The organism is Allobosea sp. 01N443, from assembly GCF_056399325.1.
In genome coordinates this window covers 57,672-113,395 of record NZ_JBFTRC010000010.1, presented here as the reverse complement: position 1 = coordinate 113,395, position 55,724 = coordinate 57,672, and the positions used below count along the sequence as shown (strand labels likewise).

Genomic DNA, 55,724 nt, shown 5'->3' with positions numbered 1-55,724 from the left:
GGCTTGCGACGAGCTGGAAGGCGATCGAGCCTTCGGTCTGGGAGTTCAAGCTGCGCCCGGGCGTCAAGTTCCATGACGGTTCCGACTTCACCGCCGAGGATGTGAAATTCTCGATCGAGCGCATCCCCGTGGTCGCCGGGCCGAACCCGACCACGATCTATGTGCGCCGCGTCAAGGAGGTGAAGATCATCGATCCGCTGACGGTCCATATCGTCACCGACGGGCCGGCCCCGAACTTGCCGAACGACTTCATCCGCCTCTTCATCGTCTCCCACAAGGCGGCGGCCGGACTGACCAAGGACAACGCCAACGAGGCCTTCAATACCGGCAAGGCAGCGGTCGGTACCGGCCCCTACAAGTTCGTGTCCTGGACGCCGAAGGACCAGCTCGTGCTGGAGCGCTTCGACGGCTATTGGGGCGAGAAGGAGCCTTGGGCCCGCGTGCTGCGCAAGGAGCTGCCGAACGACGCCGCCCGCGTCGCCCAGCTCAAGGCCGGGCAGGTCGATATCATCGTGCGGGCGCCGGCATCCGACGTGCCGACCCTGAAACGCGACTCCAAGCTCGCGGTCACGACGGTCGACACGGTCTATGTCTTCAACATGGAGCTCGACATGCGGGACAAGTCCCCGCAGGTCAGCGCCAAGGATGGCTCACCGCTGCCGAAGAACCCGCTCCAGGACGTCAAGGTGCGCGAGGCGATCGATCTCGCCATCGATCGCCCGGCCCTGGCGGAGATTGCGATGGAAGGTCTCGGCTCGCCGGTGAACCAGCTCGTGACGCCGGATATCGCGGGTTACAATAAGTCGCTGCCGGCGCTGAAGCCTGACCTCGCCAAGGCCAAGAAGCTGATGGAGGAGGCCGGTTACGCCAACGGCTTCAAGGTCGCCTTCTCGTTCACCAATGACCGCCTTCCCGGCGACCGTCAGGTCGGCACGTCCATCGCCCAGATGCTGGCGCGGATCGGCATCGACGTGAATGCCAATGCCCAGCCGGGCGCGGTCTTCTTCCCGGCCCGCCTGCGCGGTGATTTCTCGATGTCGATGTCCGGCTGGGGCACGCTGACCGGTGAGTCAAACTACACGCTTTCCTCGGTGGTGCACTCGAACGATCCGGCCAAGAAGCTCGGCGCCTTCAACGTGCTGGGCTACAAGAACGCCGCGCTCGACAAGCTGATCGAGGATGCGGCGGTGGAGATGGATGAGGCCAAGCGCAACAAGTTCCTCTCCGATGCCAACGCCATCGTCGCACAGGACCGGCCACGTCTGCCGATCGTCGCCGTCGGCTCGGCCTGGGCCATGCAGAAGGACAAGGTCGTGATCAAGCCGCGCGTGGATGAAGACACGCTCGCCATGGACATCAAGCCCGCCAAGAAATGAGGCTTCGGCCTCGCTCGCCCGGTTCCTGCAAATATGCAGGAACCGGTATAAAAACGCGCCGAACGAGTATCGGGCATGCGTGGAGAGACTAGCCGCAAGGCCAGTAGGTGGGGTATGTGCCCCGCCGCCTGCTCTCCCCTTTCCCGACTACACGGTTCGACCTCTCCCACTGCGGGAGAGAGGGAAACGCACCAGGATTACCCATGACAATCTCACCTATTGCCCTGGCCATTCATGGCGGTTGTGGCACCTTGCCCAAGGCCGAGATGACCGAAACGGAGTGGACCGAGGCCAAGGCGGATCTCGCCGCCTCGCTCCGCGCCGGCTGGGCCGTTCTCAGCAAGGGCGGCTCGGCCGTCGATGCGGTCGAGGCCGCGGTGCTGGTGATGGAGAATTCGCCGCATTTCAATGCCGGCCACGGGGCCGCGTTCAACGCGGATGGCGAGCATGAGCTCGACGCCTCCATCATGGATGGCGAGACGCTGGCCGCCGGCGCCCTTTGCGGCGTCAAGCGCATCCGGAACCCGATCGGCGCCGCCAAGGTGCTGATGCGCCGCGGCGATCCGCTTTTCCTGGCCGGCACGGCCGCGGACAGCTTCGCCGAGTCGGAGGGGCTCGACATGGTCGAAAACGAGTATTTCTCGACCGAGCGGCGCCGCAAGAATCTGTCCTCGATGAAGATCCGCGAGCTTGTCGGCACCATGTCCGAAGCAAGCGAGGCCGAGAAGCACGGCACGGTCGGTGCGGTCGCGCTGGATGCCCAGGGCCATCTCGCTGCTGCGACCTCCACGGGCGGCTACACCAACAAGCCGGCCGGCCGTGTCGGCGACTCGCCGATCATCGGTGCCGGTACCTATGCGCGCGACGGGCGTTGCGCGGTCTCGGGTACGGGCAAGGGCGAATATTTCATCCGCTACTGCGTCGGGCACGAGATCGCCTCGCTGATGGCCTATGCCGGCCTGAGCCTCGAGGAGGCGACCGCCCGGGCGATAGCCGAGCTCACCGAGCACAGGATCGGGGCTGGCCTGGTCGCGATTGGTGCCGATGGCAGCATCGTCGCGCCCTATAATTCCGCGGGCATGTATCGTGGCTGGGTGACGCCCGATGGCTTCATCCATGTCGCGACCCATCGCGATGTCGAAGTCGCCGGTCAGCTCGAGGCGGCTGCGTGAGCACGCCTGAGCCGATCGTCATCTGGGGTGCGGGCGCGATCGGCGGCACGCTTGGAGCCTATTGGGCGCGCGCGGGCATTCCTGTCCTGCTCGTCGATGTCGTCCCCGAACATGTCGAAGCCTGCCGGACGACGGGCCTCGCGATCAGCGGGCCGATCGAGGAATTTCGCCAGGTCGTGCCCGCGGTGACGCCGGCGGAGCTGACAGGAACCTACAAGCGCATCGTGCTCGCGGTGAAGGCGGGCGCCACGCAAACGGCACTCGACGCGCTCGCCCCGCATCTGGCCGAGGACGGTTTCGTGCTCTCTGCCCAGAACGGCCTCAACGAACTGGCCATTGCCAGGCACGTCGGCGAGGCCCGGACCATGGGCTGCTTCGTCAATTTCGGCGCGGACTGGCACGGGCCGGGCGAGATTCTCTACGGCAACCGCGGTGCTGTCGTCGTGGGCGAGATCGATGGCGCGATGACGCCGCGCGCCCTCGAAATGCACAAGCTGATGCTGCTCTTCGAGCCCGACTCGATTTTGACCAGCAATATCTGGGGTTATCTGTGGGGCAAGCTCGCCTACGGGGCGATGCTGTTTGCCACGGCGCTGACGGATGATTCGATGTCGGCGAATTTCGCCGATCCGAAGCGGCTCGCCGTCTGGCTCGAACTCGGGCGGGAGGTCGGTGCGGTCGCGGCGGCGCGTGGCGTCTCCTCGCTCGGCTTCGGCGAGTTCGATCCGATGGTCTTCGCGCCGGGCCGGCCGGAATATCCGCAGATCGCCGCGATCGCCTGGCTCGCCGACTACACCTCGAAGACGGCCAAGACGCATTCCGGGATCTGGCGCGACCTTGCCGTGCGCAAGCGCAAGACCGAGGTCGATCCCCAAATCGGCATCATCGCGCGCCTCGGGCGCGAGGCCGGCATTCCGACCCCGACGATCGAGACGCTGGTGAGACTGATCCACGAGGTCGAGGACGGCGAGCGCCCACTCTCGTTCGATACGCTGAAGGTGCTGATCGACCAATGCAACTCCGCTTCGACAATCGCGTAGCCCTCGTCACAGGCGCTGCCCAGGGCATCGGCCGAGCCATCGCAACCGCCCTGGCTCGGTCCGGGGCTAGGGTGCATCTCGCCGATATCGATGCCGAGGGGGTCGCGAAGACCGCAGCCGAGATCGGGGCCAGGTTTCATGCCGTCGATCTCGCGACGCCGGACGCAGCGCGCGATCTGCTTGGCACGATCTCGGCCGAAAACGACTCGCTCGACCTGCTCGTCCATGCGGCGGGCGGGGTGCGCGGCCAGGTCGGGCGGCCGATCRAGGAGATTCCCGAGGCGGACTGGCGCAGCATTTTCGCCGCCAATGTCGATGCCGCCTTCTTCCTGACGCAAGCCGCAGCACCGGTGATGAAGCAGGCCGGCTATGGCCGCATCGTCACCATCTCGTCCGGTGCGGGATTGCGCCCGAGCCTCACCGGCATCCAGGCCTATGCCAGTGCCAAGCACGCGCTGGTCGGGCTGACGAAGCAGCTCGCCTGGGAGCTCGGCCCGCATGGCATTACGGTGAACTCCGTCGCGCCCGGCTTCGTGCGCTCCAATCCGGCAACGGAACGGCAATGGCAAAGCTATGGCGAGGCCGGCCAGAAGAAACTGGTCGAGAGCATCCACACCCGACGCCTCGGTACGCCCGAGGACATCGCCAATGCCACGCTGTTTTTCTTGAGCGAACAGGCCGGCTGGATCAGCGGCCAGGTGCTTTCCGTCGACGGCGGACGCTCCTGAGCATTGGGGCGTTTTGCGGGCGCCGACGCGGTTTTTAACGGCATCATTGCCACATGCGTATTTTCGACCCTACAGTGGTTCCCGGGCTGGCATGAGCCAACCTGAATAGTGACTGAAGGGATAGCACGTGAGCACGGGTACCGTGAAATGGTTCAACGAGACCAAGGGCTATGGTTTCATCACCCCTGACGCGGGCGGAAGCGATATTTTCGTCCATATCAGCGCTGTCGAGCGCTCGGGCCTGCGCGGCCTGAACGAAGGCCAGAAGATCAGCTACGATCTCGAGGCCGATCGCAAGACCGGCAAGTCCTCGGCGGTGAACCTCAAGACGGCTTGATCTCCGCCTTCTGCGGGAGGGCGATCGGCGGCGTCACCTCCCGAGCCAATGCGAATCTCTATCTCTCTATCCGGACTGAAGACGATTCCCGGCATGCCCGTCGCCCCAAGGCGGCGGTAGAAAGGACCAGGGCCAGCCCGAAAAAGGCCGGCCCTCCCAATACGCATCTAGAGCTTGAACAGCTCCCGCCCCGTCTGATGGGCACGGATGTAATCCCAGTCATAGCTCACGCCGAGGCCTGGCCCCGTGGGCACGGGAAAACAGCCATCTTTGTCGACACCGTCGAGCTGGTCGCTGTACCCGCAGGTGTAGACCGGTGGCACGGCGTTGGGGCAATCCGGGCCGACCAGCGCAAGCTCATAGAAATTGGTGTTACGAGTCGCGGCCATGCAGTGGCGATGCGCAGGCCCGCAGGCATGGATCTCGACATCGACGCCAAAGGCCTCGGCGAGATGGGCGATCTTCATCGCGCCGGTGATGCCGAGATCGTATTCCGGATCGGAGCGCAGCATGTCGGTGCCGCCATTGATCAGGAAATCGGCCTTGGGCTCGAAGCCGCGCAGATACTCGGTCTGCAGGATCGGCGTTTTCAGCATCTCGCGCAGCTTCTTGTGGGCGAACGCGGAGACGCCACAGTCACGCATCGGGTCCTCGTACCAGAAATAGCCCCCCTCGTCGCAGGCCCGCCCGACATAGAGTGCGTCGGCGAAGGTTCTGAGCTCATTGGCCGGGTCGAGCATCAAAGTCATGCGATCACCGACCGTCCTGGCGACATGCAGGACGTTTGCCGCCTCCTCGCGCGCGTCGCCCTCATGCCAGCCATGGAGCTTGAAGGCGCGGTAGCCCAGTGCGTAACAGGCCTCGGCGAAGTCGGAGAAGGCCTCCTTGCTGTCGAGCCCGCCATTGCGGTCGCCGTGATAGGTCGAGGCATAGGTCTTGAGCCGCGTGCGGAAGCCGCCGAGCAATTGCGACACAGAAGCGCCGAAGCGCTTTCCCGCCAGGTCCCAGAGCGCGATGTCGATCGGTCCGATCCCCATCCCGTCATGCTGGCGGAGCTCCCGCTTCATGTCGTTCCAGATTTCCTCGCGGTGGTCCGGATTGCGGCCGAGCAGGTTGGGCGCAAGCGAGAGCGTCTGCGCCATCGTGGCCCGGGTTCCGCCCCAGTGCATGACATACTGTCCCTCGGCGCCGTCATCGCTGCGAATGACGATCGCAAACTTGGTCAGCTCGAGCTCTGAATTCGGCTTGTATCCGACATTGTAGACCGCCCGGGCATTCTCGGCCGAGCGGCCGAGATTTCTGCTCTTGAACGAGAATTCGACGACCTCAACCTCTGCAATCCTGGTCATGATGATCCTCTCAGAAACCGGCGATCCGGGGGAGCCAGAGGCTCAGGGCCGGCACATAGGTGATGATGGCGAGCGCCACGACGAGCGCGATCAGGAAGGGCCAGAGCTCCCGCAGCAGGGCCCCGAGCTTGACGCGCGTGATCGCCATGGCGACGAAACAGAGCACGCCCACGGGCGGTGTCACCTGGCCGATGACGAGGTTGACCAGCAGCACGATCCCGAAATGCACGAGGTCGATCTGCAACGCGGCCAGCAGCGGCAGCAGGATCGGCACCAGGATGATCATGATGGCGATCGTCTCCATGAACATGCCGGCAATCAGCAGGGCGATGTTCAGGATCAGCAGAACGACCAGCGGATCCGTCGAGATCGAGGTCATGAAGCTGGTGACCAGCTGCGGCGCCTGCTCGATGGCCAGAATCCAGCTGAAGGGCGAGGCCGCGGCGACGATGGCGATGACCACCGCCGTCTCGCGCGCCGTGCCGATCAGGATCGCCGGGAGGTCGGCAAGCTTGATCGAACGGTAGATGAACATGCCGACAACCAGGGAATAGGCGGCGGCGACGCCGGCGATCTCGGTTGCGGTGAATAACCCCGCCCGGAAGCCGACGATGATCAGCACCGGCATCAGCAGCGCCAGCGAAGCGTATTTGAACTCCTTCCAGAGATTCGGGAACGAGAACGAGCCGGCCGGCTTGAAATCGCGCCGCAGCGCCAGGATGGCGATGGTCGCCATGATGCAGCCGGCCATGACCAGGCCAGGAATGATGCCGGCGACGAAGAGGCTGCCGAGCGAGACATTGGCCTGCCAGGCATAGACCACCATCAGGATCGACGGCGGGATGATCGGGCCAAGCGTGCCGGCAACCGCTGACAGCGCCGCTCCAAACGCACGTGGATAACCCATGCGTTCGAGCTGCGGCACGAAGACCCGTGCGGCTGCGGCCGTATCGGCGACGGATGATCCGGAGATGCCGGAGAGAAAGACCTCGCCGACGACCAGCGTATGGGCCGGCCCGCCGCGGATATGGCCGACCAGTGCCTTGGTGAAGCTGAAGAGCCGCTCGGAGATGCCCGACGCGTTCATCAGGGAGCCGGCGAGCGTGAAGAGCGGGATCGCCAGCAGGGGGAAGGACTGCACGCCGGCCACGATGCGCTGGGCGGCGACGGTGAGCGGCACGCCTTCGATGAAGATCGTCAGCAGGGCCGAGCCCGCCATCGCGACCCAGATCGGCGTGCCGACTACGAGCAGGACCGCGAAGGTCAGGAGAAGGATGGAGACCATGCCGCTAGTCCCGCGTCGTGATGTCGGACCAGAGTGCGCCGGTGACGCCTTCGTCGATCAGGTTGCGCAGGAGATGCAGTAGCGACAGCAGGCTCCCGACGAAGAGCGGCGCCACCGTCCAGCCGGCCGAAATGCCGAGCATCGGCGTCAGGTTCGGCAGTTCGCGCTGGAGATAGCGCCAGGAAAACCAGGTCAGCGTGCCGAGAACCGCCGCTGTCGCGAGCAGCGCCACGACGCCGAAGAGGGTGCAGAGCCAGCGCGGGGCGAACAGCACCACGACATCGATGATGATGTGGGTCCGGGCATGGAAGGCGTTGGCGATGCCGAGGAAGATCATCCAGCCGAACAGCAGCAGGATCAGTTCCTCGGACCAGGTCAGCGGATCGTTCAGCGCGTAGCGGAAGACGACGGCGGCGCAGACCAGCGTCGCGATCGCGCCGTGCAGCGCGGCAAGGAAGGCGTTCTCCAGGCGGCTCGACCAGTCGTCGAGCCGCCGGATCAGGTCGAGCCCGGTCATGCCGGTCAGCGCTTGCGCTGAGCGTCGATGGCGGCGAGCACGCTGTCGAGATGGGCCTTGCCCCAGCGGCCCTCCATCGCGGTTGCCACGACCTTGGACCTGGCGGCGAAGGCGTCGCGATCGACATCCTCGACGATCTTGGAGCGGCCGGACTTGCGGATGTCCTCGAGCATCGAGGCCTCGCGCTTCTGCTGGAGATAGGTGTTCATGGCCGAGGCGCGGGCGGCTTCGGCGAACAGGACCTCGCGATGCTCGGGCTTCAACCGGGCGAGGCTGTCCTTGTTGATGACGATCATGTTGTTCTGGAGCATGTGCTTCGTCATCGCGACATAGCCCTGCACCTCATAGAACTTGCGCGAGAAGATCGTCGGGATCGGGTTTTCCTGGCCGTCGACCGTCTTCTGCTGGAGCGCGGTGTAGACCTCGCCAAAGGGAACCGGCGTCGGAGAGGCGCCATAGGCCTTGATCATCTCGACCCAGACCGGGCTTTCCGGCACGCGGATCTTGAGGCCCTGCAGGTCCTCCGGCTTCTTCACCGCGCGGTCGAGCGTCGTCATGTTGCGCCAGCCCCAGTACCAGATGCGGCTGACCGGGACGATGCTATGCTTGTCGCGGAGCTCGTCGAAGATCGGGTCGAAGGCAGCAGAGCGAATGATCGCCTCGGCCTCGCTCCAGTCCTTCCAGAGGAAGGGCGCGCTCGGAATCTCGAGGGCGGGTACGAGCGCGGAGGCGGCCGCCATCGAGGGCGCTGAGATGTCGAGGGCGCCTTCCTTGACCTGCTTGAACAGGTCGATTTCCTTGCCGAGCTGCTCGGCCGGGAAGACCTTGATGGTGACGGCGCCGCCGGTCGATTTGTTCACGCGATCGGCGAATTCCTGGAACAGTTCGCCGGCGATCTCGGTGGTGGTGTTCGCATGGCCAAAGCGCAGGGTCTGTGCCTGGGCGGCTGTCGCGAGGAAGCTGCCTGCGATCAGGCTCGCAGCGGCAAGGCGTCGTAGAAACATCATATCCTCCCGGATGTTATGGTGGTTCTTGCACAGCTGCCTCTGACGGGCGGCCTATTTGATCAGCCTCTCATGGGAGCCCTCGAGATGCCGTCGCATCGCCTCGGCGGCAGCTTCGGGATCGCCCGTCTCGAGCGCATCGATGATGCGGAAATGCTCGGCATGGGTGATCCCGACATCCTGCTCGCGGCTGAGGTAGAGCCGTGAAATGTGCAGATGGAAGCGCAGGTCGTCATAGCTCTTCAGCGCGACCTGATTGCCCGCCGCTGTCAGGATGAGGCGGTGGAAGCGGTCATCGGCTTCGGTGAACGCGCGGTGGCTGCGATACTCGCGGGACGGCGGATCGGCCATCATGACCGCGACGGCGTCGCGCAGCGCCGTGATGACATCGGCGCCGGGGCGCCGCCTGGCGGCCTCTGCCGCGGCCCAGGGCTCGATCACGCTCCGAAAGCTGTAGACGTCCTCGTAATAGTTGCGATCGGGCAGCGCCGCGGTCGCGAAGCCGACGAAGGGGACGGCCGACACGAGCCCTTCCGCGACGAGCCGCGTCAGCGCCTCGCGGATCGGCGTCGAGCTGACGGCCAGTTCGCGCACCAGCCCATCGACATTGAGCTTTTCGCCCGGCGCATAGGCCTGATCGAGGATGCGTTCCTTGATCGCCTCATAGACCTGGTCGCCAAGGACGACCCGTTCGATCTTTCGCGCCCCGTTCAATGCCTATTATCCTGCATCTTGGATCGTGCACGATTTAGGGATGAACTTTCTTTGGAGTCAATCCAAATCGCCGACGTGCCGCGACTTCACTTGGCACTGGCCAATGAGTGGACGACCTCGATGTGCCGCAGACGAGTGCCGCACCGGCGATCGCGGCTCTTGCAGAGCAGGGGCAGGCAGCGAATAGTCGCCGTCGACCACTGCTCTGGAACTGGGGTCCATCGTGGCATTTGTTGAACAGCCGGTTGTTGCACTGTTCATTTCGCTGGCTCTTGGCCATTTGATCGGAAAGATCAGAATTGGCCCCGTTCAGATCGGCGGTGTCTGCGGCACGCTCTTCGTCGCATTGGCCCTTGGGCAACTTGGTGTCACCATCAGCGCGGACCTGAAGAACACGGCGTTCGCGCTGTTCATCTTCGCTCTCGGGTTTACGGCCGGACCGCAGTTCTTCAACAATATCCGTGGTGGCTGGCGCTACGGAATCCTGTCCTTCGTCGAGGTCGGGACGGTCCTGCTGCTGCTTACAGCGGCCATCATCTTGTTCCGCCTGGATCCCGGCACCACGTCGGGGCTCTTCGCCGGCTCGGCCACGGAATCGGCTGTGCTCGGGACGGCTTCGGATGCGATCGCCCGGTTGGCCCTGCCGGCAGCCGAAGTGGCGCGGCTGCAATCCAACATGGCGACGGCCTATAGCGTCACCTACCTCTTCGGCCTCGTGGCGATCGTCGTCTTCACGACGCAGATCGGTCCCCTGCTGCTGCGGATCGACGTGCGCGAGGAATCCGCCGCGCTTGCAAAACAACTGGGAGCCGAGGACGACGCGGGCAAGGAGAACGGCGTGCCCGAGATCGTCTCCCGCTGCTTCCATGCCGGGCCGATTGCGGGAAGCAGCGTCGGCGCCTTCGAAAACAGCGTCAATGGCGTTGTGACCATCGAACAGGTCGGCCGCGGCGAAGGTTTTACCAAGGCAACCACGGACATGGTGCTGGAGGCCGACGATGTTGTCCTCGTGCTCGGCCGCCGCCGCGCCGTCATCGCGATCAGCGAGAGATTGGGCGCCGAGGTGCCGATGCCGGCAGGCGACAACGTGCCACTCGTCGAGCGCGAGGTCGTGCTCGTCCGTAGCGAGGTGATGGGGCGCCGGATTCGGGATCTTCGTCGGCTGGCGAGCGCGGAACAGCGGCGCGGTGTCTTCATTTCGCGCATCAGGCGGCTCGGGCATATCGTTCCGGCTTTGCCGGGCACCGTTCTCGAGCAGGGCGACGTCCTGACGCTCTACGGCTCCGAGGACGCGATCACGCGGGCGGCCCCGGAGCTCGGCCACTTGCTCCCGGCGACTTCGAGTACCGACTTCGTGATGCTCGGGCTGGGAGTGGTCGCGGGTCTCCTGCTGGGAGAACTGAGCTTCAGGGTCGGCGCCCTGAACCTGACGCTGGGGACCGGCGGTGGTGCGCTCGTCTCCGGCCTGGTCTTCGGCTGGCTCCACATGCATCGCCCGCATTATGGCGCGATACCGCTGCATGCTGCGGAGTTCATGAAGGACTTCGGCCTGGCGACCTTCATCGCCGCAATCGGTCTGTCGGTCGGGCCCGATGCCTTCGCGCTGCTCAAGCAGTACGGGCTGGTGCTGCCGGTCCTGGCGATTCTCGTCTCCGCACTGCCGGCCCTGGCTTCTCTCTATATCGGGCATTACCTGCTGAAGATCGAGGCTCCGATCCTGCTCGGAGCCATCGCTGGCCAGCACTGCAGCACCCCGTCGATCAGCGCATTGGTCTCCCTCGCTGGCAATTCGACGCCGGTGATCGGCTACACCGTGACCTATGCGATCTCGAACGTCCTGCTGCCGCTGATGGGGCCGGTCGTGGTTGGCATGGTCGGGCTGATCGGGTGAAGGGCGTCCGCTGCGGCTGCTTCAGCGGCAGCCCGAAGGGCTCGAAGAGGCGTCGTGAGCTCGCGCTGTGTCTGGGTGGGGTCGATGGCCGCACAGGGGCACGCAAGGCTGCGGTCCTGCTTCGACGACAGGTTGCATTGACAAATTGGTCACAATCACCCATATAGGGGCATCGATCTTAGGCCGAATGAATTGGCCCCCGCGCTAATGGCGCGCTAGCTGACGAACTTCCCGCTCAAAATCGAACACCGTGTGAGGCGTCGTCTCACGCGAATTAATGCCTTGCGAGAAGGAATTCGTCATGGCCACCGGCACTGTTAAATGGTTCAATTCGACTAAGGGTTTCGGCTTCATTCAGCCCGATGATGGCGGTCAGGATGCTTTCGTCCACATCAGCGCTGTCGAGCGTGCTGGTCTGCGCGAGCTCCGCGAAGGTCAGAAGATCACCTTCGAGCTCGTCCAGGACAAGCGCTCTGGCAAGATGTCCGCGGACAATCTTCGCGCCGAGTGATCTGCATGACCGTGCAAACGTAGCATTCCGAATCGAGTGGCGACCACGGATGTACTGGCGCCCCCCTTTCAGGACGATACGCCGCACGGTTGGACGAAGGGTCGGGATTACCCGGCCCTTTTTTCTTTTCTGAAAGGAGCCCGAGATGCAGGTTCTCGTTCGCGACAACAATGTCGACCAGGCGCTGCGCGTCCTGAAGAAGAAGATGCAGCGCGAAGGCGTCTTCCGCGAGATGAAGCGGCGTGCGGCGTATGAGAAGCCGTCCGAGAAGCGGGTTCGCGAGAAGGCTGACGCCATTCGGCGTGCACGCAAGCTGGCGCGCAAGCAGGCTCAGCGCGAAGGACTGATCGCAGCGCCGAAGCCCAAGGCCAAGCCTGTTCGTCCGCCGCGTCTTGCACCGGCGGCAGCCTGAGCTCAGGCCAGCCTGACGATGCCGGCGCAAGGGTCTGCTCGACGCAGTCCAGTGCGCCTGGATGCGCGCTACCGATAGGGCGCGTCGCTGTGAGTGCCGCCAACCGGGCGGCAATCGTGAAGGAGTGGACTGCCATGTCGACCAAAGGACTCTCGGCCGACGAAGCCAAGCGCCGGGCCCAGGCGAATTTGGAGAAGGCCGAGCAAAAGCGGCAGGAAGCCCAGCGTGGGCTGGATGCGCAGCGCGCCGCCCAGGTTGCCGTCACGGAGAAGACCGCGCGCTTGCGCGCGCTGCGGCTGGCGAAGGAAGCCGCAGACGCAGAGGCCGCCGCGATCGCCGAGGCTGCACSGCCCAAGACCGTAGCGTCCAAGCGCACGAAGCGGGCCTGACGGACCGGCGGCTTGCGACCCGCGCGTGCCCGGCCTGGAACGACGTTCCGCGCCCAGAGGGCAGGCCGCTAGCTGCGCCCCGGCGCCGGGTGAAAGAGCCGCCCCTTCTCGACCACCAGAACCACCGCGAGCGCCATGAGCCCGCAGAGTGAGAAGCCGAGTGTCAGCGGCACGACCGTGCCGTTGAAATGCTGGCCGACATAGAAGCCGAGCAGTGCTCCGCCGACCGTGGTGATGAAACCCTGGACGGACGAGGCCGTACCCGCGACATGGCCAAGCGGATCCATCGCCATCGCCCCAAAATTCGGCGCCAGCAGGCCAAAGCAGAACATCGTCCCACCCTGCATGATGGCGAAGAGCCAGAGCGTTTCCTTGCCGGCAAGGGCCAGCACCGCATGCAGGCTGGTCAGCGTGATATAGCCGAGCAATGCGCCATGCGAGACCCGGCGCATGCCGAGTCGGCCGACGATGCGCGAATTCAGCAGTGACGCGACCGCCATGCATGCGGCGATCAGGGCGAAGATGGTGGTGAACCATTCCGGCGCCCGGAAGACATCGACAAAGACCTGCTGTGCCGAGTTGATGAAGCCGAACAAGCCGCCGAGAACGAAGGTCATCGCCAGCATGTAGCCGACGCCGATGCGCGAGGTCAGCACCGTGCGGAAGGCGGAGACGATGCTGGCGAACTTGATCGGCGTACGGTCCTCCTCATGCAGCGTCTCGGGCAGGCGCATTGCGGTCCAGAGCATCACGATGGCGCCGAAGGCGGTCAGAACGCCGAAGATCCAGCGCCAGGGTGCGACCCAGAGGATCGCCTGGCCGATCGAGGGCGCCAGAATCGGTACGGCCAGGAAGACGATCAGGGCCAGCGACATGACGCGGGCCATGTCGCGGCCGGAATAGCAGTCCCGTACGATCGAGACCGCGAGCACCCGCGTCGCGGCTGCTCCGACGCCCTGCAGCACGCGCGCCGCCATCATGATCTCGAAGGAGCCGGAGAAGGCAGCGAACACACTGGCGACGACATAGATGCTGAGCCCGGTCAGCAGCACGGGCCGTCGGCCGAAGCGGTCGGAAAGCGTGCCGTAGATGATCTGGGCCACACCAAAGCCGAGCAGATAGCTGGTGACGATCCACTGCCGGTCGTTCGGCTCGGCAATGCCGAGTGTCTCGCCCATTTGGGGCAGGGCCGGCAGCATGGCGTCGATCGCAAGCGCGTTTGTCGCCATCAGTGCGGCCATCATCGCCACGAAGGGATAGAAACCCATGCCGTGGCGCGGCCGGGCAATGTCGAATGTGTCGGTCATTTCTGCCTGCTGCCGGGCACAGCCCGGAACGTCCCGTCTCGCAGATGGGAGAGGCCAGCAAGATAGCCGGCCGATTCTCGCAGGATTAGGCGATGCGCCGCTGCGCAACAACCCGGCCAGAGGCCGGGTTTGGCATGCACTCAGCGTGGAACGACGCCTATTCCGCCGCCGGCTGCTGCTGCGGCATCAGCGCATTGTCGATCTCATTGGCGCGGATCGCTGCCGGGCGGGCCTGCAGTCGTTTGGCATAGGCCTCGAAGGCCGGCCGCCGCTCCATCGTGCCGAATTGCAGGCCCCAGCCGATCTGCGCGCCGAGATAGACATCGGCCGCGCTGAACCTGTCGCCGACCAGATACTCGCCCTGCGATACCGCTTTTTCCAATGTGTCCATGACATCGGCGAAGCAGCCATAGCCGACCGAGCCGGTCTTCTCCGGTGGCACCTCGACGCCAAGCATCTTGTTGGTCACCGCAGCTTCGGTCGGGCCGGCGCCAAAGAAGAGCCAGCGATAATAGGGGCCGCGCTCCTTGCTGCCCGGTGCCGGCGCCAGCCCGGCCTGGGGAAAGGCGTCCGCGAGATAGGCGCAGATCGCGGCGCATTCGGTGACGATCATGTCGCCATGCTTCAGGGCCGGCACCTTGCCCATCGGATTGAGCGCCTTGTACGCGGCCGCCTTCATCGGCGGGCCGAAGCCGACCAGCTCGGTGCGATAGGGCTGGCCGACTTCCTCCAGCATCCAGCGCACGATCCGGCCGCGTGACATCGGGTGGGTGTAGAAGACGAGTTCATCGCTCATGCTGCGTTCCTCCTGTGGAGGGCGAGACTAACCACGACGCATGACCGCGCAATGGCAGCAATCGAAACCGCGGCGGGCCTGCTGCGTTGTCTGAAGCGAAAGGATGACGTCCATGTTCGAAATCCTCGCTGGGCCCGATCATGTCGCGGCCTACCGCCTCTCCGGCACGCTGACCGTGGAGGATTATGACAGTGTGATCGCCGATATCGACGTACGGCTGACCCGGCACGAGAAGATCGGCGTTCTGGTCGATCTGACCGGCTTTCACGATATCACGCTCCGGGCGGGTGCCAGGGATCTGCGCTATGGGTTCAGCAAGCTGTCGGAACTCAGGCGCTTTCCGCGTGAGGCCCTGATCAGCGACAAGGGCTGGATCGAGACGCTGGTGGCGATCGCCAATCCGGTCATCCCCTTCGTCGAGATCCGCTGCTTCAAACCGATCGAGTACGAGGCGGCGCTGGCCTGGGCCAGCGAGATCGAGGGCGGGCCCGAGGCTTAGGTTGCACGTGCCCGGAGCGCGTTGCCGCGACAGCGAACCGCGCGCCTCACCCATAGCTGACATCGCGCGTCAGGACTGCGCGTGCGTGGCCTGTCATTCCTCCCCAGCGGTGCTATCGACATGCTCTGGTCGACGGAGGAATTCAGATGCGGCAGGACGCATTGTTCGAGCGCCTTTGGAGTGGCGCAGCGCAGATGGAAGAATGGACCGAGGCGGTCTCTGCCGGCGCCATCACTGCGGTGGCAGAGAACATCATCACCGTCCACACCACCTATTTCTGCGGCGGCGTCACGGCCATTCGGACGAGTGAAGGCCTTGTCCTGATCGATACGGCCAAGCCAGACACCGCCGCCCAGACGCTCGCGACGATCCGCAGCTGGGACGACAGCCCCATCCACACCGTGATCTATACCCACGGCCATATCGACCACACCAGCGGCATCAAGGTCATCGACGAGGAGGCCGATGCGAGAGCGAGGCCGCGGCCGAGAATCGTGGCTCATCGCAACGTCGCGCGCCGGATGGAGCGATACGAAGCCTCCCATGGCTTCAACAGCATCGTGCAGGGGCAGCAGTTCAACAAGCCGGACTATGTCTATCCGATAGGCCAGCGGCGTCCCGATGACGTCTATGACGACACGCTATCGCTTGCGATCGGTGGCGAACAGCTCGAACTCATCCACGGGCGCGGCGAGACCGACGATGCCACATTCGTCTGGCTGCCGCGGCGGCGCGTGCTGGCGAGCGGGGACTTCGTAATCTGGGTTTTCCCGAATGCAGGCAATCCGCGCAAGGTCCAGCGCTATGCAGCCGAGTGGGCTGTCGCCCTGCGCCGGATGGAGCGCCTGAAGCCGGACATCCTGATCCCCGGACATGGCCCGGTCATTGTTGGGGAGGGCCGGGCAGCGCAGGTGTTGCGCGACGGGGCCGAAGCGCTTGAGCATCTGGTTCGCGATACCCTGGCGCTGATGAACAAGAGTGCGACGCTCGACGAGGTGCTGCGCGCGGTCAAGGTACCGGCCGCCTATCTGGCGAAGCCCTATCTCGTGCCGAAATATGATGACCCCGAATTTCTGGTCCGGGGGATCTACCATTTCTATGCGGGTTGGTTTGACGGAAACCCCGCAAACCTGAAGCCGGCGAAGAACGCTGATCTTGCGTCCGAACTGGCTCGGCTTGCGGGTGGTGCCGAGAAACTGGCTGAGCGAGCCGCGGCGCTGGCCGAGGACGGCCAGACGCGCCTCGCCGTTCATCTTGCCGAGTTCGCGAGTTCAGCAGCGCCCGAGGATCGAGGGATCCAGGCAATCCGGGGCGCGGTGCTCCGGAAAGCCATCGATGGCGAAAGCTCGTTGATGGGCAAGGCATTCCTCGCCGTCTACGAGCGCGATGCAAAAGAACGGTCGGCGGGCTGAGCAGCGCATCCAGCGGCTGTTTCCGGCCGCTGGAGATCGTCCGCGGTCTATCCCTCTTATTCGCGCCCGAGTCGGACGCCCGATTGCGCATCGAAGACGTGGACTCGGTCGGGGTCGACCGAAATCCACAGGCGCTTGGCCTCGGCGGCGACATCGCCGGTTGCGGCCTGCATCACGAAGGGCTGTCCGGCAAGCTTGCCGTGGAAGAGCTGGGTCGCGCCCAGCTCCTCGATGAACTCGACATCGAAGGGCAGGGCCCCGGCCTGGCCCTCGGACGCGATCTCGATATCCTCCGGCCTCAGGCCCACCTCGACCTTCGTTCCCGATGCGAGGTTCTGCTTGAGGTCACGCGCTTCGAGGAGCGCGTCGCCGAGCGCAACGATGCCGGGTCCGTCGATGGCTGCCGGCAGCAGGTTCATCGGCGGCGAGCCGATGAAGGTCGCGACGAAGCGGCTTGCCGGTTTGCGATAGACCTCGGCCGGGACGCCGATCTGCTCGACTTGGCCGCCATTCATCACAACGAGCTTGTCGGAGAGCGTCATCGCCTCGACCTGATCGTGCGTGACATAGATCGCGGTGACGCCGAGCGCCCGCTGCAGCTTCTTGATCTCGACGCGCATTTGCACGCGCAGTTTCGCGTCGAGATTGGAGAGCGGCTCGTCGAACAGGAAGACCTGGGGCTTGCGCACGATGGCGCGGCCCATGGCGACGCGCTGGCGCTGGCCGCCCGAGAGCTGGCGCGGCCGGCGCTCCAGCAGGCCTTCGATCGCGAGGATGCGGGCTGCTTCCTTGACCCGCTTCTCGATCTCGTCCTTCGGCGTCCCGCGGTTGCGCAGGCCATAGGCCATGTTGTCGTAGACGCTCATATGCGGATAGAGCGCATAATTCTGGAACACCATGGCGATGTCCCGGTCCGCCGGTTCGATCTGGTTGACAACCCTGCCGCTGATCGAGACTTCGCCGGACGAGATCGTCTCCAGGCCTGCCACCATCCGCAGCAAAGTGGACTTGCCGCAGCCGGAGGGGCCGACCAGCACGCAGAAGCCGCCATCGGGAATGTCGAAAGAGACGCCCTTCACGGCCTCGACGCCGCCGGCATAGACCTTCTTGACGCTGGAAAGAGTAACCTGGGCCATTGGGTTCCTTGGTCGGTCGGTAACGGATAATCGGCGATCGGCTCAGCGGGCCGGGCTGCCGGTACGCAATGTCACTTCTCGGTTTCCACCAGGCCCTTCACGAAGAGCCGCTGCATGGCGATGACGACGAAGACGGGCGGCAGCATCGCCAGCATCGCGGTTGCCATGGCGAGCTGCCATTCGGTGAGCGCATCGGCCGTGGTGATCATCTTGCGGATGCCGATGACGATGGTCTGCATCGAATCCTTGGTGGTGACCAGCAGCGGCCAGAGATACTGGTTCCAGCCATAGATGAACTGGATGACGAAGAGCGCCGCGATCGTGGTGAGCGAGAGCGGGACCACCGTATCCTTGAAGAACTTGAACGGACCGGCGCCATCGATCTTCGAGGCCTCGAGCAGTTCGTCGGGGATCGTCATGAAGAACTGCCGGAACAGCAATGTGCCGGTCGCCGAGGCGATCAGCGGCACGGCGAGGCCCTGGTAGGTATCGAGCATGCCGAGATCGGAGACGACCTTGAAGGTCGGGAAGATGCGGACTTCGACCGGCAGCATCAGGGTGACGAAGATGATCCAGAATGCCGCCATCCGAAACGGGAAGCGATAATAGACGACTGCGTAGGCAGAGAGCACGGAGATGAAGATCTTGCCGAACGCGATGGCCAGCGCCATCACGAAGGAGTTGAACATCATCACGGCCACCGGCTCGCGGGTCGAGCCCGAGGTCCCGACGAAGAGGATGCGGTAGTAGTTCTCGAAGAAATGCGGGCCAGGATAGAGCGGGAGCTGGCCGTTGATGATGGTCGCAGCATCCCAGGTCGAGGCGACGAAGGTCAGCCAAACCGGAAAGGCGACGATCAGCACGCCGATCGTCAGGATGATATAGGCGACGATGTCGCCGAAGCGGCGGTTCTCGACCATCAGTGCCAGGCCTCCCCGTCGCGCAGCAAGGCCGCGAGCGCCTCGGCGCAGGCGTTGAGGAATTCCTCGCCCTTCTTCGGCGTCGCGCGCCGCGCATCGCCGATCACGCCGGTCTCCGTCATCTCACGGAAGGGGCGGTAGCGCGCGACGGTCGGGCGCATCAGGCCACGCGGATCCGCGCCGAGCATGCCGAAGGCCTGCCCCAGCCGCTCCTGCTTCACCGTTTCCGGCGCCAGCACCATCATCATCGAGGTCTCGATCTCGCAGGCATGCATCACGCTGGTCTGATCCTGCATGAAGGGCAGCATCGCAGTCTGCGCCAGCTCGAAATAGGTGGTCGCGATGATGCGCAGGCCGGTCTCGCGGGCGAAATCCGGCAGGAATGCACCGAGCGCGGCGATATTGCCGCCATGGCCATTGACGATCACGACCCGGCGGAAGCCATGCCGCTCGATGCTCCTGAGCAGCGAAAGCAGCACGGACCGATAGGTCGGGATGTCGAAGGTGAAGGTGCCGCCGAAGGCCATGTGATGCTCGGCCATGCCGCACCAGAGCGTCGGGGCGACCACGACATCGGCCTCGTCCAGGCGCTCGGCCGCGGCCTTGCAGACGCCCTCGCACAGGATGGTGTCGACGCCGACCGGCAGGTGCGGCCCGTGCTGTTCCATCGAGGCCACGGGCAGGACGACGATCGCATCCTTCGCCGCCTTGTGACGCAGATCCTCGGCCGTCAGTTCCTTCCAGAGCACCGAGGCCATCAGTAATTCACCTTGCGCTCGATGAAGCGGAACTGCACCGCCGTCATGGCGATGACCATCACGAGCAGGATGACCGATTGTGCCGCCGAGCCACCAAGATTGGAGCCGCCCTTGCCGTCGGAATAGACCTTGTAGACCAGCGTCTCGGTCGCGCCCGCAGGCCCGCCGCCAGTGACCGTGTCGATGATGCCGAAGGTGTCGAAGAAGACATAGACGATGTTGACGACGAGCAGGAAGAACGTCGTCGGCGAGAGCAGCGGGAAGATGATGGTCCAGAAGCGGCGCATCGGCCGCGCGCCGTCGATCACCGCCGCCTCGATCACGCTCTTGGGGATCGATTGCAGCCCGGCGAGGAAGAACAGGAAATTATAGCTGATCTGCTTCCAGGTCGCGGCGAGGATGACCAGCGTCATGGCGTCATTGCCGTTGAGCCGGGGATTCCAGGCGATGCCGAGGTTCTGCAGTCCACGCGCGAGCATGCCGAGCGAGGGATCGAACATGAAGATCCAGAGCACGCCGGCAATGGCGGGAGCCACGGCATAGGGCCAGATCAGCAGGGTCTTGTAGATCTCCGCGCCGCGGATCTGGCGGTCGGCCATGACGGCAAAGAGCAGCGCGATCGAGAGCGAGAACACGCAGACAAAGGTCGAGAAGATCGCGGTGTTGCGCAGCGCCTTGAAGTAACCCGGATCGGAAAAGAGGCTCTGGTAGTTTTCGAACCAGACGAACTGGGTCGACGTCCCGAAGGCGTCTTCCAGCAGGAAGGACTGCCAGACCGCCTGGCTTGCGGGCCAATAGAAGAACACGACCGTGATCGCGAGCTGCGGCAGGAGCAGCAGGAGCGGGATCGTCAGGCTCCGGAAATAGGCGTTCTTCTGCATGCAGCCCGTGAAGCAAGAGAAAAGCCGGGGCGGAATGCCCCGGCTCTGGATCGTAGCCGGTTCAGCGCGAGGCGGTCCGTTCGAACTGACGCAGTGCCTGATTGCCACGCTCGACGGCGGCGTCAAGCGCAGCCTTCGGTGTCTTCTGGCCGTTCAGCGCCGCTTCGAGCTCTTCCGACCAGATGTCGCGGATCTGGACCAGGCCGCCGAAGCGCAGGCCGCGCGAATTCTCGGTCGGCTCCTTGTTGTTGAGTTCCAGCAGCGGCGTCTCGAGATAGGGCTTGTCCTTGTAGAAGCCCGAGTCCTTGACCTTGGCATAGGCGGCCTTGGTGATCGGCAGATAACCGGACTCGGTGTGCAGCTTCACCTGGCGGTCGACATCGGACAGGAAGGTGAAGAACTTGGCGACGCCCTTGTATTCGTCAGCCTTCTTGCCGCCCATCACCCACAGCGAAGCGCCGCCGATGATCGAGTTCTGCGGTGCCCCGGCCGCTTCCGGATAGTACGGCATCGCGGCGTTGGCCCAGTCGAACTTGGCATTGGCCTTGACGTTGCCGAAGAAGCCCGACGAGGTCAGCATGATCGGGCATTCGCCCGAGGTGAAGCGGCCTTCACCGTTATTGGTGCGGCCGGAGTAATCGTAGGTCTTGTCCTTCTGCAGCTCGACCAGGTTGGTCCAGTGCTTCAGGAAGAGCGGGCTGTTGAAGTTGAGGACGGTGTCGAAACCATCGAGACCATTCGCCTTGGTCGCGATCGGGATGTTGTGCCAGGCACCGAACTGCTCGATATTGGCCCAGGTCGCCCAGGCATTGGTGAAGCCGCACTTGTCATATCCGGCGGCCTTCAGCTTCTTCCCGGCCTCGAAGACTTCTGGCCAGGTCTTCGGCGGGGCGTCGGGGTTCAGGCCCGCCTTCTTGAAGGCGTCCTTGTTGTACCACATCACCATGCTCGACGAGTTGAACGGCATGGAGAGCATGTCGCCCTTGGCGGTCGAGTAGTAGCCGGTGATCGCCGGCAAATAAGCCTTGGGATCGAAAGGCTCGCCGGCTTCCTTCATCAGTTCGTGCACGGGCTTCACCGCGCCCTTGGCCGACATCATCGTGCCGGTGCCGACTTCGAAGACCTGCAGGATGTGCGGCGCGGTTCCGGCGCGGAAGGCGGCGACGCCGGCATTCAGCGTGTCGGGATAGGAGCCCTTATAGGCCGGAACGACCTTGTATTCCTTCTGGGAGGCGTTGAATTCCTCGGCCAGCTTTACGACAACGTCGTTATTGGCGCCGGTCAGCGCATGCCACCACTGGATCTCTGTCTGCGCGACGGCCGGAGCCGCACCGGCCAGCGTCAACACCGCGGCCGAAATCATCAAGCGCGATCTGGATGTCATCTATCTCTCCCTTATGCCCCGCTCGTGCGGGCGGCTCTTGTCGTTGGTGCGCAAGCTAGCATGAAGAACAGGTGACGTTTCAATGACAATCGCACGACATGTGCGCCATGTCTGATCCGCGTCCCTGCACTCTTGCACATTGGCTGCGAAGCGGCTGTTCTCGCCTGCGACTTTCAACGTGACAATTCCACCAACGGACGATCGATCATGCCCGAGCTTGCCCTGACGCCACGGAACACTTTGCCGGCGGACGCCGCAGCCGCCGCGCTCGCTGGCCGGGTCTGGCGCCCGGACGTCGCCGGTCCCGCGGTCGTTGTTCTGCGCGGTGATGAACTTGTGGATATCACCGCTGCCTTCGCCACGATGCGCGATCTCTGCGAGACGGCCGATCCCGCAGCCGCCCTGCGCGCCGCCAAGGGCCAGCCCATCGGGACGCTCGCCGACATCCTTGCAAACACGCCGCCTTCGCGTCGCGATGCGACGAAGCCCTGGCTGCTCGCACCGCTCGACCTGCAGGCGGTCAAGGCCGCCGGAGTGACCTTCGCGGTTTCGATGCTGGAGCGCGTGATCGAGGAGAAGGCGCGGGGCAACCCGGCCGCCGCCGCCACGATCCGCGAGGAGATCGGCAAGCTCATCGGTGACGATCTCTCGAAGCTGAAGCCCGGCTCGCCCGAGGCGATGCATCTCAAGGACGTGCTGATCAAGCAGGGAGCCTGGAGCCAGTATCTCGAGGTCGGTATCGGGCCGGATGCCGAGATCTTCACCAAGGCGCCGCCGATGTCGGCCGTCGGCACCGGTGTCGATGCCGGCCTGCACCCGGCCTCGACCTGGAACAATCCCGAGCCGGAGATCGTGCTGATCGTCGCCTCGACCGGCGCCATCGTCGGAGCAACGCTCGGCAATGACGTCAATCTGCGCGACGTCGAGGGCCGTTCGGCGCTGCTGCTCGGCAAGGCCAAGGACAACAATGCAGCGGCAGCGGTCGGTCCCTTCATCCGCTTCTTCGACGCCGGCTTCTCGCTCGACCATGTCCGCAGGACAACCGTGACGCTGACGGTCGAGGGCGAGGACGGCTTCAGGCTCGAAGGCTCGTCCTCGATCGCAAAGATCAGCCGCGACCCGGCTGATCTTGCTGCGCAGATGCTCAATCGCAACCATCAGTATCCCGATGGCGCGGCGCTCTATCTCGGCACCATGTTTGCTCCAATCAAGGATCGCGACACGCCGGGCGGCGGCTTCACCCACAAATATGGGGACATCGTCACGATTGCCGCGCCGGAACTGGGAGCGCTCGTCAATTGCATGCGCCGCACCGATGAATGCGAACCCTGGACCTTCGGCGCCTCGCATCTGATGCGCAATCTGGCGAAGCGCGGGCTTCTGTGAACCAGGGGGCGGTCCTCGTCTTCGGCGAAGCGCTCGCCGATCTGGTGCCGGAGGATGGGTGCGGCGAGCGCTATCAGTGCGTGCTGGGCGGATCCGGTTTCAACACGGCGCTGGCGCTCGCCCGCTGCGGCACCTCCGTGGCTTATTGCGCGACGCTCTCGCGCGACGTCACGGGGCGGCGCTTCCAGGCCCGGCTTGTGGCAGAGGCGATCGATCGGCGCTTCGTTGCTGAGAGCGATGCTCCCACACCGTTGGCGGTCGTTGCCCCGCTTGGGGTCGATGGCGGGGCGCGATATCACTTCCACCTCGCCGGTACGGCACTGGCCGAGCCTCCGCCATTGCCCGACCTCACGGGTTTTGGCCATCTGCATGTCACCTCGTTCGGAGCGACGATCGGCCCATCCGGGGACGCGGCGTTGACGCTGCTGCGCCAGGCGCGCTCCGCCGGCCTGAGCACCAGCTATGACGTCAATATCAGGCSGCCGGCGCTGCCGGATCGGGAGGCGGCGCTTGCCGCCATCGAGCAGCGCATGGCGCTGTCAGACCTCATCCGGCTCAGTACGGACGATGCCGACTGGCTCTATCCCGGCGGCTACGTTGCGCCGCTGCGCCGTTGGTTCGACCGGGGCGTTTCAGCGATCCTGCTGACCGAGGGCGATCGCGGAGCGGCGCTCGAACGGCCAGGGAAAAGGACTGTCCGCGGCTTCGTTCCGGTTGCAGAGCTGGTCGACACGATCGGCGCCGGCGACAGCTTCATCGGCGCATTTCTCGCTTCGCTCGCGCAGGCGGGCGAGCTCGGAGCAGGACTGCGCGGATTGTCAGACAGCGTTGCCGCATCCGCAATGGGTTTCGCGGCAGAGGTCGCAGCCGAGACCTGCGGCCGGCGCGGCTGCGATCCGCCGCGTCTCACACCCAAACCACCCTATGAGTGAGGGGAACGCGCCAATGCGCCTGAGCTATCTCGACTACCACACCTGCGGCGAGCCGGTGCGCATCGTTACGGGCGGCTATCCCGAGCTGACCGGCGCGACGATTCTCGACAAGCGTCGACAGGCGCGCGACAGCCACGATCAGCTGCGCCGTGCGATGATGCTGGAACCGCGCGGCCATGCCGGAATGTACGGTGTCATTCCGGTCGAGGCGAGTCATCCCGAGGCTGCCTTCGGCGTGCTCTTCACTCATAACGAGGGCTACTCGACGATGTGTGGCCACGCCACCATCGCGCTCGGCCGCTATGCGATCGAGCGCGGCCTGGTGCCGGCGGTCGAGCCCGTCACGCACTTTGCCATCGAGGCGCCCTGCGGCCTGCTGCGGCTCGCCTGCGACGTCGCCGACGGGAAGGTCGGGGAGGTGCGCTTCGAGAGTGTGCCGGCCTTCGTCCATGCCCGCGACCGTGTGGTCGAGGTGCCCGGCTACGGAAGCGTCACGACGGACATCGCCTATGGCGGAGCCTTCTACTGCATCCTTCCGGCTTCACGCTTCGGGCTCGATCTCTTCGAAACCCCGGTCGAGCAGTTGACCGAGGCTGCTGCTGCCCTCACCGACATTGTGCGGGCCGGCGCGCCGATCACGCATCCCACCGAGCCCGATCTTGGCTTTCTCTACGGGACGATCGTGACCGACGAGGCCGGACCGGGCGAGACCAGTTTCAACCTCTGCATCTTCGCCGAGCGGCAGATCGACCGCTCACCGACCGGCTCGGGCGTGACCGCCCGCATGGCGCTCGACCACGCCAAGGGGCTGCTCGGGCTGGGGCGGACACGGAGTTTCCGCAGTATCACAGGCGGGCGTTTCTCGGGGCGTGTCCTCGGGCCTGCTGCCTATCCCGCCGAGGGAGCGGTCACCGTCGAAGTCGGCGGCCTCAGCTACCTCGCAGGCGAGGGCGCCTTCATTATCGAGGCCGACGATCCGCTCGGACTGGGCTTCGCTTTGCCATCCCGTTTCGCGGAGATCAGTCCTCTCCGAGATGGGTGATAGCGGTCTGCGGTCGGCCGCTGTCGTCCGCGGCACTGTGCTTCGGACCGTCATCGTTCGCTGAATCCCGCTCGGCGGTGAACATACCCGCCGCATTATCGCCCGGCGCGCGAGCCCCCTTCACTCGACCGCAGAGTGCATTGGCCATGGCTTGTGCAGGATACGAGTAAGGTTTCTCTGTCATGTTGGCTGTGAGGCCAAGGATCTGGGCATGACGGTTGGGGACATGAGAGAGGGCAGAAGGCCCGGCTCCGCGCTTGGCGTCGCGCAGATGTTAAGTCGGCTCGCTGGAGCACCGCTGATCTGGCTGGTCGCGTTCGCAGCAGCGGTTGTCATTGGCCTGATGCTGCCCCTGCGCCTGCCGCTGGGCCCCAACTACTGGGACACGAACATCTATCTCGATGCTGCGCAACGCATCGAGGTCGGGCAACTGCCCAATATTGACTTTTTCGCCCCTGTCGGCCCTCTCGGCTACTATCTTGTGACCTGGCTCCACGCCCTGTTTCCGCAGGCGCAGCCGATGCTGCTGGCGAACTGGGGCATCTTGCCGGTCGCCTTGCCAATGATGGCGCTGATTGCCGCCCATGTCGGGAAGCGCTCGCGTGGCCAGGCACTGGCCCTGTTGCTACCTTTCCTGTTGTTCGCGTCGCTGCCGATCAACCTGCACAGCCTCTATCCGATGCCAGGCTTCGATGGCTTCGGGCACTATAACCGCCATATCAGCCTCCTRCTTTACCTGCTCGTGTCGACACTCCTCTTCGTCGAGGCGCGCCGCCTGCAAGTGGGGCTTGTCGTCCTGCTGCTGCTCACCCTCTTCCTGGTCAAGGTCACGGGAGCGGTGTCGGGGACGTTCCTCGTCGGCTATGCGGTTCTGTCCGGACGGATGCGCCTGCGCGACGCGTCCGTCGCCGCGGCGCTGGTCATTGCCGTGCTCGCGCCGCTCGATTTCGTGACCGGCATCGTGCGCGCCTATGTCGATGACATCCTGACCCTGCTCGGCCTGAACACCGGCGCCTTGCTGCCGCGCTTTCTCACCGTCGCTTCGGTGAAGTTCAATGTCGTCGGGCCGAGCCTACTGCTGCTTGTCGCGCTTGCCTATGCTGCCTGGCTGGGGGGCGGCAGGCTTTCCCGGGCCCGATTGCACGGGCTCCTGGCCTCGCCGTTGGGATGGTTCGCCGCGGTTCTGCTGGCGCTGACCCTGTTCGAGACCCAAAACACGGGTTCGCTCGAATTCATCGGGCTCTGGCCCGTCCTTCTGGTGATCCTGGCGGAATGGAGCGGTCGCACCGACCGGCTCGGCAGGATCGTGACGGTCCTGGCCCTGGTGGTTGCCCTGCCGTCGGCCTTGATCTTCGTCGAGCGCAGCGCGCGCGCGGTCCTCGGTGCGGTGAACTACAAGGCACTTGCCGTGCCCGATCTCGGTCCGCTCGGTCGGGTCAGCGTCAAGCCCGACATCGCCGAACGTGCGGTGATCATGCTCGCACATTACGCGGCGCAGCAGACGGGCTATCGCGATCTTGCCGAGCGCGGCGAGCTGCCTTCCTACATTCTCTATTCGGAGATCGACTATCAGGCGACCTGGCTGCTCGAAGTGCAGCAGGGCATCACGGCGATCCGCGCCTGGGAAGCGGCCAATGGGCGCCGGCTCGACAGTCTCTTCACGCTCGATTTCACCGATCCGTTCAACCAACTGCTCGACCGCAGGCCGCCGCGAGGCGTGCCGATCGGTGTCGATCCCGGCCGGACCACGCCGGAGATCGATCCGCCAACGCTGGAAAGCCTGAAACAGGTCGACGCCATCCTGGTTCCGAAATGCCCTCTGACGACGGCGCGCGAGACCATCGCCGCGCATTTCTCGGAGGCCCTGAAAGGGCGCCGGCTGGTCGCGCTGGCGCCCTGCTGGGACATGTATCTGAAGGCGTAAGGGAACTGCCTCTCAGGCCGTCACCCCGCCGGTCTGCCCTGCCTCCCAGCCGAGGATGGCGCGCTTGCGCGTCAGGCCCCAGTGATAGCCGGTCAAGGCCCCGGACTTTCCGATGACGCGATGGCAGGGCACGACGAAGGAGATCGGGTTCTTGCCGACTGCCATGCCGACCGCCCTTGCCGCCGTTGGCCGGCCGAGATGGCAGGCGACATCGCCATAGGTCGTCGCCCTGCCGACCGGGATCTTCAACAGGGTCTCCCAGACGCGCACCTCGAAATCCGTGCCGATCAGCACGACCCGCAATGGCGTCTCGGCGGCCCAGGCCTTCGGGTCGAAGATCCGGCCTGCATAGGGCCGGGTCGAGGCGGGGTCGAAGCGATAATCGGCATGCGGCCAACGCCGCATCATGTCGGCCAGGGCCTCCGCCCGGCCGCCAACGACCTTGCCGCCATCGACGCTGGTCGAGACCCAGCCGAGCCCCGCGAGCCCGCGTTCCGTCACGACGATCAGTGCTTCGCCGAAGGGGGATTCATGGAAGCCGTAGGAGAGGCGCAGGCCTTCGCCGCCGCTCTTCCACTCGCCGGGCGACATCGCCTCATGCGTGACGAAGAGGTCATGCAGTCGGCCGGGCCCCGAGAGCCCAACCTCCAGCGCCGTGTCGAGCACGCTGGCCGATGACCCGAGCAGGCCCTTGGCATGGTCGAGCGTGATCGCTTGCAGAAAGGCCTTGGGGGTCAGCCCGCACCAGCGCCGGAAGAGATGGTGCACGTCGGTCGGGGTCGCGCCGGCAGCGTCCGCGATCGCCTCGATCGTCGGCTGCTCGCGCCAGTTCTCCGTGATGTAGGCCAGGATGCGCCGAACGGTATCGTAGTCGGACCCGGGCGCAGCGGCGGGAAAATCCGCCTCTGCCGGCATGGCCTGCGCGGCGCGGGCGAGCACGGCATTGGAGAATCGGGTGGGTGTCATTGCCGTTTTCATCGGGACCTGAGCGTTCATGGTCGTGAGCCTCGTGTCATGGATCATGACCGGGAATCTAGGGCCGGGAGGATGCCGCCTCCACCCGAAAGCTGGCAAGCTCTGCGGCCTTGCCACGCGATTCGAGCCGTCTGCCACCATGTCCCGTCCCGACCAGGACATCATCGGCCTCTACCAGCGCCATGCCCGGGCCTTCGACGAGCTACGATCGAGGACGCTTGTCGAAAAGGCCTGGCTTGATCGCTTCCTGCAGCTCCTTCCGGCCGGGGCATCGATTCTCGATATCGGCTGCGGCGCCGCGGAGCCGATTGCGCGCTATTTCATCGAGAGTGACTATCGCGTGACCGGCATCGATGCCTCGGCCCCTCTGATCGATCTCTGCAGGCAACGCTTCCCGGCCAATGACTGGCAGATCGGCGACATGCGCAAGCTTTCACTGAAGCGCCGCTTCGACGGGCTGATCGCCTGGGACAGTTTCTTTCATCTCACCCCCGAAGACCAGCGACCGATGTTCCCGATCTTCAGAGAGCATGCTGCGCCGGGCGCGGCGCTGATGTTCACCAGCGGGCCCCGGCATGGCGAGGCAATCGGCTCCTTCGAGGGTGAGCGGCTCTATCACGGCAGCCTGGCCCCGGCGGAGTACGGGGCCCTGCTCGACGAGAACGGCTTCGACGTCCTGTCCCATGTCGCCGAGGACCCGGACTGCGGCGGGCACACGATCTGGCTCGCAAGATTGAGATAGCCACCGGTCCGCAATTGAAACCTGCGCTCCTGTCGGGGCAGTATTGTACTGCTTGTTAATGACATTCCTGCATATGTCGAAGACGACGTGAAGGCGTGTACTCCATCTTGTGGTAGGCCTTGGTTCCCTAGCGTCATGTCGCGAATCATCGAGCTGTTCCATGAGCGAGCCGCCTCATCTGCTTAACCTCGGCAGCGACATGCGGGCTCCGCCCAAGGACGTCCCTTACGACGTCCCGCTGACTGACCTCGAGGAGCTATCCCTGAGCCTGTCGATGGCGCGGGGCCTCGACGAGATCATGGCGATCGTGCGGGGCAGCGCGCGAAGGCTTGTCGGGGCAGACGGAATCACCTTCGTCCTGCGCGAAGGCGACCAATGCTACTATGCCGACGAGGATGCGATCGCGCCGCTCTGGAAGGGCCAGCGCTTTCCCTTCGAATCCTGCATTTCCGGCTGGGCGATGGGGCATCGCGAAGTCGTCGTCATCGACGATATCTATGCCGACAGCCGTATCCCGCACGCGGCCTATCGTCCGACATTCGTACGCAGCCTCGTCATGGTTCCGGTTCGACCGGAGGACCCCGTCGCTGCAATCGGAGCCTATTGGGCAAGCAAGCAGCCGCCGTCCGAAGCCAGCGTCATCGTGCTCAAGCGCATCGCCAACAGCGCTGCTGTCGCGATGACCAATGTCGCCCTCCTCAACTCGCTCCGGGCAGCCAAGGAAGAGGCTGTGCGGGCGAAAGAGGCAGTCATCCTGGCAATGGCATCGCTGGCGGAGACCCGGGACAGCGAGACGGGAAACCACATCCGCCGCACCCAGCATTATGTTCGTGCCCTCGCCAGGGCTTCGCGCGACCGGGGCCTGTACATGCAGGTGCTCGACACGGATATGGTCGATCTTATCTACAAATCCGCGCCACTGCACGATATCGGCAAGGTCGGCATCCCCGACAGCATCCTGCTCAAGCCAGGTAAGCTCGACGCGGACGAGTTCGCCGTGATGAAGACGCATGCCGAGTTGGGCCGGCAGGCCATCGCCGAGGCCGAGCGGCATCTCGGCGGAGTGAGCTCGTTCCTCAGCCTGGCCATGGAGATCGCCCATAGCCATCACGAGAAATGGGATGGCAGCGGCTATCCACGAGGATTGAAGGGAGAGGAGATCCCTCTCTCGGGGCGGTTGATGGCGATCGCCGATGTCTATGACGCCCTCGTCACCGAGCGGGCGTACAAGTCGGCGCTCCCGCACGCCCAGGCGGTCGAGATCATCGTTGGCGACCGAGGGCGCCATTTCGATCCCGCGCTGACAGATGTCTTCGTGGAGATCGCTGCCAGCTTCGAGACGATCCACCGGACATTCTCGGACGGCCCTTAGGTCGCGACTCAGACGGCGTGTTCGGCTCGTATCCCGGCCACAGCCCTTCAAGTCTGGAGTGGATCGCCTGCCGCTTCCGCCACATTCGGATCAGCCCATCTCGGTCAGCAGATTGGCATCCCGTGCGAGCTTCCAGCGCCCGTCCGGCTCCTTCTTGAACAGGGTCAGCGTGTAGCCGGTCCTGTGCCGCGATGAGCCTGTGGCGAGAGATGTTGCGGTCATGTCGAGATGACTGCGCACGAAAGCCCAGTCGCCGAGGACCTTCAGCTCGTGGATCGTGCTGTTCCCTTCGATCTTGAGGTCGCTCATGGTGTCGGACATAGCGGCGAACGTCGCCTTGCCGAACGGGGCCTGCCCCGGAACCATGAAAATGGCATCCTCCGTCATCAGCTCCAGCACCGATGCCACATCGCCAGCCTTGCTCGCGGTGAGCCATTTCTCGATGAGCGTGCGAATCTCCCTCTCGTCATCACTCATGCCGCCTCCTTCAAGGGTCGATGACCGGCGCAGAGCCATGATTGCTGGGTGCGGCAGGTTGCCGGCCTTCACGCCGCGCTGAAATCCGTACCCCGCCTTGCCCTGGCGAGCGCGGCGCCGAGTGCATCCGCGAACCCCTCCCGCTCCTGCGGAGAGAGCGCGGCAGCCACCGATACGCTGCGGCCACGCGAGACCAGCGAGAGCCCCATCAGCCCGTAATCCTCGTCTCGCTCCCTCTCGAGCTTGGTCCAGGCTGGATTGGAGCGCCAGACAGCCTCCTTGCCGTGATGCGAAACTTTGCGCAGCAGCACCTCGAGCGGCGTCACCACGATGCGCTCGAAGGCGCGCGCCGCGTTGAAATTGACCTTGAAGGCGATGAAGAGTGCGAGGATGTCGAGGCCGAAGAAGCCGGCGACGGGCCAGGCGCCCAGCACGACGAAGGGAATCGAGGAGACGATGCTGGCGAGGCAGACGAGCGTCATCACGATGCGAAAGCCGTTCCGGCCGAGCGAGCGATGCGGAGTAATGGTCGCGTCGAAGACCGGCCGCTCCGAGGCCTGCGTCCGCTCTCCGGCATATCCATCGCGATCGTGCTTGCCGATGCTCATCGCGTAATTATAACGCCCACATGAGCGAACGGAACAGGCCCGCGGGCCGCGCCCAGGGCCTGGCAAAGATCACGACACCGAGACCGCGCCGCGCGGCGGGCATCCGTGAGATCTTTCTGCGCTTCCAGGCCGCCAATCCCGAGCCCAAGGGCGAACTCGAGGCGACCAACGCCTTCACTTTGCTGGTCGCCGTCGTGCTGTCGGCGCAGGCGACCGATGCGGGCGTCAACAAGGCGACGCGCAAGCTCTTCGAGCTTGCCGACACGCCGCAGAAGATGGTGGCGCTCGGCGAGGACAAGGTGCGCGAGCTGGTCAGGACGATCGGCCTCTTCCGCACCAAGGCGAAGAATGTCATCCTGCTCAGCGAGAAGCTGATTGCGGAGTTCGGTGGCGAGGTCCCTGCCGACCGTGCCGCGCTCGAAAGCCTGCCTGGCGTCGGGCGCAAGACCGCCAATGTCGTGCTCAACATCGCCTTCGGCGAGATCACCCACGCCGTCGACACCCATGTCTTCCGCATCGCCAATCGCCTGCGCATCGCGCCGGGCAAGACCGTGCTTGCAGTCGAGATGGGATTGGAGAAGGCGGTGCCGCCGGAATTCGGCCGCCATGCCCATCATTGGCTGATCCTGCATGGTCGCTACATCTGCAAGGCACTGCGCCCCGAATGCGGCCGCTGCCTGCTCAACGATCTCTGCGACTCCCCCGACAAGCGGGTGGCTTGACGCCTTTCTCGCGATAGGCTGTCCTCTGAATGTGAGGCGCTCCGGACGCTGACCAGGCGATCCCCCAAGAGAGCGCACGGCCAGAGGAATCGCGGGAGATTGCCATGCTCAGACATATGATGCTTGCCGCCGGTGTTACCCTGGCGGCAGCGGGCGGATTCTCGCCTGCCTTTGCCCAGACGAAGGGCCCGGTCGTCGGGGTCAGCTGGTCGAATTTTCAGGAAGAACGCTGGAAGACCGACGAGGCCGCGATCAAGGCGGCGATCGAGAAGGTCGGCGGCACCTATCTCTCGGCCGATGCGCAATCCTCTCCCGCCAAGCAACTCACCGATGTCGAAAGCCTGATCGCCCGTGGTGCCAAGGCCCTGATCGTCCTGGCCCAGGATGCGCAGGCCATCCGGCCCGCCGTCGAGAAGGCGGTCAATGAAGGCATTGCAGTCGTCGGCTATGACCGGCTGATCGAGATTCCGCAGGCCTTCTACCTGACCTTCGACAATGTCGAGGTCGGTCGCATGATGGCGCGCGAGGTCCAGAAGGCGAAGCCGGAAGGAAACTTCGTCTTCATCAAGGGATCGAGCTCCGATCCGAATGCGGGCTTCCTCTATCAGGGCTCCGTCGAGATTCTGAAGCCGGCAATCGATTCCGGCAAGATCAAGAATGTCGGCGAGGCTTTTACCGACGGCTGGCTCCCTGCGAACGCCCAACGCAACATGGAGCAGTTCCTGACCCGCAATGCCAACAAGGTCGACGCGGTGATCGCGGCCAATGACGGCACGGCGGGCGGCGCCATTGCGGCAATGGCCGCGCAGGGGCTCGCCGGCTCGGTACCGGTTTCCGGCCAGGACGCCGATCGCGCGGCATTGAACCGCGTCGCGCTCGGGACGCAGACGGTGACGATCTGGAAGGATGCACGCGAGCTCGGGCGTAATGCGGCCGAGATCGCGATCAAGCTTGCCGGCGGCGCCAAGCTGACCGAGATCGCGGGTGCGGCAAGCTGGAACCAGGGCCCGAGCAAGCAGGCGATGACGGCGCTCTTCCTCAAGCCCGTACCGGTGACGAAGGACAATCTCGGTGTGGTGATCGAGGCGGGCTGGGCTCCAAAGGCCGCTGTCTGCCAGGGCGTCGCAGCCGGCAAGGTCAAGGCTTGTGACTGAGGTCGCTCCAGCCCCGGTTTCTGAGAAGGTGCCGGGGCCAGGCGCAAGGAGCGTGGCCGACCACATGCGCGAGATCGAGTTCGATCCGCGCATGATCGGCATGGTCGCCGCGCTTGGGGTGATCTGGCTCGGCTTCAACTGGCTTTCCGACGGAGCCTTCCTGACTCCGCGAAATCTTTGGAATCTGCTGGTCCAGACGGCATCGATCGCCGTCATGGCCTGCGGCATGGTGCTTGTCATCGTGACGCGCAATATCGACCTCTCGGTCGGTTCGATGCTCGGCTTCGTCGGCATGGTGGTCGGGCTGGTCCAGGCGCGACTGCTGCCGGAGCTGCTTGGCTTCGAGCATCCCGCCACATGGTTCATCAGCATCCTGGTTTCCGTTGCGCTCGGCGGCGTCCTCGGCCTGTTCCAGGGTGCGTTGATAGCCTATCTCGCCATCCCCTCCTTCATCGTCACGCTCGGTGGCCTTCTTGTCTGGCGTGGCGCAGCCTGGTGGGTGACGCAGGGCCAGACCATCGCGCCGATGGACACGCGTTTCCGCCCCCTTGGTGGCGGCATCGAAGGCGCGATCGGCACGGGTGCATCCTGGGCGATCGGTCTGGTGATCTGCGCCTTGATCCTTGCCGGGATCGTGCTTGCCCGCCGCCGGCGGCGGCGCTTCGGTTTCGGCCTGCGGCCGATCTGGGCTGAAGGCGCCATTGCCGCGCTTGGCTGCGGCGCCGTGCTCGGCACCGTGATGGTCGCCAATGCCTATCCTCTGCCGGCCGGCGTTGCGCGCCGCCTGGTCGAGGCCAGAGGCCTCGTCTGGCCGGAGGGCGGGCTGACCATCGGCCATGGCCTTGCGGTTCCCGTGCTGTTGGCGCTGGCGGTCGGCATCGTGATGAGCTTCTTGACCAAGCGGCTGCGGTTCGGCCGCTATGTCTTCGCGATCGGCGGTAATCCCGAGGCAGCGCAGCTTTCCGGCGTCAACACCCGCAAGGTGCTGACCCTGGTCTTCGGGTTGATGGGGGTGCTTGTCGGCATATCCGCCTGCATCTCCACGGCCCGCCTCAATGCCGCGACGAATTCGGCCGGAGCCCTCGACGAGCTCTATGTCATTGCGGCGGCGGTGATCGGCGGCACATCGCTTGCCGGTGGCGTCGGCACCATCGCGGGTGCGATGCTGGGCGCGCTGGTGATGCAGTCGTTGCAATCGGGCATGGTGCTGATCGGCGTCGATACGCCGCTGCAGAACATCGTCGTCGGCGTGGTGCTGGTCGTGGCCGTCTGGCTCGACGGGCTCTACCGTCGCAAGCTGAGCTGAGGGAGGAGGGACGTCATGAGCCTCGCCACGGCCCGGGACATCGAGACCCCACCGCTCGTCGAGATGCGCGACATCTCGATCGCCTTCGGTGGCATCAAGGCGGTCGACACTGTCAGTGTCGACCTCAAGGCCGGCGAGGTTGTCGGCCTGCTCGGTCACAACGGTGCCGGCAAATCGACGTTGATCAAGATCCTGTCGGGAGCCTACCAGGCCGATGCCGGCGAGATCCGCATCAGCGGTGAGCCGGCTGCGATTGCCAATCCGCGTGACGCCAAGCGCTACGGCATCGAGACGATCTACCAGACCCTGGCTTTGGCCGACAATGTCGACGCCGCAGCCAATATCTTCCTCGGACGGGAGCTGCTGACGCCCTGGCACACGCTGGATGATTCCGCGATGGAATCCGAAACGCGCAAGGTGATGGGACGGCTCAATCCGCATTTCCGGCGCTTCAAGGAGCCGGTCAAAGCGCTCTCGGGCGGCCAGCGTCAGTCGGTTGCGATCGCGCGCGCGATTTACTTCAACGCCCGGGTTCTGATCATGGACGAGCCGACGGCAGCGCTCGGGCCTGCGGAGACGAAACAGGTTGCCGATCTCATCCTTGAACTGAAGCGTCAGGGAATCGGCATCTTCCTGATCAGTCATGACCTGCATGACGTCTTCGATCTCGCCGACCGGCTCAGCGTGATGAAGAACGGCCGGGTTGTCGGTACTGCCCGCACCAGCGATGTGACGCAGGACGAGGTGCTGGCGATGATCATCTCAGGGAAATGTCCCGCGGGCRCCACTCCGGGGCCGGGCGCGCTGCGCGGCCAGGCGTAGCGAAGGCCACGAGAACCCGCCGCCTCGCAGCGGCGGGTCAGGAGATCGCGCGGTGTCGCGACCCGTTCAGGCCGTCGCGTGCGGCTCGTGCCGGTAGTCCCAGACAGCCCAGGCCGAGACGGCAGCCGTCAGCACGCCGAGGATCGTGTGGGTCCAGAACGCGTTGAAGTTGCCGGTAAAGCCGAGCACCCAGGGAGCTGCCATCAGCCAGACGCCGAGCACCAGGTTCACCCATTCCTCCCATTCCTTGAACATCGAGAGCGCCGCGACCGCCACAAGGGCGAGCACGATGCCGATGATCCAGGCGTTGCGGGCGGCCATCATGTCGCCCGTAAAACGCATGATCCAGGGAGAGATGAACAGGCACGCGGCGAGGAGAAGATTGCACAAGTCCTGCGGCCGTTTGCCTTCCGTATTCGCGGTCAACATGATCACCTCCATCAGTGACGATCATCCAAACCACCATGCCTAGCGCCCGAAGGCGCTTGCTAAGGAAAATGTGGTGTTGCCAGAACAGCTGTTCAAGCTCGCCGGATCGAAACGAGAATGGCCGGCGCGAGGCCGGCCATGATGTTGCGAGTGCTGCGCGCCGGGACAGGCTTACTTGGCTACGACTTAGTCGTTGCAAGCTGGGCCGTCTCGCTCACTTGGCGGCGAGCAGGTCCTTGACCGAGAGCAGCACGAGTTCGTTGTCATCGGCCTTCTTCGGGTCGCGCGACGAGGAGAAGGGCAGGTTGTTGTCGTTGCCGACGACGATGATGCCATTGGCGCGGTCGACGACATCGACGTTCTCGATGGTGAAGAAGGGGAAAGGCAGCACGCCGTCGATGGCACCCTGCTTCGCCTTCTTGTCCGGGTCGGCGATCTTCATCAGGTCGATGAAGCCGATCTTGCGCACCGACTTGCCGACATTGGCGTCGGTCATCTCGATCTTCACGATCCGCTTGAACTTGGCGAGGTCATGGAAGCAGTCCGGGCCCTTCTGGCCGGCCGCGCAGCCCTTGTCGGCAGTGCCTTCGCCATTATCACGCTCGATGATCAAGGCGGTGGTGGCGTCGATCATGTTGAAATCGCCGATGGCGAGCCCCTTCTGCTCGAGCGGGAAGAACCAGGAGCGGCCGGTCCACTTCTCGTTCTGCACGTCGAATTCGAGGATGCGCAGCACTTCCTTGCCGTCGACTTCCTCATTGCCCTTGGTCTCGGCGTTCCAGAGCGGGCCTTCGAGCAGCGGGTAAAGAAAGCGCCCGTCCGGCGAGGCCGCCATGCCCTCATAGCCCTTGGAGCGGCGCACATTGAACTCGACGGGCAGGTTCGGGGCGCCGGGCGTCGTCACGGCGTAATGGTCGGGCGAGCGCGCCGGCTTGCCGTCGACCGTGGTCTCGAACACCGCCTCGACCTTGCCGTCGGCGTCGACGCGGATCAGGTAGGGTCCGAATTCCTCACCGATCCAGAACTTGCCGCCGATTGGCTGGATGGATTCGGGATCGAAATCGGCGCCGGTCAGATAGCGCTTCTCGGTGCCCTCGTGGACGATGCGGAACGGCACCTTCTTGCCGGGATCATGCAGGAAGGTGGTCGCGAGACGTTCGATCTTGCCGCCGTTGAAATCGGCCTTGAGGCGATGGAAGAACAACATCGCGTCGGGCGAGTTCACCTTGGAGCCGAAGCCGTTATCGGTCAGCACCAGGAACTCGCCATTGCCGAGCGAGCGGATGCCGGAGAAGCCCTGCACCGGCTGACCGGCAAATGGCGTGGACAGCCCGGTCGGGCGGCCGCCCGACGTACCCATCACGGTGCCGACGGCCTCGACGCGTTTGCCGGGCTGGACGAACTTGCCGGAGACCTTGAGGTCAGCCGGCGCATCGGCCGGGGCCGGGATGATGGTGTTGGCCGGCAGGAGCGCATGGCCGACGAGCTTGGCGGGGAATTCCTTCGGCGCGTCCTGCGCACCGGCGAGCATGGTCGAGGACAGCAGCAGGGCTGCGGCGAGGGCAAGGCGCATGGGTCACTCCGGCGCGGGGAAGAAGACCGCGCCGGCTTGGCCGTGCAGCATCTCAGCACAACGACGGTGCCGTGACGCTTGCGTGACGGAGCGGCAGGCCGCTCAGTAACCTCGGGCGGGATCGACGACATGCTCCAGCGCTTCGCCGGCCTGCAGCCGCCGGATTTGCGCCGCGATCAGGGTCGCGATCGCCTCCGGGTCTGACATCGCGGCATTATGCGGTGTCACGGTCACGGCCGGATGGCTCCAGAGCGGGGAATCGGCCGGCAATGGCTCGGTCTGGAACACGTCCAGTGTCGCCCCCCTCAGTGTGCCGGTTTCGAGCGCGGACAGGATATCGGTCTCGACCTGCAGGCCGCCGCGACCGGCATTGATCAGGAATGGCCCGCCGAGCCGCCCGCCCTGCGCGAGACCGCCGAGCAGCTTTGCATTGATGACCCCGCGCGTATCCGGTGTCAGCGGCAGCAGACTGACCAGGATGTCGGTGCGAGCGAGGAACGCTGCCATGCCGTCTTCCCCGGCGAAGGTGACAAGCCCGTCGACGCTCTTCGGCGAACGGCTCCAGCCGGCGACGTCGAAGCCGAGGACCTGCAGTTTTCGCACCGCGTCGAGCCCAAGCTCGCCGAGCCCCATGACGCCGACACGCACCGAGCGGGCCGCCGGCTGGTTGCGATCGTCTTCCCAGGATTTGGCGAGTTGCTGACGGTCGTAGCGGCGCTGCTGGCGCAGATGCATCAGGCAGTGCAGTACGATGTATTCGCTCATGCGCGTCGTCAGATCAGGATCGACCACGCGGGCGATCGGCACCGGCGGCAGGCGGCTATCGGCGAAGATGTGGTCAACGCCGGCGCCGAGCGAGAAGATCGCTGCGAGATTGGGCAGGCCCGCGAGGCTTCCCTCGGGATGCTTCCAGCTCGCGACGTAATGCACGGCGCGGCGGTCGAAGGGCTCGCCGAGCGTGACGACCGGGAGTTCCGGCAGCAGGGCGGCAAAACGCCCCCGCCAATCCTCGATATGCCAGCCGGTCATTGCCAGAAGCAGACTCATGATCCTGAAGTCTCCGTGATGCGTTGCGCGATCAGCGGACCGTGTCCGGCCGCGTCCTCGCCGAGTGTATAGGCTCGCCGCAGCCGGGCCTCGGCCGCGGTGAAGCTGGCCTCGTCGCGGGCATGGATGATTGCGAGCGGCCGTTCCGGCCCGACATCCTGGYCAAGCCCTGCCAGTTCGACGAGGCCGACAGCATGGTCGATCGCGTCCTGCGGCCGCGTCCTCCCACCGCCGAGCGCCACCACGGCAAGCCCGACGCCGCGCGTGTCGACGGTGCGCACGGCTCCGCTCGAGGCCGGATAGGCCGCCCGGATGACCGCGGCGGGCGCGAGATGCTTTGTCGGCTTCTCCAGCAGGTCGGCCGGGCCACCAAGCGCGACGACCATTTCGGCGAAACGCTCCGCGGCGGCGCCGCTGCTGAAAGCTGCCTCGATCTTCGCCCGGGCTTCGTCGAGGTTATGCGCAAGCTTGCCGAGCAGCAGCATCTCGGCGGCCAGTGCCACGGTCACTTCGTGGAAGCGCGGTTCGCGCCGGCGTCCCGTCAGGTGGTCGAGAGCATAGGCGACTTCGAGCGTGTTGCCGGCCGCCGACGCGAGCGGCTCGGCCATGTCGGTCATCAGCGCGGTTGTCGGCAGGCCGGCGCCATTGGCGACGCCGACGAGCGCCTCTGCGAGGTCATGCGCCTTGTTGAAGTCGGGCAGGAAGGCGCCGGAGCCGAATTTCACGTCCATGGCCAGGCCGTGCAGGCCTGCGGCGAGCTTCTTCGACAGGATCGAGGACACCAGCAGCGGGATCGTCTCGACCGTCGCGGTCACGTCGCGGATGGCATAGAGGCGCTTGTCGGCGGGGGCGAGATCGGCGGTCTGGCCGATGATGGCGCAGCCGGTTTCGCGCACCACCTTGCGGAACAGCGCGATATCCGGTTGCGTCACATATCCCGGCACGGCATCGAGCTTGTCGAGCGTGCCGCCGGTATGGCCGAGGCCACGTCCCGAAATCATCGGCACATAGCCACCGCAGGCCGCGACGACCGCGGCCAGAGGCAGGCTGACCGTGTCGCCGACGCCGCCGGTCGAGTGTTTGTCGAGTGCGGGGCCGGGCAGGTCGTCCCAGTTCAGGACCGTGCCGGAATCGCGCATGGCGAGCGTCAGGGCAACGCGTTCCTCGGCGTTCATGTTGCGGAAGAATACGGCCATGGCAAATGCGGCGGCCTGGCCCTCGCTGACGGAACCGTCGGTCAGCCCGGCGACGATCTGGCGGATATCCTCGCCGGGAAGCGTGCCGCCATCGCGCTTGGCGGCAATGATCTCCTGAGGCAGTCGCATCAATAGGCCCCGTCGATCCGTTCGCCGGCGGTCTTGCCCTCGATGATGTCGACGAGGACCTGGTGCAGGCCGCTGGCGCCGATGCGGAAGGTGGAGGGCTTCGCCCAATCCGGTCCCATCGCCTTGTCGGCCAGCGCAAGATAGGCGTTTGCGTCGGGAAGCGTCTTGATGCCGCCTGAGGGCTTGATGCCGACCGGTCGTCCGGCTGCCTTGATGACGGCCAGCATGGTCTCGACCGCCGGCAGGCTGGCGGAATGGGCGGTCTTGCCGGTCGAGGTCTTGATGAAGTCGGCCCCGGCCGAAATCGCGAGCATTGAGGCTCGCTTCACCGCGTCGAGATCAGGGTATTCGCCGGTTTCAAGGATGACCTTCAGCAGCCTGTCGCCACACTGGTCCTTGGCGCTCGCAACCATCTCGCGGGCAATGTCGCTGTCGCCATCGAGGAAGGCGCGCCAGGGCAGGACGAGGTCGATCTCATCGGCGCCGTCCCCCAGTGCTTCCGCGACATCTCCGGCAACCAGCGTGCAGTTGCTGCCCCCGGCCGGGAAATTGACCACGGTCGCGATCTTCACGGTCGAATGGCGCAGCGCCTTGCGCGCAATCTCGACGAAGCGCGGCCAGATGCAGACGGCGGCAACGGGGCCAGGCGCAGCGACGGCGCGCGCGCAAAGTCGCAGGGTGCCGGCCTCGCTCGCCTGGTCCGAGAGATCGGTCAGGTCGAGGAGACTCAGTGCACGGGCCGCGGCTTCAAGATCGGCCATCTCTAGAGCTCCGCCAGGAAAGAGCGGAACAGGCGGCGCAGGCCCGTCGACGCGGCCGCCGCAACGTCACGGGTCTCCCCGTGGCTCGGCGCGCCGCCAAGAATACCCGCGCCCATATTGGTGATCACCGAGATACCGGCGACGCGAACGCCATGCCGGCGCGCGATGATGACCTCCGGCACGGTCGACATGCCGACGAGATCGGCGCCGAGCATCTTCGCCATCCTGATCTCGGCTGGCGTCTCGAAGCTCGGCCCCGAGAACCACATATAGACGCCTTCGCCCATATTGACCCCTGAAGCGGCCGCCGCCTTCTTCAGGCGTGCCCGCAGATGCGGATCATAGGCATCGACCATCGGCACGAAACGCCCATCGCCGGTATCGCCGATCAGCGGGTTCGGCGCGTTGAGATTGATGTGGTCGGTAATCAGGGCGAGGCCGCCGGGCCGCAGGTCCGGCTTCAGCGAGCCCGATGCATTGGTCAGGACCAGTGGCGGCGAGCCGAAGGCTGTCAGCATGCCGATCGGCACGCGCATCACCGCAGGATCTCCGGTTTCGTAGAAATGCGCCCGCCCCTGGAAGATCAGGACGCGCTTGCCGTGCAGCGTGCCATAGCAGACGGCGCGGGCATGGCCCGAGACATGGCCCTGCGGGAATCCCGGGATCTCCGCGAACGGAATGACGACCGGGTCGACCACATCGTCGACGATGCGGCCGAGCCCGGTGCCGAGTACGAAGGCGCAGTCGATCCCACCGTCGACGCCGCGGTCGATCAGCGTTCCCGCTGCCTTGTCGAAACTCGGGTCAGCCGCCATTCCAATGCCTCGGTATCGGGGTCGGCCTGCGCACGGATGCGCGCGGGCCTGCGCAAATCAGGTGCGCAAATTGGCCGGTCCGAACGAGGCTGGCAACAGCTCCGCGAGCGAAAACCGGGCACGCACGCCATCGGGGCCCGCAATCGCGATGGGTGTTTCCGGGGCAGCGAACTCGCGAATGCGCTGACGGCAGGCACCGCACGGGGTGACCAGCTCCTCGCCGTCGCCAAGGACCAGAACGGCATGGATCGCCCGTCCGCCCGCCGCGATCATCGCGGAGATGGCGCCGGCCTCGGCGCAGAGCCCGACGGGATAGGAGGCGTTCTCGACATTGCAGCCGGAATGGATCGCGCCGTTGTCATCGAGGATGGCGGCGCCGACCCGGAATGCGGAATAGGGCGCATAGGCCCGGATCTGCGCGCGCCTGGCCGTGGCGAAGAGGGCGTCGAAATTGGGCGCAGACTCGCTCATCAACGCTCCTTCACATAGGGCAGGCCGGAGGCCTTCGGTGGCACGGCCTTGCCGATGAAACCAGCAAGCAGGATGACGGTGAGAAGATAGGGCAGGGCCTGGATCGCCTGGACGGGAACCTGTCCGATACCAGGAAGCAGCACGCCCTGCAGCCGGATCGCGATGGCATCGAGCAGCCCGAAGAGCAGGCAGGCCCCCAGCGCCGGCCAGGGACGCCAATTCGCAAAGATCACGGCGGCGAGCGCGATGAAGCCCTTTCCCGCCGTCATTTGCGGCAGGAAACCGGCCGATTGCGAAACGGCGAGATAGGTGCCGCCCAGCCCACAAAGCACGCCGCAGATCACCACCGCGCCATAGCGCAGCCCGGCGACCGAGATGCCCGCGGTATCGACGGCTGCCGGGTTCTCGCCGACGGCGCGCAGCCGCAGGCCGAAGCGTGTGCGCTTCAGCACGAAGGCGGTGATCGGAACCGCGAGGATGGCGAGATAGACCGGTGCCCCATGGCCGGAGATGACCTCGTCGTAGAGAAGGCCGAGGACGGGGACGTGTTCGCGCATGGCCCTGGCGAAGGGAAGGGTGAGATCGCCGAAGCGCGCTGCCCCTTCGAGCGGCGGGGTCCGTCCTCCCTGTCCATACCAGGCATTGCCGAGCACCACGGTGACGCCCGCCGCCAGCATGTTGATGGCGACGCCGGAGACGATCTGGTTGCCGCGCCAGGTGATCGCTGCGAAGCCGTGGACGAGCGAGAGCAGGACCGAGGCCAGGATGCCGGCGCCGAGCCCCGCCCAGGCGGAGCCGGTCACGAAGGCTGCGACGGCCGAAGCGAAGGCCGCGACCAGCATCTTCCCTTCCAGCCCGATATCGACGACGCCGGAGCGTTCGGACCATAGCCCGGCGAGTGCCGCGCAGAGCAGCGGAATCGACAGTCGGATCGTGGAATCGAGGATGACGGCGATGGTCGTGAGCCAGTCCATGGCTAGGCCACCCGGCCGAGTCGGAGGGCGTTGGCGACGAGCTTGCGAAAGAGCCCGTCGAGCGCCCCGGCAAAGAGAATGACCACGCCGCCGATCACGACGACCATGTCCCGCGTAATGGTCGGCTTGTCGAAGGAGAGTTCCGCTCCGCCCTGATAGAGCACGCCGAACAGGAAGGCTGAGAGCGCGACGCCGATCGGGTGGCCGCGCCCCATCAACCCGACGGCGATGCCGACGAAACCGTAGCCGGCCGTGAAATCGATCAGGAGGCGGTGCTGCACACCCATCGCCTCGTTGACCGCGAGCCCGCCAGCCAGGGCGCCGGAGAGCGCCATCGCGACCATGGTCATCCGGGCGGGCGAAATGCCGGCATAGGCGGCAGCGCGTGGATTGGCGCCCACGGTGCGGATCGCGTAACCGAGGCGCGAGCGATAGATCAGTGCCCAGATTGCGACGAGCGCGGCGAGCGCGAGCAGGAAAGCGGTGTTGAGCGGGGTCGCCGGCAGCTTGATCCCGAGCGGCGCGAGCAACTGGTGCATCGGCGTCAACACGGCGTGCCCGGCGAATTCCGGGGTTTCGGCCTGCATCGAACCAGGTTTCCCCATCACGTTGACGAGCAGATAGACGCTCAGCGTCGCCGCCAGGAAATTGAACATGATCGTGGTGATGACGACGTGGCTGCCGCGCGTCGCCTGCAGCCAGCCGGGGATGAAACCATAGAGCGCGCCTCCTGCCGCTCCCGCCAGGATGGCGAGCGGCACGAGCAGGATGCCGGGCAGCGGCGCGAGCCAGAGGCAAGCCAGCGCGAGGAAGATGCCGGCGACGGTCGCCTGGCCCTCGCCGCCGATGTTGAACAGCCCGGCATGGAAGGCGACGGCGACGGCGAGGCCCGTGAAGATGAAATTCGTGGTGTAGTAGAGCGTGAAACCCAAGCCCTCGATGCTGCCGAGGGCACCCTTGAGAAGCAGGGCCGTGGCTTCCAAGGGGCTCTCGCCGATGCCGAGCACCACCAGTCCGGCGACAAGGAGCGCCGCAGTGACGCTGACCAGCGGAACCAGCCCGGCATCGGCCCAGCGGGGCAGGTCGATCGGCGTGGCGCTCATGCGGCTTCCTGGTTCACACCGGCCATCAGCAGGCCGAGATCGCGCTCATTGGTGGCCTCGGCCGCTCGCTCGCCGRTGACCCGGCCGCCGCACATGGCCAGGATCCTGTCGGACAACGCCATCACCTCCTCGAGCTCGACCGAAACAAGCAGGATCGCCACTCCGGCATCGCGCAGCGCAATCAGGCGGCGATGGATGAACTCGATCGCACCGATATCGACGCCGCGTGTCGGCTGGCCGACGAGCAGGACCTTTGGTGCGCGCTCGATCTCGCGGGCCAGCACGATCTTCTGCTGATTGCCGCCCGAGAATTTCGCGGCCTTCAGGGACGGGTCTGCCGGGCGCACATCATAGGCCGTCATGCCGGCAAACGCGTGCGCTGCAATCCTGGTCGGCGAGAGGAAGGGGCCTGGTCCGAAGGCCGGGTCGTCCTGGTAGCCGAGGATGCTGTTCTCGGCCGCGGGAAAGGCGGTGACCAGTCCCATCCTGTGGCGGTCCTCGGGAATATGCATCACCCCGAGTTCGCGCAGATTGGCGGGCGTGCGGTCGCCGGCGTTGAGGATCTCGCCGTCGAGCCGGATGACGCCGCGCGAGGGCTGGAGCAGGCCGGCAAGCACCTCGAGCAATTCGCTCTGGCCATTGCCGGCGACGCCGGCGATGCCGACGATCTCGCCGGCATGCAGCGTCAGGCTGACATCGCTGAGCTTCTCGCAACCACGCTCGTCATAGAAACCGAGGCCGGCAGCCTCCAGAACGGGGGCCCCGCGCGGATGCTCCGTCTTCTCCACCCGCAGCAGCACGCGCCGTCCGACCATCGCTTCGGCAAGCTCGGGAGGCGAGGTCCGGGCGGTTTCGACATGCGCGATCATCTCACCCCGACGCATCACCGAGACGGTGTCGGTCACATCCATGACCTCGCGCAGTTTGTGGGTGATCAGGATCACCGTCTTGCCCTGCGCCTTCAGTGATCGCAGCAGCGCAAAGAGCTGGTCGGCTTCCGATGGGGTCAGCACGGCGGTGGGTTCGTCGAGGATCAGGATCTCGGCGCCGCGATAGAGCGCCTTCAGGATTTCGACGCGCTGCTGAAAGCCGACGGAGAGATCGCCGACGATGGCGTCCGGGTCGATGGCGAGGCCATAATCCCGGGAGAGGCGCGCAAGCTCGGCCCGTGCCCTGGCGATGCCGCCCTTGAGCAGCTTGCCGCCCTCCGCGCCGAGCACGACGTTCTCGACGACGCTGAGTGGTTCGACCAGCATGAAATGCTGATGGACCATGCCGATGCCGGCCGTGATCGCGTCCGCCGGTCTGCGAATACGCAAGGGCTGGCCTGCGACCCTGATCTCGCCGGAATCGGCCTCATAGAAACCGTAGAGGATCGACATCAGCGTCGATTTGCCGGCTCCGTTTTCGCCGACGATGCCGTGGATTGAGCCGGCGGCGATGGAAAGCGAGACGTCCTTGTTGGCCAGGACCGGGCCGAAGCGCTTGCTGATCGCGATCAGTTCGATGGCGGGAACGCTCATGGCACGATCACCATGCCGTCATGGGCCCGCTCTTCCGGCAACGGGCCGTCATGGGCGAGCATGCCCGGCCCCATATGGGTCAGCACGATGCGCGGGGTCGCGAGATCGCCGCGCCGTGCCGCGAGTGTCTTGTAGTCGAGATGGTTGGCCAGCGGCCGGTCGTAATTGTAGCACTCGACAAGCAGCACATCGGCTCCGGCGGCCAAGGAGATCAGCTCATCGCTCCAGGCCGTATCGCCGGAAAAGGCAAAGACCTTGCCGTCGCGTGCCAGTCGATAGCCCTGGCAAGGGCCGGCGCGCTCGTCATGCACCATCGGGAAGGCGGTGATCGCGAGCCCGGCCAACATTGCCGGTGCTTCCGGCGTCACCTCGACGAAACGGATCGGGAAGCGCCAGGGATTGGCCGAGGCGCCGGGGAAATCGGCCTCCAGCGCATGCCACGCTCGGTGTTCGATGCCGGCCGGCCCTGCGATGGTCAGGGGCTCGTTCCGGCGCGAGACGAATTGCGCATCGAGCAGAAAGGCCGGCAGCGCGCCGAAATGGTCGCCGTGGAAATGCGTGAACAGCAGGCTCGAGATCGGATTGCGGGCGACGTCCGCCTTGTTCAGCGCGACCATGCTCGACGAGCCGCAGTCGAGCAACATGCGCTCGCCGACGGCCTCGACGAGCAGGCAGGTGTTGAAACGCCCGCCCGATCCGAAGGCGTCGCCGGAGCCAAGAATGGTGATCTTCATCCGGATGCGGCCCCAAAGCGCCGCCCTCCCCGAGAAGGAGAGGGCGGCATGCGCCCGTTCCTCACATCGTGCACTTAGAGTCCGACATATAGTCGTGCACCTTCACCGTGCCGGCGATGATGTCATCGCGCGCCTTGTCGGCGGCGGCTTTCATCTCGGGCGTGATCAAGGCCCGGTTGGCATCGTCGAGCGCCCAGGCGACGCCGTCCTCCTTCAGCCCGAGCACGGAGATGCCCGGCTTCCAGCTGCCTTCGCGGGCCGCCTTGAAGGAGGCGTAGGTCGCGACATCGACGCGCTTCAGCATCGAGGTCAGCACCTTGCCCGGCTGCAGGGCGTTCTGGTTGGAATCGACGCCGATGCCGAGCTTGCCGGCATCCGCCGCCGCGCGCAGCACGCCGATGCCGGTGCCGCCGGCTGCGTGGTAGATCACGTCGGCGCCGCGGTCGATCTGCGACTTGGCAAGCTCGCCGCCCTTCACCGGGTCGTTCCAGGCGGAGGGCGTCGAGCCCGTCATGTTCTGGAAGACCTCGCCATCCTTCTTCGCCGCCTTGACGCCCTGGACATAGCCGCAGGCGAATTTCCGGATCAGCGGGATATYCATGCCGCCGACGAACCCGACCTTGCCGCTCTTGGATGCCATCCCGGCGAGCAGGCCGACGAGATAGGAGCCCTCATGCTCCTTGAACACGACCGACTGTACGTTCGGCAGGTCGACAACCATGTCGATGATCGTGAATTTCAGGTCGGGGAATTCGGCTGCCACCTTTTGCAGGGCGGTCGCCTGGCTGAAGCCGACCGCGATGATCGGGGAATGGCCGTCGCGTGCGAAGCGCCGCAGGGCCTGCTCGATCTGCGCCTCGTTGGTCGGCTCGAAATCGCGGAACTCGACACCGGTTTCCTTCTTGAATTTCTCGGCGCCGATGAAGGCGGCTTCGTTGAAGGATTTGTCGAATTTGCCGCCCTTGTCATAAACGACCGCCGGCTTGATTGCGGTTTGCGCCATGGCGGCGAGAGCCGAAAAGGCGACGCCCGCTAGCGCCAGCGCAAGAGATCTGACCCGCATATGTGCTTCCCCTGTGAACGCGCGGCGCGGTTTCTCCGCCCCTGCCTGTGCGCACGATGGCACGGCTTCCTCGCCCGGCCAAGCCGGGCTGCAGGCCATTTCCCTTGGCCCCGCCAACGCCACGATTGCCCAATCCAGCGGTTCGGCTTAACTCTGATGCATGAGCCTGCACGGTGACGAGATCGAACGCTATGCGCGCCATCTGGTGCTGCCGGAGATCGGCGGTCCGGGGCAGGCCAAACTCAAATCCACCAGCGTACTCGTGATCGGCGCGGGCGGGCTTGGCGCGCCGCTGATCCAGTATCTTGCCGCCGCGGGTGTCGGCATGATCGGTATCGTCGACGCCGATCATGTCTCGCTTTCCAACCTGCAGCGCCAGACCATCTTCAGCACTGCCGACCTCGGCGCGAACAAGGCGGTTGCGGCTGCCGGCTTCATCAAGCGGCTCAACCCGCATGTCGCGGTCGAGGAGCATGTCACCCGCATCGACCCGCACAACGCCCGCGCCATGGTTGCCTTCTACGACGTGATCGCCGACGGCACCGACAATTTCGAGACGCGTTACGCCGTCGCCGATGCCTGCTTCTACGAGAAGAAGCCGCTGGTCACCGCGGCCCTTGGCCGCTTCGATGGGTCGCTGACCACGCTGCGCCCGCATGAGAAGCGGCCGGACGGGCGGCCGAACCCGACCTATCGCTGCCTCTTTCCCAATCCGCCGCCGCCTGGCACGGTCGCACCCTGTGCCGAAGCCGGTGTGCTTGGCGCGCTCGCCGGCGTGATGGGCTCGCTGATGGCGCTGGAGGTGATTCGCGCAATCACCGGCTTCGGGGAGCCGCTGGTCGGCAAGCTCCTGCTCGTCGACGCGATGACGATGCGCTTCGATACGATGCGCTACGACTGGGATGCCGCCAATCCGTTGAACGGGACGGCGGTCGCCAGGAGCGCCTGAGCCTTCAGCCCCGATGCTGCGCTGTCGGCCGGGACAGGCCGGAGCCTGACCCGATGCGGTGGGGGCCCTAGCCTCGGCTTCTCACCTTCGCCTCGATCGCGTCCCAGACCTGGGCGGCGATATCGGGCCCGCCCAGCTTCTTGACGGCGCGCACGCCCGTCGGCGCCGTGACGTTGATCTCGGTCAGGTAGTTGCCGATCACGTCGATTCCCACCAGGATCAGGCCTCGCTCGCGCAGCGTCGGACCAATCGCCTCGCAGATCTCGAGCTCGCGCTTGGAGAGATCCGTCGGAGCGGCGGCGCCGCCGCGCACCATATTGGCGCGCAGGTCACCATYGGCCGGGACCCGGTTGACCGCGCCTGCCGCCTTGCCGTCCACCAGCAGGATGCGTTTGTCGCCGGCGCTGACCTCCTTCATGAAGCGCTGGACCACCCAGGCCTCCTTGAAGATCCCGGAGAAGAGATCGAACAGCGAGCCGAAATTGGGGTCGCCCTTCCCGGTCTTGAACACGGTCGCGCCGCCATGGCCGTAAAGCGGCTTCATCACGATCTCGCCGAACTCTTCGCGAAATGCTTCGATCTCGGCCCTGTCGCGGGTGATCAGGGTCGGCGGCATCAGTTCGGGGAAATGCGTGACCAGGATCTTCTCGGGCGCGTTGCGTACCTGCGCGGGATCGTTGACGACCAGCGTCTTCGGATGGATGCGCTCCAGCATATGCGTGGAGGTGATGTAGGCCATGTCGAACGGCGGGTCCTGCCGCAGCAGCACGACATCGAGCGTCGAGAGATTGGTGCGTTCCTCGGTTCCGAGGGTGAAGTGATCTCCGTCGACGTCACGCACTTCGACCGGCCTGATCGGCGCGGTGACCTTGCCGTCCCGCATCGAAAGCTGGTCCGGCGTATAGGTGTGGAGCGTGTGTCCGCGCCGCTGCGCCTCCAGCATCAAGGCGAAGCCGGTATCGCCGGCGATCCTGACGCGTTCGATGGGGTCCATCTGGATGGCGACGGCAAGGGTCATGGGCAAGGTTCCTGTTGCGCGGCCTCATATCGGCCCAGGCCCCATGCCTGTGCAAGGGGCAGGCTGCGCGTCACAGGATCAGCTCGAAGGCGCCGGGCACATGGCGCGGCCGACGCCAGGGCGCGACGAAGACGGCATCGGCTCGCAAATGATGGTCCATCGCCCAGGCATTGCGCGAGAGCCATTGCCGGATGCGGGCCTCGATCAGCCGGCGTTTCTCCGGAGTGATCGCGGTCAGCGCATCGTCGAGCAGGCCCCGGGCCTTGACCTCGACGAAGGCGATGGTGCGTCCGCGCTTCACGATGAGGTCGATCTCGCCGCCCTTGCCGCCGAAGCGCCGGGCGAGGGGCCGGTAACCCTTCGCGGCAAGCCAGAGGATCGCCAGCAGCTCGCCGCGCTGGCCGGTCGTTCCGGCTCGTCTGGCCTTCTGGCTGCGAGCCCTGGCTCTCAAGGCTCGCGGGTCAGTTCGAGGGCGCGCGCATAAATCTTGCGGCGCGGCTGCCCCGTCTCGGCGGCGACCTGCGCGACCGCCTCCTTGAGCGAGAGCCGCGCCATGGCCTCGCGCAGGCGCTCATCGATGACATCTCCCGCTGGAAGCAGAGCCTCGGCTCCGGGTGGACCGATGATCACGACGATCTCGCCGCGTGCTTCTTCCTCCTCGCCGTAATGGGCGGCGAGTTCAGCAAGCGTCCCGCGTTGTACGGTTTCGTGGTACTTGGTCAGTTCGCGGGCGACCGCTGCCGGCCTTGCGCCCAGCACTGCGCCGGCATCGGCGAGCATCTCGGCGAGGCGGCGCGGCGATTCGAAGAAGACGAGGGTGCCTGGAATGACCGCCAGCTCGGTCAGTCGCCCGCGCCGCGCGGCCGATTTCGGCGGCAGGAAACCTTCGAAGAAGAACCGGTCTGTCGGCAGGCCGGCAAGCACCAGCGCCGCCAGAACGGCTGAGGGGCCGGGAATGCCGGTGACCGGCAGGCCTTCGGCGACGACATCGGCGACCAGCTTGTAGCCGGGGTCCGACACCAGCGGCGTGCCCGCGTCGGAGATCAGGGCAAGCCGCCCGCCCTCCCGCAGCTTGGCCAGGATCTTCGGCCGCATCTGCGCGGCATTGTGCTCGTGATAGGGCAGGAGCGGTGTCGAGATTCCGTAATGTGCCAGCAGCGTCTTGCTGGTGCGCGTGTCCTCGGCGAGCACGGCATCGGCGGCGGCAAGCGTCGCCAGGGCGCGAAACGATATGTCGCGCAGATTGCCGATCGGGGTTGCGACGATGTGCAGGCCCGGCGCCAGCGTCTCCGCTTCGGCGCGGAGCCCGAAGGCCGTGTAGCTGGGGGCGCGCTGCGATGCACGCGGGGCAGAGGCAGGCGGGGCGGAGGACGGAGCGGACATGTCCGCAAGCTGCCACAGCCGMGGTCCTTATGCCACGGCCGCATGCAGCTGCGCCTCGTTTCAAATGCGGCAAGACAGAGTTAACAACTTGAAAATACCATGTCGCACTGGCAGGAGTTCTCCACGGTCGGGGGACTGCAAGCTGGATACGGTCGCAATGACCGCGTTCCCCGTTCTCGACTGGAGATGATCCCGTGCTGCTCCAACGGCTCCCCCTTCCGGTCTCGAGGTTGCGTCTGGCGGCTCTGGCCCTCGGTGTTTCGCTTGGGCTCGCGGCCTGCAGCGGCGGTACGTCCGGTCTGCCAGGTTTTGACGGCGGTTCCGCGGCCCCGGGCGGCGAGGCTCAGGCGCCCACCGGCCAGACCATCGGCACCGGCAAGGTCAAAGTCGGCCTCGTGCTTCCCCTGACTGCGGAAGGGCAGGGCGCGGTCGTCGGCAACTCCCTGAAGAACGCTGCCGAGATGGCGCTTGCCGAATTCCCGGGCGCCGACCTCACGCTGCTGGTCAAGGATGATCGCGGGTCGCCGGAAGGCGCTCAGGCCGCGGCTCAGGAAGCGCTGCGTGAAGGTGCTGAACTGATCATCGGGCCGCTCTTTGCACCCTCGGTGCAGGCTGCCGCTCAAGTGGCGCGCGGCGCCAACCGCCCGATCATGGCTTTCTCCAGCGATAGCAATGTCGCTTCGCGCGGCGTCTATCTGCTCTCCTTCCCGCCCGAGAACGACGTCAATCGCGTGATCGCCTACGCCTCTTCGCAGGGGCGCAAGTCCTTTGCCGCGCTGGTTCCGGATACCGCCTATGGCCGGGTCGTCGAGGCCGCGTTCCAGCAGGCCGTCGCCAATCGCGGGGCGCGGGCGGTCATCATCGAGCGTTTCGGCTCCGACCAGAACAGCATGCGCACCGCTGTCCAGCGCCTCGTGCCGGCCTTGCAGCAGGCGGACGCGCTCTTCGTCCCGGCCGCAGCCGACACCATGCCGGCGCTGGGACTGGCACTTCAGCAAGCCGGGTTCGATCCGGCCAAGGTGAAGCCTCTCGGCACCGGTGTCTGGAACGATGCCAGCGTCGCGCGCGTTCCGGCGATCCAGGGAGGCTGGTTCGCATCGCCCGACACAGCCGGTTTCAATGCCTTTGCGGGCCGTTATCAGCAGCGCTTCAACGGCGCGCCGACCCGCACCGCGACTCTGGCCTATGATGCGGTCTCGCTGGCAGCGGCGTTGGCGCGGACGCAGGGAAGCCAGCGTTTCTCCGAGTCGGTTCTGACCAACCCGCAGGGCTTTGCCGGTGCGGACGGCGTCTTCCGTTTCCGCCCGGATGGGCAGATCGAGCGCGGGCTTGCGGTTCTCGAACTGCGCAACGGCCAGATCGTGACGGTCAATGCCGCGCCGCGAGACCTTGGGCCGAGGACGTAACAGGGCCCCCGCGCGCGGTTTCCGGGCGCTGCGACGCGCAGATCCTCGGTTCCAGAAACAGAATGATGCCCGGCGCGAGGCCGGGCATGGGGGCGGCAGGTCTAGGCCGCCAGATCCGCCACCAACGCGTCCAGGACCAGCGCCCCGTCCGGTGTCGCGGCGAGCTTGCCGCCGGGCTTGCGTGTCAGCAGCCCCTCCTTCATCAGGCTGTCGACGCGGGAAGACTTCAGTTCGCGCCCTGAAAGCGCCCTGAACGTGACCGGATCGATGCCCTCGACCAGTCGCAGGCCCATCAGCAGATATTCGTCGCCTTGCGCCTCGGCGTTCAGGCACTCGTTCTCGACCAGCGCATGCCCTTCGGCCTCGACGCGCTCGAGCCAGACTTCCGGTCGCTTCTCGGTCGATTGCGCCATCCGGCCCTCTGCTGTGACCAGCCTTCCATGCGCACCGGGGCCAATGCCGGCATATTCGCCATAGCGCCAGTAAACGAGATTGTGCCGGCATTCAGCGCCCGGCCTGGCATGGTTCGAGATCTCGTAGACCGGCAGGCCGTGCTTTGCCGTGATCTCCTGCGTCGTCTCGTAGAGTGCGGCGCCGACCTCATAATCCGGCACCTTCAACTTGCCGGCCTTGTACAGGGCCGCGAAGGCGGTGTCGGGCTCGATGGTGAGCTGGTAGAGCGAGAGATGCTCGGCAGCATGGCTGATCGCGAGTTCGAGTTCCTCGCGCCAGAGCGCGGGAGTCTGCTCGACGGAGCGGGCGTAGATCAGGTCGAAGGAGTAGCGCTCGAAATAGCGCCGCGCGATCGCCACCGCATCGAGCGCTTCCTGTGTCGAGTGCATCCGGCCCAGCGCCTTGAGGTCGGCGTCGTTCAACGCCTGCACACCGAGCGAGACGCGGTTGACGCCGGCGGCGCGGAAATCCTGGAAGCGTCCTGCCTCGACGCTGGTCGGGTTTGCTTCGAGCGAGACTTCGCAATTCGGGTCGACCGCCCAGGCGCCGCCGATCGCGTCGAGGATTGCGCCGACCGTGCGGCCCTCCATCAGCGAGGGCGTGCCGCCGCCGAAGAAGATCGAGGAGACGGTGCGTCCGGGCGCTAGCTGGGCGCGGTGCGCGATTTCGCGCCTGAAGGCTTCGATGAAGCGCTGCTGGTCGGGCGGCGTATGCCGCACATGCGAGTTGAAGTCGCAATAGGGGCACTTGGCCAGGCAGAATGGCCAATGCACATAGGCCGCGAAACCGGCATCCGCGGTCGGATGCGGCGCGACCGCCTGACGCTCGGCGATGGCGGCTGGCGCGTTCACTGGGGCAGCCTCAGGCAGGCTGCGGCGAGGAGCTGGAAGGCGCGGGCGCGATGCGACAGCGCCTCCGAACCATCATCCGGCACGCCGTGCTTTTCATCGGAAGACATTTCGCCAAAGGTCTTGGTGCGGCCGTCCGGCTTGAAAATCGGATCGTAACCGAAGCCTGAAGGGCCGCGCGGCTCATGGATGATCTCGCCGTAGACGCGGCCTTCGAAGAGCTCCTGGTGTCCGTCCGGCCAGGCRATGACCAGCGCGGAGACGAAATGACCCCGACGCTTGTCGGAGGTCGTTGYGCCGCGCTTGGCGAGCTCGGCCTGGACGCGGGCGAGCGCCGGGGCAAAGTTCTTGCCCGGCCCGGCCCAGTTGGCGGAGAACAGGCCAGGGGCGCCGTCGAGCGCATCGATGCACAGGCCGGAATCATCGGCGATCGCCGGCAGGCCGCTCGCTTGCGCGGAGGCCACCGCCTTGATCGCGGCATTCTCCGAGAACATGTGGCCATTCTCCTCGGGCTCGGGCAGGCCGAGTTCCCCGGCCGAGACCAGATCGACGCCATAGGGCGCCATCAGCTCGCGCATTTCGCGCAGCTTGCCCTGGTTATGGGTCGCAATCACGACCTTGCCTTGGAGAAGCCGATGTCCGCTCATGATCAGGCCACCGCCGCCTTCTGCAGCGCGACCAGCTTGCTGACGCCGCCCTTGGCGAGCCGGAGCAGGGCCATCAGCTCATCCTCCGAGAAGGGAGCGCCTTCGGCAGTGCCCTGCACTTCGACCAGGCCGCCTGTTCCGGTGATGACGAAGTTCGCGTCGGTCTGCGCGCCGGAATCCTCGACATAGTCGAGATCGATGACCGGGTTGCCGGCGACGATACCGCAGGAAATCGCGGCGACATGATCCTTGAGCGGGTTCGATGCCTTGAGCATGCCGCGCCCCTCCATCCATTTCAGCGCGTCGTGCAGCGCGACCCAGGCGCCGGTGATCGAGGCCGTGCGCGTGCCGCCATCAGCCTGGAGGACGTCGCAATCGACCACGATCTGGCGCTCGCCGATGGCGGTCAGGTCGACGACCGCGCGAAGCGAGCGCCCGACCAGGCGCTGGATTTCCTGCGTGCGGCCCGATGGCTTGCCGGAGGTGACCTCGCGGCGTGTGCGTTCATGCGTGGCACGCGGCAGCATTGAGTACTCGGCCGTGACCCAGCCCTTGCCGGTGCCACGCAGCCATGGTGGACCCTTTTCCTCGACCGTCGCGGCGCAGAGCACCTTGGTCTCGCCGAAGCTGACCATGCAGGAACCTTCCGCATAGCGCACCACGCCGCGTTCCAGCGTGACCTTGCGCATCTCGTCGGCCGCGCGTTTGGAGGGTCGCATGTTCACATCCCGATTTCGTGAGTTCGGCGGCTTGTAGGCGTTTGGGCCGGGCGCGGCAAGGCTAGCAGCCAGCGCTTGCCTCTTGATCCGCTGCCGCGCCGAAGGGACAATAGCCTATGTGCAACCAGATACTCGCCTCGCCATGAGCGCGCCCACGCGGCAGGACAGCCCTGGCGGGCTGGTCGAGACCGACCAACGCTCCCGTGAGATTTTCCGGCAGATCGTCGATGGCTATCTCGCGACGGGCGAGCCCGTCGGCTCGCGCAACATCGCGCGGCTGCTGCCGGTGGCCCTGTCGCCGGCAACTGTGCGCAATGTCATGACCGACCTCGAAATGGCGGGGCTGATCTACGCGCCGCATACCTCGGCCGGTCGGTTGCCGACCGAACGCGGATTGCGTTTCTTCGTCGACGCCATGATGGAAGTCGGCAACCTGACCTCCGACGAACGCGCCCGCATCGAGGCTCAGATGCGGGCAGCGGCCTCGACCCGGACGCTGGACGGCGCGCTGACCGAGGCGTCTGCACTGCTGTCTGGGCTGTCGCGTGGTGCCGGCGTTGTGGTCACCACCAAGGCCAATTCCCGGCTGAAGCATATCGAATTTGTCCGGCTGGAGCCGGTGCGCGCGCTTGTGGTGCTCGTGGCGGAGGACGGTACGGTCGAGAATCGGTTGCTCGCCCTTCCGCCGGGTCTGCCCGCCTCGGCCCTGACGGAGGCTGCGAATTTTCTCAATGCCCGTGTCCTCGGCAAGACCCTGAGCGAACTGCAGCGCGAGATCGCCGACGATCGCGCCACCATGGAGCGCGAACTCGATGCGCTGACGGCGAAGCTTGTCGAGAGCGGCATCGCCACCTCGTCAGGTCCGAGCAGCGATCGCCATCTGATCGTGCGTGGCCAGGCCAATCTGCTGGAGGATCTCAAGGCACAGGAGGATCTCGAGCGTATCCGCCTGCTCTTCGGGGATCTGGAGACGCAGACCGACGTGATCGACTTGCTGTCCCGCGCCGAGGCCGGCGACGGCGTGCGCATCTTCATCGGCTCAGAGAACAAGCTGTTCTCGATGTCCGGCTCTTCGATGATCGCCGCACCTTTCCATGATGCCGAGCAGCGCATTGTCGGCGTTGTCGGCATCATCGGCCCGACACGGCTGAACTATGCCCGCATCGTGCCGATGGTGGACTATACCGCCAAGGTCGTGGGGCG

At 65.5% G+C, this 55,724-nt stretch carries 57 protein-coding genes (2 of these 57 cut by a window edge); 24 read left to right on the top strand and 33 right to left on the bottom strand.

The window, feature by feature from the left end; genetic code table 11:
* The 5 genes from AC1DRP_RS05165 to AC1DRP_RS05145 form a co-directional block, all read left to right on the top strand.
* Positions 1-1,376: the 3' portion of an ABC transporter substrate-binding protein gene (locus AC1DRP_RS05165; protein ID WP_476767951.1), read on the top strand. The gene continues 217 nt to the left of window position 1, outside the view; 1,376 of the gene's 1,593 nt are visible here — the last part of the coding sequence; its start codon lies off the left edge, out of view; its stop codon occupies positions 1,374-1,376.
* A gap of 209 nt (positions 1,377-1,585) precedes the next feature.
* Complete coding sequence (locus AC1DRP_RS05160) at positions 1,586-2,548, top strand: isoaspartyl peptidase/L-asparaginase family protein (RefSeq protein ID WP_441490507.1); 963 nt, start codon at positions 1,586-1,588, stop codon at positions 2,546-2,548.
* Complete coding sequence (locus tag AC1DRP_RS05155; RefSeq protein ID WP_476767950.1) at positions 2,545-3,588, top strand: ketopantoate reductase family protein; 1,044 nt, start codon at positions 2,545-2,547, stop codon at positions 3,586-3,588. The genes AC1DRP_RS05160 and AC1DRP_RS05155 overlap by 4 nt, the downstream gene beginning before the upstream one ends.
* A complete protein-coding gene (locus AC1DRP_RS05150; protein ID WP_476767949.1) occupies positions 3,561-4,316 on the top strand; it encodes an SDR family NAD(P)-dependent oxidoreductase in 756 nt (251 codons plus the stop codon). Before AC1DRP_RS05155 ends, AC1DRP_RS05150 begins: the two co-directional genes overlap by 28 nt.
* A gap of 127 nt (positions 4,317-4,443) precedes the next feature.
* On the top strand, positions 4,444-4,653 hold the full coding sequence (locus AC1DRP_RS05145; protein ID WP_043234173.1) for a cold-shock protein: 210 nt from the start codon (positions 4,444-4,446) through the stop codon (positions 4,651-4,653).
* 167 nt (positions 4,654-4,820) lie between these two features.
* On the opposite strand, the gene AC1DRP_RS05140 is transcribed toward AC1DRP_RS05145, so the two are convergent.
* The 5 genes from AC1DRP_RS05140 to AC1DRP_RS05120 are packed head-to-tail and all read right to left on the bottom strand — an operon-like array spanning position 4,821 to position 9,522.
* Positions 4,821-6,002, bottom strand: a complete 1,182-nt coding sequence (locus tag AC1DRP_RS05140) for an enolase C-terminal domain-like protein (protein WP_476767948.1) — start codon at positions 6,000-6,002, stop codon at positions 4,821-4,823.
* A gap of 10 nt (positions 6,003-6,012) precedes the next feature.
* On the bottom strand, positions 6,013-7,287 hold the full coding sequence (locus AC1DRP_RS05135) for a TRAP transporter large permease (RefSeq protein WP_441506336.1): 1,275 nt from the start codon (positions 7,285-7,287) through the stop codon (positions 6,013-6,015).
* A 4-nt stretch (positions 7,288-7,291) separates the two neighbouring features.
* The gene (locus AC1DRP_RS05130) at positions 7,292-7,804 is read right to left on the bottom strand and encodes a TRAP transporter small permease (protein ID WP_441490476.1); all 513 of its coding nucleotides are present in this window, start codon (positions 7,802-7,804) and stop codon (positions 7,292-7,294) included.
* A 5-nt stretch (positions 7,805-7,809) separates the two neighbouring features.
* On the bottom strand, positions 7,810-8,808 hold the full coding sequence (locus AC1DRP_RS05125; RefSeq protein WP_476767947.1) for a TRAP transporter substrate-binding protein: 999 nt from the start codon (positions 8,806-8,808) through the stop codon (positions 7,810-7,812).
* Positions 8,809-8,862: 54 nt separating this feature from the next.
* Positions 8,863-9,522: a GntR family transcriptional regulator gene (locus AC1DRP_RS05120; RefSeq protein WP_476767946.1), complete on the bottom strand. Its 660-nt coding sequence runs from the start codon at positions 9,520-9,522 to the stop codon at positions 8,863-8,865.
* Positions 9,523-9,745: 223 nt separating this feature from the next.
* On the opposite strand from AC1DRP_RS05120, the gene aspT reads away from it, so the two are divergent.
* The 4 genes from aspT (at position 9,746) to AC1DRP_RS05100 (ending at position 12,725) form a co-directional block, all read left to right on the top strand.
* Positions 9,746-11,413 (top strand): aspartate-alanine antiporter, encoded by a 1,668-nt coding sequence (gene aspT / locus AC1DRP_RS05115; protein ID WP_441490473.1) that lies wholly within the window; start codon positions 9,746-9,748, stop codon positions 11,411-11,413.
* A 301-nt stretch (positions 11,414-11,714) separates the two neighbouring features.
* Complete coding sequence (locus tag AC1DRP_RS05110; protein WP_043234255.1) at positions 11,715-11,924, top strand: cold-shock protein; 210 nt, start codon at positions 11,715-11,717, stop codon at positions 11,922-11,924.
* 145 nt (positions 11,925-12,069) lie between these two features.
* The gene (gene rpsU / locus AC1DRP_RS05105) at positions 12,070-12,336 is read left to right on the top strand and encodes a 30S ribosomal protein S21 (RefSeq protein WP_441490472.1); all 267 of its coding nucleotides are present in this window, start codon (positions 12,070-12,072) and stop codon (positions 12,334-12,336) included.
* A gap of 134 nt (positions 12,337-12,470) precedes the next feature.
* Positions 12,471-12,725 (top strand): hypothetical protein, encoded by a 255-nt coding sequence (locus AC1DRP_RS05100; RefSeq protein WP_476767945.1) that lies wholly within the window; start codon positions 12,471-12,473, stop codon positions 12,723-12,725.
* Positions 12,726-12,793: 68 nt separating this feature from the next.
* Here the strand turns inward: AC1DRP_RS05100 and AC1DRP_RS05095 are convergent, their stop codons facing one another.
* Positions 12,794-14,032 (bottom strand): multidrug effflux MFS transporter, encoded by a 1,239-nt coding sequence (locus AC1DRP_RS05095; protein ID WP_441490471.1) that lies wholly within the window; start codon positions 14,030-14,032, stop codon positions 12,794-12,796.
* 157 nt (positions 14,033-14,189) lie between these two features.
* Complete coding sequence (locus tag AC1DRP_RS05090; protein WP_441490470.1) at positions 14,190-14,828, bottom strand: glutathione S-transferase family protein; 639 nt, start codon at positions 14,826-14,828, stop codon at positions 14,190-14,192.
* Positions 14,829-14,940: 112 nt separating this feature from the next.
* On the opposite strand from AC1DRP_RS05090, the gene AC1DRP_RS05085 reads away from it, so the two are divergent.
* Together AC1DRP_RS05085 and AC1DRP_RS05080 are read left to right on the top strand one after the other, a co-directional pair.
* Complete coding sequence (locus AC1DRP_RS05085) at positions 14,941-15,327, top strand: SpoIIAA family protein (protein WP_476767944.1); 387 nt, start codon at positions 14,941-14,943, stop codon at positions 15,325-15,327.
* Positions 15,328-15,473: 146 nt separating this feature from the next.
* Complete coding sequence (locus AC1DRP_RS05080) at positions 15,474-16,739, top strand: alkyl sulfatase dimerization domain-containing protein (RefSeq protein WP_476767943.1); 1,266 nt, start codon at positions 15,474-15,476, stop codon at positions 16,737-16,739.
* Positions 16,740-16,795: 56 nt separating this feature from the next.
* Here the strand turns inward: AC1DRP_RS05080 and AC1DRP_RS05075 are convergent, their stop codons facing one another.
* From AC1DRP_RS05075 to ugpB, 5 genes are all read right to left on the bottom strand, one after another.
* Positions 16,796-17,875, bottom strand: coding sequence for a sn-glycerol-3-phosphate import ATP-binding protein UgpC (locus AC1DRP_RS05075; protein ID WP_441490467.1), 1,080 nt, complete (start codon positions 17,873-17,875; stop codon positions 16,796-16,798).
* A 71-nt stretch (positions 17,876-17,946) separates the two neighbouring features.
* The gene (ugpE, locus tag AC1DRP_RS05070; protein WP_441490466.1) at positions 17,947-18,795 is read right to left on the bottom strand and encodes a sn-glycerol-3-phosphate ABC transporter permease UgpE; all 849 of its coding nucleotides are present in this window, start codon (positions 18,793-18,795) and stop codon (positions 17,947-17,949) included.
* Positions 18,795-19,553, bottom strand: coding sequence for a creatininase family protein (locus tag AC1DRP_RS05065; RefSeq protein ID WP_069877983.1), 759 nt, complete (start codon positions 19,551-19,553; stop codon positions 18,795-18,797). The genes ugpE and AC1DRP_RS05065 overlap by 1 nt, the downstream gene beginning before the upstream one ends.
* A complete protein-coding gene (ugpA, locus tag AC1DRP_RS05060; protein WP_441490465.1) occupies positions 19,553-20,434 on the bottom strand; it encodes a sn-glycerol-3-phosphate ABC transporter permease UgpA in 882 nt (293 codons plus the stop codon). Before ugpA ends, AC1DRP_RS05065 begins: the two co-directional genes overlap by 1 nt.
* A 61-nt stretch (positions 20,435-20,495) precedes the next feature.
* The gene (ugpB, locus tag AC1DRP_RS05055) at positions 20,496-21,797 is read right to left on the bottom strand and encodes a sn-glycerol-3-phosphate ABC transporter substrate-binding protein UgpB (RefSeq protein WP_441490506.1); all 1,302 of its coding nucleotides are present in this window, start codon (positions 21,795-21,797) and stop codon (positions 20,496-20,498) included.
* A 228-nt stretch (positions 21,798-22,025) separates the two neighbouring features.
* Between ugpB and AC1DRP_RS05050 the strand changes: the two genes are divergently transcribed.
* The 4 genes from AC1DRP_RS05050 (at position 22,026) to AC1DRP_RS05035 (ending at position 27,102) form a co-directional block, all read left to right on the top strand.
* Positions 22,026-23,204 (top strand): fumarylacetoacetate hydrolase family protein, encoded by a 1,179-nt coding sequence (locus AC1DRP_RS05050; RefSeq protein ID WP_441490464.1) that lies wholly within the window; start codon positions 22,026-22,028, stop codon positions 23,202-23,204.
* Positions 23,201-24,136 carry a PfkB family carbohydrate kinase gene (locus AC1DRP_RS05045; protein ID WP_476767942.1) on the top strand — a complete coding sequence of 312 codons (936 nt, stop codon included), beginning with the start codon at positions 23,201-23,203 and terminating at the stop codon, positions 24,134-24,136. Before AC1DRP_RS05050 ends, AC1DRP_RS05045 begins: the two co-directional genes overlap by 4 nt.
* Before the next feature lie 13 nt (positions 24,137-24,149).
* A complete protein-coding gene (locus AC1DRP_RS05040; protein WP_476767941.1) occupies positions 24,150-25,178 on the top strand; it encodes a proline racemase family protein in 1,029 nt (342 codons plus the stop codon).
* A gap of 271 nt (positions 25,179-25,449) precedes the next feature.
* Positions 25,450-27,102 (top strand): hypothetical protein, encoded by a 1,653-nt coding sequence (locus tag AC1DRP_RS05035; protein ID WP_476767940.1) that lies wholly within the window; start codon positions 25,450-25,452, stop codon positions 27,100-27,102.
* A 12-nt stretch (positions 27,103-27,114) separates the two neighbouring features.
* On the opposite strand, the gene AC1DRP_RS05030 is transcribed toward AC1DRP_RS05035, so the two are convergent.
* Positions 27,115-28,017, bottom strand: coding sequence for a methylated-DNA--[protein]-cysteine S-methyltransferase (locus AC1DRP_RS05030; protein WP_441490505.1), 903 nt, complete (start codon positions 28,015-28,017; stop codon positions 27,115-27,117).
* A 199-nt stretch (positions 28,018-28,216) separates the two neighbouring features.
* Between AC1DRP_RS05030 and AC1DRP_RS05025 the strand changes: the two genes are divergently transcribed.
* Together AC1DRP_RS05025 and AC1DRP_RS05020 are read left to right on the top strand one after the other, a co-directional pair.
* Positions 28,217-28,819, top strand: coding sequence for a class I SAM-dependent DNA methyltransferase (locus tag AC1DRP_RS05025; RefSeq protein WP_476767939.1), 603 nt, complete (start codon positions 28,217-28,219; stop codon positions 28,817-28,819).
* A gap of 160 nt (positions 28,820-28,979) precedes the next feature.
* A complete protein-coding gene (locus AC1DRP_RS05020) occupies positions 28,980-30,191 on the top strand; it encodes an HD-GYP domain-containing protein (RefSeq protein WP_476767938.1) in 1,212 nt (403 codons plus the stop codon).
* Positions 30,192-30,281: 90 nt separating this feature from the next.
* Here AC1DRP_RS05020 and AC1DRP_RS05015 read toward each other — a convergent pair whose 3' ends face one another.
* Complete coding sequence (locus AC1DRP_RS05015; RefSeq protein WP_476767937.1) at positions 30,282-30,668, bottom strand: YybH family protein; 387 nt, start codon at positions 30,666-30,668, stop codon at positions 30,282-30,284.
* A gap of 68 nt (positions 30,669-30,736) precedes the next feature.
* A complete protein-coding gene (locus AC1DRP_RS05010; protein WP_476767936.1) occupies positions 30,737-31,276 on the bottom strand; it encodes a DUF2244 domain-containing protein in 540 nt (179 codons plus the stop codon).
* A 20-nt stretch (positions 31,277-31,296) separates the two neighbouring features.
* Between AC1DRP_RS05010 and nth the strand changes: the two genes are divergently transcribed.
* From nth to AC1DRP_RS04990, 4 genes are all read left to right on the top strand, one after another.
* Positions 31,297-31,998 (top strand): endonuclease III, encoded by a 702-nt coding sequence (nth, locus tag AC1DRP_RS05005; RefSeq protein ID WP_476767935.1) that lies wholly within the window; start codon positions 31,297-31,299, stop codon positions 31,996-31,998.
* A 104-nt stretch (positions 31,999-32,102) separates the two neighbouring features.
* The gene (gene xylF / locus AC1DRP_RS05000; protein WP_441490455.1) at positions 32,103-33,152 is read left to right on the top strand and encodes a D-xylose ABC transporter substrate-binding protein; all 1,050 of its coding nucleotides are present in this window, start codon (positions 32,103-32,105) and stop codon (positions 33,150-33,152) included.
* A gap of 64 nt (positions 33,153-33,216) precedes the next feature.
* Positions 33,217-34,458 (top strand): sugar ABC transporter permease, encoded by a 1,242-nt coding sequence (locus AC1DRP_RS04995; protein WP_441506423.1) that lies wholly within the window; start codon positions 33,217-33,219, stop codon positions 34,456-34,458.
* 15 nt (positions 34,459-34,473) lie between these two features.
* Positions 34,474-35,280, top strand: a complete 807-nt coding sequence (locus AC1DRP_RS04990) for an ATP-binding cassette domain-containing protein (protein WP_476767934.1) — start codon at positions 34,474-34,476, stop codon at positions 35,278-35,280.
* 66 nt (positions 35,281-35,346) lie between these two features.
* Here AC1DRP_RS04990 and AC1DRP_RS04985 read toward each other — a convergent pair whose 3' ends face one another.
* From AC1DRP_RS04985 to AC1DRP_RS04930, 12 genes are all read right to left on the bottom strand, one after another.
* Positions 35,347-35,709 carry an SPW repeat protein gene (locus tag AC1DRP_RS04985; protein ID WP_441506323.1) on the bottom strand — a complete coding sequence of 121 codons (363 nt, stop codon included), beginning with the start codon at positions 35,707-35,709 and terminating at the stop codon, positions 35,347-35,349.
* A 214-nt stretch (positions 35,710-35,923) separates the two neighbouring features.
* Positions 35,924-37,282 (bottom strand): esterase-like activity of phytase family protein, encoded by a 1,359-nt coding sequence (locus AC1DRP_RS04980; RefSeq protein ID WP_476767933.1) that lies wholly within the window; start codon positions 37,280-37,282, stop codon positions 35,924-35,926.
* Between the two features lie 102 nt (positions 37,283-37,384).
* Positions 37,385-38,329: a 2-hydroxyacid dehydrogenase gene (locus AC1DRP_RS04975; RefSeq protein WP_476767932.1), complete on the bottom strand. Its 945-nt coding sequence runs from the start codon at positions 38,327-38,329 to the stop codon at positions 37,385-37,387.
* Positions 38,326-39,654 (bottom strand): thymidine phosphorylase, encoded by a 1,329-nt coding sequence (gene deoA, locus AC1DRP_RS04970; RefSeq protein WP_476767931.1) that lies wholly within the window; start codon positions 39,652-39,654, stop codon positions 38,326-38,328. The genes AC1DRP_RS04975 and deoA overlap by 4 nt, the downstream gene beginning before the upstream one ends.
* A complete protein-coding gene (deoC, locus tag AC1DRP_RS04965) occupies positions 39,654-40,415 on the bottom strand; it encodes a deoxyribose-phosphate aldolase (protein ID WP_476767930.1) in 762 nt (253 codons plus the stop codon). The genes deoA and deoC overlap by 1 nt, the downstream gene beginning before the upstream one ends.
* 2 nt (positions 40,416-40,417) lie before the next feature.
* Positions 40,418-41,230: a purine-nucleoside phosphorylase gene (locus AC1DRP_RS04960; RefSeq protein WP_476767929.1), complete on the bottom strand. Its 813-nt coding sequence runs from the start codon at positions 41,228-41,230 to the stop codon at positions 40,418-40,420.
* Positions 41,231-41,287: 57 nt separating this feature from the next.
* Positions 41,288-41,701: a cytidine deaminase gene (locus tag AC1DRP_RS04955; RefSeq protein ID WP_441490447.1), complete on the bottom strand. Its 414-nt coding sequence runs from the start codon at positions 41,699-41,701 to the stop codon at positions 41,288-41,290.
* On the bottom strand, positions 41,701-42,675 hold the full coding sequence (locus tag AC1DRP_RS04950) for an ABC transporter permease (RefSeq protein ID WP_441480867.1): 975 nt from the start codon (positions 42,673-42,675) through the stop codon (positions 41,701-41,703). The genes AC1DRP_RS04955 and AC1DRP_RS04950 overlap by 1 nt, the downstream gene beginning before the upstream one ends.
* Positions 42,676-42,677: 2 nt before the next feature.
* Positions 42,678-43,778: an ABC transporter permease gene (locus tag AC1DRP_RS04945; protein WP_441490446.1), complete on the bottom strand. Its 1,101-nt coding sequence runs from the start codon at positions 43,776-43,778 to the stop codon at positions 42,678-42,680.
* Positions 43,775-45,301, bottom strand: coding sequence for an ABC transporter ATP-binding protein (locus AC1DRP_RS04940; protein WP_476767928.1), 1,527 nt, complete (start codon positions 45,299-45,301; stop codon positions 43,775-43,777). The genes AC1DRP_RS04945 and AC1DRP_RS04940 overlap by 4 nt, the downstream gene beginning before the upstream one ends.
* Positions 45,298-46,035, bottom strand: a complete 738-nt coding sequence (locus AC1DRP_RS04935; protein ID WP_441490444.1) for an MBL fold metallo-hydrolase — start codon at positions 46,033-46,035, stop codon at positions 45,298-45,300. The genes AC1DRP_RS04940 and AC1DRP_RS04935 overlap by 4 nt, the downstream gene beginning before the upstream one ends.
* Before the next feature lie 61 nt (positions 46,036-46,096).
* Positions 46,097-47,098, bottom strand: coding sequence for a BMP family lipoprotein (locus AC1DRP_RS04930; RefSeq protein WP_476767927.1), 1,002 nt, complete (start codon positions 47,096-47,098; stop codon positions 46,097-46,099).
* A 160-nt stretch (positions 47,099-47,258) separates the two neighbouring features.
* Between AC1DRP_RS04930 and AC1DRP_RS04925 the strand changes: the two genes are divergently transcribed.
* Positions 47,259-48,047: a HesA/MoeB/ThiF family protein gene (locus tag AC1DRP_RS04925; protein WP_113518359.1), complete on the top strand. Its 789-nt coding sequence runs from the start codon at positions 47,259-47,261 to the stop codon at positions 48,045-48,047.
* 67 nt (positions 48,048-48,114) lie between these two features.
* Here the strand turns inward: AC1DRP_RS04925 and gshB are convergent, their stop codons facing one another.
* The 3 genes from gshB to rsmI all read right to left on the bottom strand — a co-directional run bounded on the left by gshB (position 48,115) and on the right by rsmI (position 50,448).
* Positions 48,115-49,065 carry a glutathione synthase gene (gshB, locus tag AC1DRP_RS04920; RefSeq protein WP_476767926.1) on the bottom strand — a complete coding sequence of 317 codons (951 nt, stop codon included), beginning with the start codon at positions 49,063-49,065 and terminating at the stop codon, positions 48,115-48,117.
* Between the two features lie 70 nt (positions 49,066-49,135).
* The gene (locus tag AC1DRP_RS04915; protein ID WP_069877958.1) at positions 49,136-49,516 is read right to left on the bottom strand and encodes a YraN family protein; all 381 of its coding nucleotides are present in this window, start codon (positions 49,514-49,516) and stop codon (positions 49,136-49,138) included.
* On the bottom strand, positions 49,513-50,448 hold the full coding sequence (rsmI, locus tag AC1DRP_RS04910; protein WP_441490441.1) for a 16S rRNA (cytidine(1402)-2'-O)-methyltransferase: 936 nt from the start codon (positions 50,446-50,448) through the stop codon (positions 49,513-49,515). Before rsmI ends, AC1DRP_RS04915 begins: the two co-directional genes overlap by 4 nt.
* 194 nt (positions 50,449-50,642) lie before the next feature.
* Between rsmI and AC1DRP_RS04905 the strand changes: the two genes are divergently transcribed.
* A complete protein-coding gene (locus AC1DRP_RS04905) occupies positions 50,643-51,854 on the top strand; it encodes a penicillin-binding protein activator (protein WP_441506312.1) in 1,212 nt (403 codons plus the stop codon).
* A gap of 101 nt (positions 51,855-51,955) precedes the next feature.
* Here AC1DRP_RS04905 and hemW read toward each other — a convergent pair whose 3' ends face one another.
* Genes hemW through rph form a run of 3 tightly spaced genes read right to left on the bottom strand, consistent with a single transcriptional unit; the run spans position 51,956 to position 54,521 of the window.
* Positions 51,956-53,158, bottom strand: a complete 1,203-nt coding sequence (hemW, locus tag AC1DRP_RS04900; protein WP_476767925.1) for a radical SAM family heme chaperone HemW — start codon at positions 53,156-53,158, stop codon at positions 51,956-51,958.
* On the bottom strand, positions 53,155-53,802 hold the full coding sequence (rdgB, locus tag AC1DRP_RS04895; protein ID WP_476767924.1) for an RdgB/HAM1 family non-canonical purine NTP pyrophosphatase: 648 nt from the start codon (positions 53,800-53,802) through the stop codon (positions 53,155-53,157). The genes hemW and rdgB overlap by 4 nt, the downstream gene beginning before the upstream one ends.
* 2 nt (positions 53,803-53,804) lie before the next feature.
* Positions 53,805-54,521: a ribonuclease PH gene (gene rph, locus AC1DRP_RS04890; protein ID WP_069877955.1), complete on the bottom strand. Its 717-nt coding sequence runs from the start codon at positions 54,519-54,521 to the stop codon at positions 53,805-53,807.
* A 142-nt stretch (positions 54,522-54,663) separates the two neighbouring features.
* On the opposite strand from rph, the gene hrcA reads away from it, so the two are divergent.
* On the top strand, positions 54,664-55,724 hold the 5' portion of the coding sequence (hrcA, locus tag AC1DRP_RS04885; RefSeq protein ID WP_441490437.1) for a heat-inducible transcriptional repressor HrcA. Its footprint extends 22 nt past the window's final position; 1,061 of the gene's 1,083 nt are visible here — the first part of the coding sequence; it begins with the start codon at positions 54,664-54,666; its stop codon lies beyond the right edge, outside the window.

What these genes read in the sequence shown, in the direction of transcription:
- AC1DRP_RS05140 (WP_476767948.1), bottom strand. Translation starts at nt 6,002, where the DNA reads ATGACCAGGATTGCAGAGGTTGAGGTCGTCGAATTCTCGTTCAAGAGC.
- AC1DRP_RS05135 (WP_441506336.1), bottom strand. Translation starts at nt 7,287, where the DNA reads ATGGTCTCCATCCTTCTCCTGACCTTCGCGGTCCTGCTCGTAGTCGGC.
- AC1DRP_RS05130 (WP_441490476.1), bottom strand. Translation starts at nt 7,804, where the DNA reads ATGACCGGGCTCGACCTGATCCGGCGGCTCGACGACTGGTCGAGCCGC.
- AC1DRP_RS05125 (WP_476767947.1), bottom strand. Translation starts at nt 8,808, where the DNA reads ATGTTTCTACGACGCCTTGCCGCTGCGAGCCTGATCGCAGGCAGCTTC.
- AC1DRP_RS05110 (WP_043234255.1), top strand. Translation starts at nt 11,715, where the DNA reads ATGGCCACCGGCACTGTTAAATGGTTCAATTCGACTAAGGGTTTCGGC.
- rpsU (WP_441490472.1), top strand. Translation starts at nt 12,070, where the DNA reads ATGCAGGTTCTCGTTCGCGACAACAATGTCGACCAGGCGCTGCGCGTC.
- AC1DRP_RS05095 (WP_441490471.1), bottom strand. Translation starts at nt 14,032, where the DNA reads ATGACCGACACATTCGACATTGCCCGGCCGCGCCACGGCATGGGTTTC.
- AC1DRP_RS05090 (WP_441490470.1), bottom strand. Translation starts at nt 14,828, where the DNA reads ATGAGCGATGAACTCGTCTTCTACACCCACCCGATGTCACGCGGCCGG.
- AC1DRP_RS05085 (WP_476767944.1), top strand. Translation starts at nt 14,941, where the DNA reads ATGTTCGAAATCCTCGCTGGGCCCGATCATGTCGCGGCCTACCGCCTC.
- AC1DRP_RS05080 (WP_476767943.1), top strand. Translation starts at nt 15,474, where the DNA reads ATGCGGCAGGACGCATTGTTCGAGCGCCTTTGGAGTGGCGCAGCGCAG.
- AC1DRP_RS05075 (WP_441490467.1), bottom strand. Translation starts at nt 17,875, where the DNA reads ATGGCCCAGGTTACTCTTTCCAGCGTCAAGAAGGTCTATGCCGGCGGC.
- ugpE (WP_441490466.1), bottom strand. Translation starts at nt 18,795, where the DNA reads ATGGTCGAGAACCGCCGCTTCGGCGACATCGTCGCCTATATCATCCTG.
- AC1DRP_RS05065 (WP_069877983.1), bottom strand. Translation starts at nt 19,553, where the DNA reads ATGGCCTCGGTGCTCTGGAAGGAACTGACGGCCGAGGATCTGCGTCAC.
- ugpA (WP_441490465.1), bottom strand. Translation starts at nt 20,434, where the DNA reads ATGCAGAAGAACGCCTATTTCCGGAGCCTGACGATCCCGCTCCTGCTG.
- ugpB (WP_441490506.1), bottom strand. Translation starts at nt 21,797, where the DNA reads ATGATTTCGGCCGCGGTGTTGACGCTGGCCGGTGCGGCTCCGGCCGTC.
- AC1DRP_RS05050 (WP_441490464.1), top strand. Translation starts at nt 22,026, where the DNA reads ATGCCCGAGCTTGCCCTGACGCCACGGAACACTTTGCCGGCGGACGCC.
- AC1DRP_RS05040 (WP_476767941.1), top strand. Translation starts at nt 24,150, where the DNA reads ATGCGCCTGAGCTATCTCGACTACCACACCTGCGGCGAGCCGGTGCGC.
- AC1DRP_RS05030 (WP_441490505.1), bottom strand. Translation starts at nt 28,017, where the DNA reads ATGCCGGCAGAGGCGGATTTTCCCGCCGCTGCGCCCGGGTCCGACTAC.
- AC1DRP_RS05025 (WP_476767939.1), top strand. Translation starts at nt 28,217, where the DNA reads ATGTCCCGTCCCGACCAGGACATCATCGGCCTCTACCAGCGCCATGCC.
- AC1DRP_RS05020 (WP_476767938.1), top strand. Translation starts at nt 28,980, where the DNA reads ATGAGCGAGCCGCCTCATCTGCTTAACCTCGGCAGCGACATGCGGGCT.
- AC1DRP_RS05015 (WP_476767937.1), bottom strand. Translation starts at nt 30,668, where the DNA reads ATGAGTGATGACGAGAGGGAGATTCGCACGCTCATCGAGAAATGGCTC.
- AC1DRP_RS05010 (WP_476767936.1), bottom strand. Translation starts at nt 31,276, where the DNA reads ATGAGCATCGGCAAGCACGATCGCGATGGATATGCCGGAGAGCGGACG.
- nth (WP_476767935.1), top strand. Translation starts at nt 31,297, where the DNA reads ATGAGCGAACGGAACAGGCCCGCGGGCCGCGCCCAGGGCCTGGCAAAG.
- xylF (WP_441490455.1), top strand. Translation starts at nt 32,103, where the DNA reads ATGCTCAGACATATGATGCTTGCCGCCGGTGTTACCCTGGCGGCAGCG.
- AC1DRP_RS04995 (WP_441506423.1), top strand. Translation starts at nt 33,217, where the DNA reads ATGCGCGAGATCGAGTTCGATCCGCGCATGATCGGCATGGTCGCCGCG.
- AC1DRP_RS04985 (WP_441506323.1), bottom strand. Translation starts at nt 35,709, where the DNA reads ATGTTGACCGCGAATACGGAAGGCAAACGGCCGCAGGACTTGTGCAAT.
- AC1DRP_RS04980 (WP_476767933.1), bottom strand. Translation starts at nt 37,282, where the DNA reads ATGCGCCTTGCCCTCGCCGCAGCCCTGCTGCTGTCCTCGACCATGCTC.
- AC1DRP_RS04975 (WP_476767932.1), bottom strand. Translation starts at nt 38,329, where the DNA reads ATGAGTCTGCTTCTGGCAATGACCGGCTGGCATATCGAGGATTGGCGG.
- deoC (WP_476767930.1), bottom strand. Translation starts at nt 40,415, where the DNA reads ATGGCCGATCTTGAAGCCGCGGCCCGTGCACTGAGTCTCCTCGACCTG.
- AC1DRP_RS04960 (WP_476767929.1), bottom strand. Translation starts at nt 41,230, where the DNA reads ATGGCGGCTGACCCGAGTTTCGACAAGGCAGCGGGAACGCTGATCGAC.
- AC1DRP_RS04955 (WP_441490447.1), bottom strand. Translation starts at nt 41,701, where the DNA reads ATGAGCGAGTCTGCGCCCAATTTCGACGCCCTCTTCGCCACGGCCAGG.
- AC1DRP_RS04950 (WP_441480867.1), bottom strand. Translation starts at nt 42,675, where the DNA reads ATGGACTGGCTCACGACCATCGCCGTCATCCTCGATTCCACGATCCGA.
- AC1DRP_RS04945 (WP_441490446.1), bottom strand. Translation starts at nt 43,778, where the DNA reads ATGAGCGCCACGCCGATCGACCTGCCCCGCTGGGCCGATGCCGGGCTG.
- AC1DRP_RS04935 (WP_441490444.1), bottom strand. Translation starts at nt 46,035, where the DNA reads ATGAAGATCACCATTCTTGGCTCCGGCGACGCCTTCGGATCGGGCGGG.
- AC1DRP_RS04925 (WP_113518359.1), top strand. Translation starts at nt 47,259, where the DNA reads ATGAGCCTGCACGGTGACGAGATCGAACGCTATGCGCGCCATCTGGTG.
- rsmI (WP_441490441.1), bottom strand. Translation starts at nt 50,448, where the DNA reads ATGTCCGCTCCGTCCTCCGCCCCGCCTGCCTCTGCCCCGCGTGCATCG.
- rph (WP_069877955.1), bottom strand. Translation starts at nt 54,521, where the DNA reads ATGCGACCCTCCAAACGCGCGGCCGACGAGATGCGCAAGGTCACGCTG.